This is a genomic window from Nocardia sp. BMG111209, from assembly GCF_000381925.1.
Lineage (GTDB): Bacteria > Actinomycetota > Actinomycetes > Mycobacteriales > Mycobacteriaceae > Nocardia.
Genome location: NZ_KB907308.1, coordinates 1 through 57,671, shown reverse-complemented (window position 1 = coordinate 57,671; position 57,671 = coordinate 1). Strand labels below are relative to the sequence as shown.

General features: G+C 67.6%; 51 protein-coding genes and 1 rRNA gene (1 of these 52 running past the window's edge). 29 read left to right on the top strand and 23 right to left on the bottom strand.

Going from position 1 to position 57,671, the window contains the following annotated elements:
- Nucleotides 1-248 carry the start of a TetR/AcrR family transcriptional regulator gene (locus G361_RS47200; protein ID WP_019929594.1) on the bottom strand. The gene continues 355 nt to the left of window position 1, outside the view, so the window shows 248 of its 603 coding nt (coding positions 1-248); its start codon is at nucleotides 246-248; its stop codon lies off the left edge, out of view.
- Between the two features lie 98 nt (nucleotides 249-346).
- Here G361_RS47200 and G361_RS0123655 point away from each other — a divergent pair, with 98 nt between their 5' ends.
- The 3 genes from G361_RS0123655 (at nucleotide 347) to G361_RS0123645 (ending at nucleotide 4,817) form a co-directional block, all read left to right on the top strand.
- Complete coding sequence (locus tag G361_RS0123655; protein ID WP_019929593.1) at nucleotides 347-2,770, top strand: glycoside hydrolase family 2 TIM barrel-domain containing protein; 2,424 nt, start codon at nucleotides 347-349, stop codon at nucleotides 2,768-2,770.
- A 6-nt stretch (nucleotides 2,771-2,776) separates the two neighbouring features.
- Nucleotides 2,777-3,736: a LysR family transcriptional regulator gene (locus tag G361_RS0123650; protein WP_019929592.1), complete on the top strand. Its 960-nt coding sequence runs from the start codon at nucleotides 2,777-2,779 to the stop codon at nucleotides 3,734-3,736.
- Between the two features lie 127 nt (nucleotides 3,737-3,863).
- On the top strand, nucleotides 3,864-4,817 hold the full coding sequence (locus G361_RS0123645; protein WP_019929591.1) for a glycoside hydrolase family 43 protein: 954 nt from the start codon (nucleotides 3,864-3,866) through the stop codon (nucleotides 4,815-4,817).
- 137 nt (nucleotides 4,818-4,954) lie between these two features.
- Here G361_RS0123645 and G361_RS44675 read toward each other — a convergent pair whose 3' ends face one another.
- The 5 genes from G361_RS44675 to G361_RS44670 are packed head-to-tail and all read right to left on the bottom strand — an operon-like array spanning nucleotide 4,955 to nucleotide 12,735.
- Nucleotides 4,955-6,433 (bottom strand): rhamnulokinase family protein, encoded by a 1,479-nt coding sequence (locus G361_RS44675; protein WP_019929590.1) that lies wholly within the window; start codon nucleotides 6,431-6,433, stop codon nucleotides 4,955-4,957.
- 47 nt (nucleotides 6,434-6,480) lie between these two features.
- Nucleotides 6,481-8,514, bottom strand: coding sequence for a bifunctional rhamnulose-1-phosphate aldolase/short-chain dehydrogenase (locus tag G361_RS0123635; protein WP_019929589.1), 2,034 nt, complete (start codon nucleotides 8,512-8,514; stop codon nucleotides 6,481-6,483).
- A 1-nt stretch (nucleotide 8,515) separates the two neighbouring features.
- Nucleotides 8,516-9,688: an L-rhamnose isomerase gene (gene rhaI / locus G361_RS0123630; protein ID WP_019929588.1), complete on the bottom strand. Its 1,173-nt coding sequence runs from the start codon at nucleotides 9,686-9,688 to the stop codon at nucleotides 8,516-8,518.
- Nucleotides 9,689-9,736: 48 nt separating this feature from the next.
- Complete coding sequence (locus G361_RS0123625) at nucleotides 9,737-11,446, bottom strand: ABC transporter ATP-binding protein (RefSeq protein ID WP_196814615.1); 1,710 nt, start codon at nucleotides 11,444-11,446, stop codon at nucleotides 9,737-9,739.
- A 47-nt stretch (nucleotides 11,447-11,493) separates the two neighbouring features.
- A complete protein-coding gene (locus G361_RS44670; protein ID WP_019929586.1) occupies nucleotides 11,494-12,735 on the bottom strand; it encodes a phytanoyl-CoA dioxygenase family protein in 1,242 nt (413 codons plus the stop codon).
- Nucleotides 12,736-13,000: 265 nt separating this feature from the next.
- Here G361_RS44670 and G361_RS47195 point away from each other — a divergent pair, with 265 nt between their 5' ends.
- From G361_RS47195 to G361_RS0123600, 4 genes are all read left to right on the top strand, one after another.
- Nucleotides 13,001-13,774, top strand: coding sequence for a hypothetical protein (locus G361_RS47195; RefSeq protein WP_019929585.1), 774 nt, complete (start codon nucleotides 13,001-13,003; stop codon nucleotides 13,772-13,774).
- Nucleotides 13,771-14,586 carry a hypothetical protein gene (locus tag G361_RS0123610; protein WP_155981753.1) on the top strand — a complete coding sequence of 272 codons (816 nt, stop codon included), beginning with the start codon at nucleotides 13,771-13,773 and terminating at the stop codon, nucleotides 14,584-14,586. The genes G361_RS47195 and G361_RS0123610 overlap by 4 nt, the downstream gene beginning before the upstream one ends.
- 91 nt (nucleotides 14,587-14,677) lie before the next feature.
- Entirely contained in the window at nucleotides 14,678-16,048 is a 1,371-nt protein-coding gene (locus G361_RS0123605) for an ABC transporter substrate-binding protein (RefSeq protein ID WP_036495499.1), read from the top strand.
- Nucleotides 16,049-16,125: 77 nt separating this feature from the next.
- The gene (locus tag G361_RS0123600; protein WP_019929582.1) at nucleotides 16,126-17,040 is read left to right on the top strand and encodes an IclR family transcriptional regulator; all 915 of its coding nucleotides are present in this window, start codon (nucleotides 16,126-16,128) and stop codon (nucleotides 17,038-17,040) included.
- A gap of 11 nt (nucleotides 17,041-17,051) precedes the next feature.
- Here the strand turns inward: G361_RS0123600 and G361_RS0123595 are convergent, their stop codons facing one another.
- Together G361_RS0123595 and G361_RS0123590 are read right to left on the bottom strand one after the other, a co-directional pair.
- Nucleotides 17,052-17,366 carry a 2Fe-2S iron-sulfur cluster binding domain-containing protein gene (locus tag G361_RS0123595; protein ID WP_019929581.1) on the bottom strand — a complete coding sequence of 105 codons (315 nt, stop codon included), beginning with the start codon at nucleotides 17,364-17,366 and terminating at the stop codon, nucleotides 17,052-17,054.
- The gene (locus G361_RS0123590) at nucleotides 17,363-18,337 is read right to left on the bottom strand and encodes an LLM class flavin-dependent oxidoreductase (RefSeq protein WP_019929580.1); all 975 of its coding nucleotides are present in this window, start codon (nucleotides 18,335-18,337) and stop codon (nucleotides 17,363-17,365) included. Before G361_RS0123590 ends, G361_RS0123595 begins: the two co-directional genes overlap by 4 nt.
- Before the next feature lie 84 nt (nucleotides 18,338-18,421).
- Between G361_RS0123590 and G361_RS0123585 the strand changes: the two genes are divergently transcribed.
- Nucleotides 18,422-18,721: a DUF1330 domain-containing protein gene (locus G361_RS0123585; protein WP_019929579.1), complete on the top strand. Its 300-nt coding sequence runs from the start codon at nucleotides 18,422-18,424 to the stop codon at nucleotides 18,719-18,721.
- Nucleotides 18,722-18,760: 39 nt separating this feature from the next.
- Here G361_RS0123585 and G361_RS0123580 read toward each other — a convergent pair whose 3' ends face one another.
- Both G361_RS0123580 and G361_RS0123575 read right to left on the bottom strand, forming a co-directional pair.
- Nucleotides 18,761-19,096 (bottom strand): hypothetical protein, encoded by a 336-nt coding sequence (locus G361_RS0123580; RefSeq protein ID WP_019929578.1) that lies wholly within the window; start codon nucleotides 19,094-19,096, stop codon nucleotides 18,761-18,763.
- 4 nt (nucleotides 19,097-19,100) lie between these two features.
- Complete coding sequence (locus G361_RS0123575; RefSeq protein WP_019929577.1) at nucleotides 19,101-20,354, bottom strand: aromatic ring-hydroxylating dioxygenase subunit alpha; 1,254 nt, start codon at nucleotides 20,352-20,354, stop codon at nucleotides 19,101-19,103.
- A 194-nt stretch (nucleotides 20,355-20,548) separates the two neighbouring features.
- Between G361_RS0123575 and G361_RS49680 the strand changes: the two genes are divergently transcribed.
- Nucleotides 20,549-20,710 (top strand): hypothetical protein, encoded by a 162-nt coding sequence (locus G361_RS49680; protein WP_155981752.1) that lies wholly within the window; start codon nucleotides 20,549-20,551, stop codon nucleotides 20,708-20,710.
- A 52-nt stretch (nucleotides 20,711-20,762) separates the two neighbouring features.
- Here the strand turns inward: G361_RS49680 and G361_RS0123565 are convergent, their stop codons facing one another.
- Together G361_RS0123565 and G361_RS44660 are read right to left on the bottom strand one after the other, a co-directional pair.
- A complete protein-coding gene (locus G361_RS0123565) occupies nucleotides 20,763-23,048 on the bottom strand; it encodes a family 78 glycoside hydrolase catalytic domain (RefSeq protein ID WP_019929575.1) in 2,286 nt (761 codons plus the stop codon).
- On the bottom strand, nucleotides 23,045-24,088 hold the full coding sequence (locus tag G361_RS44660; protein WP_019929574.1) for a LacI family DNA-binding transcriptional regulator: 1,044 nt from the start codon (nucleotides 24,086-24,088) through the stop codon (nucleotides 23,045-23,047). The genes G361_RS0123565 and G361_RS44660 overlap by 4 nt, the downstream gene beginning before the upstream one ends.
- A 170-nt stretch (nucleotides 24,089-24,258) precedes the next feature.
- Between G361_RS44660 and G361_RS0123555 the strand changes: the two genes are divergently transcribed.
- The 5 genes from G361_RS0123555 to G361_RS0123530 all read left to right on the top strand — a co-directional run bounded on the left by G361_RS0123555 (nucleotide 24,259) and on the right by G361_RS0123530 (nucleotide 29,125).
- The gene (locus G361_RS0123555) at nucleotides 24,259-25,239 is read left to right on the top strand and encodes an aldo/keto reductase (RefSeq protein WP_019929573.1); all 981 of its coding nucleotides are present in this window, start codon (nucleotides 24,259-24,261) and stop codon (nucleotides 25,237-25,239) included.
- A gap of 345 nt (nucleotides 25,240-25,584) precedes the next feature.
- Entirely contained in the window at nucleotides 25,585-26,763 is a 1,179-nt protein-coding gene (locus G361_RS0123545; RefSeq protein WP_019929571.1) for an NAD(P)/FAD-dependent oxidoreductase, read from the top strand.
- 29 nt (nucleotides 26,764-26,792) lie between these two features.
- The gene (locus tag G361_RS0123540) at nucleotides 26,793-26,987 is read left to right on the top strand and encodes a ferredoxin (protein WP_019929570.1); all 195 of its coding nucleotides are present in this window, start codon (nucleotides 26,793-26,795) and stop codon (nucleotides 26,985-26,987) included.
- Nucleotides 26,988-27,009: 22 nt separating this feature from the next.
- On the top strand, nucleotides 27,010-28,227 hold the full coding sequence (locus G361_RS0123535; RefSeq protein WP_019929569.1) for a cytochrome P450: 1,218 nt from the start codon (nucleotides 27,010-27,012) through the stop codon (nucleotides 28,225-28,227).
- Nucleotides 28,228-28,291: 64 nt separating this feature from the next.
- Nucleotides 28,292-29,125 (top strand): SDR family NAD(P)-dependent oxidoreductase, encoded by an 834-nt coding sequence (locus tag G361_RS0123530; protein ID WP_019929568.1) that lies wholly within the window; start codon nucleotides 28,292-28,294, stop codon nucleotides 29,123-29,125.
- Between the two features lie 24 nt (nucleotides 29,126-29,149).
- Here G361_RS0123530 and G361_RS0123525 read toward each other — a convergent pair whose 3' ends face one another.
- From G361_RS0123525 to G361_RS0123510, 4 genes are all read right to left on the bottom strand, one after another.
- Nucleotides 29,150-30,208, bottom strand: a complete 1,059-nt coding sequence (locus G361_RS0123525; protein ID WP_019929567.1) for an RNA polymerase subunit sigma-70 — start codon at nucleotides 30,206-30,208, stop codon at nucleotides 29,150-29,152.
- Nucleotides 30,209-30,383: 175 nt separating this feature from the next.
- Nucleotides 30,384-31,031 carry a DUF2461 family protein gene (locus G361_RS0123520; protein ID WP_019929566.1) on the bottom strand — a complete coding sequence of 216 codons (648 nt, stop codon included), beginning with the start codon at nucleotides 31,029-31,031 and terminating at the stop codon, nucleotides 30,384-30,386.
- Nucleotides 31,032-31,051: 20 nt separating this feature from the next.
- The gene (locus tag G361_RS0123515; protein WP_019929565.1) at nucleotides 31,052-31,591 is read right to left on the bottom strand and encodes a dihydrofolate reductase family protein; all 540 of its coding nucleotides are present in this window, start codon (nucleotides 31,589-31,591) and stop codon (nucleotides 31,052-31,054) included.
- Between the two features lie 35 nt (nucleotides 31,592-31,626).
- Complete coding sequence (locus tag G361_RS0123510) at nucleotides 31,627-32,571, bottom strand: LLM class F420-dependent oxidoreductase (protein ID WP_019929564.1); 945 nt, start codon at nucleotides 32,569-32,571, stop codon at nucleotides 31,627-31,629.
- 244 nt (nucleotides 32,572-32,815) lie between these two features.
- Between G361_RS0123510 and G361_RS0123505 the strand changes: the two genes are divergently transcribed.
- Both G361_RS0123505 and G361_RS0123500 read left to right on the top strand, forming a co-directional pair.
- Nucleotides 32,816-33,283: a hypothetical protein gene (locus G361_RS0123505; RefSeq protein ID WP_155981751.1), complete on the top strand. Its 468-nt coding sequence runs from the start codon at nucleotides 32,816-32,818 to the stop codon at nucleotides 33,281-33,283.
- A 71-nt stretch (nucleotides 33,284-33,354) separates the two neighbouring features.
- On the top strand, nucleotides 33,355-36,816 hold the full coding sequence (locus G361_RS0123500) for a hypothetical protein (RefSeq protein ID WP_019929562.1): 3,462 nt from the start codon (nucleotides 33,355-33,357) through the stop codon (nucleotides 36,814-36,816).
- Between the two features lie 103 nt (nucleotides 36,817-36,919).
- Here the strand turns inward: G361_RS0123500 and G361_RS0123495 are convergent, their stop codons facing one another.
- The gene (locus tag G361_RS0123495) at nucleotides 36,920-37,771 is read right to left on the bottom strand and encodes an SDR family NAD(P)-dependent oxidoreductase (protein WP_231387082.1); all 852 of its coding nucleotides are present in this window, start codon (nucleotides 37,769-37,771) and stop codon (nucleotides 36,920-36,922) included.
- Nucleotides 37,772-37,855: 84 nt separating this feature from the next.
- Between G361_RS0123495 and G361_RS0123490 the strand changes: the two genes are divergently transcribed.
- Both G361_RS0123490 and G361_RS49675 read left to right on the top strand, forming a co-directional pair.
- Entirely contained in the window at nucleotides 37,856-38,320 is a 465-nt protein-coding gene (locus G361_RS0123490) for a helix-turn-helix domain-containing protein (protein ID WP_019929560.1), read from the top strand.
- A 424-nt stretch (nucleotides 38,321-38,744) separates the two neighbouring features.
- The gene (locus G361_RS49675) at nucleotides 38,745-39,113 is read left to right on the top strand and encodes a hypothetical protein (RefSeq protein ID WP_155981750.1); all 369 of its coding nucleotides are present in this window, start codon (nucleotides 38,745-38,747) and stop codon (nucleotides 39,111-39,113) included.
- Here G361_RS49675 and G361_RS51875 read toward each other — a convergent pair.
- Genes G361_RS51875 through G361_RS44650 form a run of 3 tightly spaced genes read right to left on the bottom strand, consistent with a single transcriptional unit; the run spans nucleotide 39,046 to nucleotide 39,900 of the window.
- A complete protein-coding gene (locus G361_RS51875; protein ID WP_369797920.1) occupies nucleotides 39,046-39,252 on the bottom strand; it encodes an IS3 family transposase in 207 nt (68 codons plus the stop codon). The two genes, G361_RS49675 and G361_RS51875, sit on opposite strands and share 68 nt — an antisense overlap.
- Complete coding sequence (locus G361_RS0123485) at nucleotides 39,224-39,673, bottom strand: IS3 family transposase (RefSeq protein WP_019929559.1); 450 nt, start codon at nucleotides 39,671-39,673, stop codon at nucleotides 39,224-39,226. Before G361_RS0123485 ends, G361_RS51875 begins: the two co-directional genes overlap by 29 nt.
- Nucleotides 39,670-39,900: a transposase gene (locus G361_RS44650; protein WP_019929558.1), complete on the bottom strand. Its 231-nt coding sequence runs from the start codon at nucleotides 39,898-39,900 to the stop codon at nucleotides 39,670-39,672. Before G361_RS44650 ends, G361_RS0123485 begins: the two co-directional genes overlap by 4 nt.
- 369 nt (nucleotides 39,901-40,269) lie before the next feature.
- On the opposite strand from G361_RS44650, the gene G361_RS0123475 reads away from it, so the two are divergent.
- From G361_RS0123475 to G361_RS0123465, 3 genes are all read left to right on the top strand, one after another.
- A complete protein-coding gene (locus tag G361_RS0123475; RefSeq protein ID WP_155981749.1) occupies nucleotides 40,270-44,577 on the top strand; it encodes an LGFP repeat-containing protein in 4,308 nt (1,435 codons plus the stop codon).
- A 354-nt stretch (nucleotides 44,578-44,931) separates the two neighbouring features.
- Nucleotides 44,932-46,035: a tyrosine-type recombinase/integrase gene (locus G361_RS0123470; protein ID WP_081635548.1), complete on the top strand. Its 1,104-nt coding sequence runs from the start codon at nucleotides 44,932-44,934 to the stop codon at nucleotides 46,033-46,035.
- 124 nt (nucleotides 46,036-46,159) lie between these two features.
- On the top strand, nucleotides 46,160-47,359 hold the full coding sequence (locus G361_RS0123465; protein WP_019929555.1) for a low temperature requirement protein A: 1,200 nt from the start codon (nucleotides 46,160-46,162) through the stop codon (nucleotides 47,357-47,359).
- A gap of 21 nt (nucleotides 47,360-47,380) precedes the next feature.
- Here the strand turns inward: G361_RS0123465 and G361_RS0123460 are convergent, their stop codons facing one another.
- Complete coding sequence (locus tag G361_RS0123460; protein ID WP_019929554.1) at nucleotides 47,381-48,100, bottom strand: DsbA family oxidoreductase; 720 nt, start codon at nucleotides 48,098-48,100, stop codon at nucleotides 47,381-47,383.
- A gap of 167 nt (nucleotides 48,101-48,267) precedes the next feature.
- On the opposite strand from G361_RS0123460, the gene G361_RS0123455 reads away from it, so the two are divergent.
- The 3 genes from G361_RS0123455 to G361_RS0123445 all read left to right on the top strand — a co-directional run bounded on the left by G361_RS0123455 (nucleotide 48,268) and on the right by G361_RS0123445 (nucleotide 50,827).
- Nucleotides 48,268-49,461 (top strand): NAD(P)/FAD-dependent oxidoreductase, encoded by a 1,194-nt coding sequence (locus tag G361_RS0123455; RefSeq protein ID WP_019929553.1) that lies wholly within the window; start codon nucleotides 48,268-48,270, stop codon nucleotides 49,459-49,461.
- On the top strand, nucleotides 49,458-50,417 hold the full coding sequence (locus G361_RS0123450) for an RNA polymerase sigma-70 factor (protein WP_019929552.1): 960 nt from the start codon (nucleotides 49,458-49,460) through the stop codon (nucleotides 50,415-50,417). The genes G361_RS0123455 and G361_RS0123450 overlap by 4 nt, the downstream gene beginning before the upstream one ends.
- Nucleotides 50,418-50,518: 101 nt before the next feature.
- Nucleotides 50,519-50,827 (top strand): DUF3761 domain-containing protein, encoded by a 309-nt coding sequence (locus G361_RS0123445; RefSeq protein ID WP_231387080.1) that lies wholly within the window; start codon nucleotides 50,519-50,521, stop codon nucleotides 50,825-50,827.
- Between the two features lie 66 nt (nucleotides 50,828-50,893).
- On the opposite strand, the gene G361_RS44645 is transcribed toward G361_RS0123445, so the two are convergent.
- Nucleotides 50,894-51,388 (bottom strand): Hsp20/alpha crystallin family protein, encoded by a 495-nt coding sequence (locus tag G361_RS44645; RefSeq protein ID WP_019929550.1) that lies wholly within the window; start codon nucleotides 51,386-51,388, stop codon nucleotides 50,894-50,896.
- Between the two features lie 168 nt (nucleotides 51,389-51,556).
- Here G361_RS44645 and G361_RS0123435 point away from each other — a divergent pair, with 168 nt between their 5' ends.
- On the top strand, nucleotides 51,557-52,180 hold the full coding sequence (locus tag G361_RS0123435; protein ID WP_019929549.1) for a DNA-3-methyladenine glycosylase: 624 nt from the start codon (nucleotides 51,557-51,559) through the stop codon (nucleotides 52,178-52,180).
- An 86-nt stretch (nucleotides 52,181-52,266) separates the two neighbouring features.
- Here the strand turns inward: G361_RS0123435 and G361_RS0123430 are convergent, their stop codons facing one another.
- Nucleotides 52,267-53,937 carry a 2-isopropylmalate synthase gene (locus G361_RS0123430; protein ID WP_019929548.1) on the bottom strand — a complete coding sequence of 557 codons (1,671 nt, stop codon included), beginning with the start codon at nucleotides 53,935-53,937 and terminating at the stop codon, nucleotides 52,267-52,269.
- A gap of 216 nt (nucleotides 53,938-54,153) precedes the next feature.
- On the opposite strand from G361_RS0123430, the gene G361_RS0123425 reads away from it, so the two are divergent.
- The 4 genes from G361_RS0123425 to G361_RS0123410 form a co-directional block, all read left to right on the top strand.
- A complete protein-coding gene (locus G361_RS0123425) occupies nucleotides 54,154-54,822 on the top strand; it encodes a FadR/GntR family transcriptional regulator (protein WP_019929547.1) in 669 nt (222 codons plus the stop codon).
- A 96-nt stretch (nucleotides 54,823-54,918) separates the two neighbouring features.
- Nucleotides 54,919-55,311 (top strand): DoxX family protein, encoded by a 393-nt coding sequence (locus G361_RS0123420; protein WP_019929546.1) that lies wholly within the window; start codon nucleotides 54,919-54,921, stop codon nucleotides 55,309-55,311.
- A gap of 121 nt (nucleotides 55,312-55,432) precedes the next feature.
- A complete protein-coding gene (tyrS, locus tag G361_RS0123415; protein ID WP_019929545.1) occupies nucleotides 55,433-56,716 on the top strand; it encodes a tyrosine--tRNA ligase in 1,284 nt (427 codons plus the stop codon).
- Between the two features lie 514 nt (nucleotides 56,717-57,230).
- A 16S ribosomal RNA gene (locus G361_RS0123410) occupies nucleotides 57,231-57,671 on the top strand; the annotation flags it as partial.

The following is a 57,671-nucleotide window of genomic DNA, read 5'->3' as shown; positions in this document are numbered from 1 at the left end:
TGCTTCCAGCGGATCACCTCGACGAGCAGCTGTCCCTTGGACCGGAAATGCCCGTAGAGGGCCCCCTTGGTGAGGTCGGCCGCGGCGGCGATGTCGTTCATCGACACCGCGCTGTAACCACGTTCGATGAACAGCCGAGCGGCCAGGTCCAGCAGCCGGCGCCGGGTACCGGCCGCTTTCGGCGTCCGTGGTGGCGGCGGCGGAGTGAACCTCCGGCGCGCGGCCTCTCGATCGGTCGACGTGCTCATTGCTGCTCCTCGCTTACATACCACTGGTATAATAAACCATTGGTAGAAAGAGTGGGCGCCCGCCCCTCGCCCGGTCTCCGACGAGAATGAGAGGTCACGTGTTCCGCACGTCTTTCAACAACGATTGGCAGGCCAGGCCGAAGCCCAATCCGTTCGCCGAACTGTCGGGGGCGGCGGTCCCGTTCCACGCGGTGACGATTCCGCACGACGCGGTCGCCGAATTGCCGCGCGACAGCGCGGCCGAGGGAAGTGTCGGCTTCTACCCGAGCGGAGTGTTCGAGTACCGCAAGACTTTCGCCGTACCGGAGCGGCAGCGCGGACAGCGGGTGATCGTCGAGTTCGACGGTGTGTACCGGGATGCCATGGTCTACGTCAACGGTGCGTACGCCGGTCAGCGTCCGAACGGCTACGCGCCGTTCCACATCGACGCCACCCCGTATCTGAATGCCGACGGCGACAACGAGATTCGGGTGGAGACGCGCAATCACCAGGATTCCCGCTGGTACAGCGGTGGCGGGATCTACCGCGACACCTGGCTGCTGGTCGGCGGGCCGGTACGGATCGCGCCGCACGGGCTGCGGGTCGCCACCCCCGATATCGACGGTGAACGCGCCGTCGTCGAGGTGACCGTGGCCGTCGACAGCGATGTGGAGACCCTCCGCACGGTCCGGCTGGTCACCGAGATCCGTGACCGGGACAGCACCGTGGTCGCCGCTGACACCGCCCCGATCACCGTCGCGCCGCACGAGACCGCCACCGCACGCCGGCGACTGTACGTACGCACGCCGGTGCTGTGGGGACCCGACAGCCCCGAGCTCTACGAATGCGTCGTCTCCCTGATCGACGGCGATGCCGAGATCGACCGGGACAGCACGGTTTTCGGAATCCGATCGCTGCGACTGGACCCCGTCCACGGGCTGCGGATCAACGGAACCACCGTCGAACTGCGCGGCGCCTGTATCCATCACGACAACGGCCCGCTGGGCGCGGCGACCTACCCGCGCGCCGAGCAGCGCCGGGTGGAGCTGCTGAAAGCGGCCGGGTTCAACGCGATCCGGATGTCGCACCATCCGATGAGCACCGCCATGCTGGACGCCTGCGACCGGCTCGGCATGCTGGTCGTCGACGAGACCTTCGACATGTGGACCTCGGCGAAGAATCCGTTCGACTACAGCCTGAGTTTCCCGCAATGGTGGGAACGCGATCTGGAAGCGCTGGTGGACAGGGACTTCAACCACCCCAGCGTCGTCCTGTACTCGATCGGCAACGAGATCCCCGAGGTCGGCACCCCCGCGGGCGCGGCGTGGTCGCGCCGGCTGGCCGAGAAGCTGCGGGCCCTGGACGGCACCCGCTATGTCACCAACGCGGTGAACAATATGCTCGCCGTCATCGACGAGCTGAAAAAGCGCGCGGGGCAGACACTTTCGGAAAGCGCCGGGATCAACACCATGATGGCGGATCCGGGCGACCTGATGAACGCCATCGCCGCCTCCGAGCTGGTCAGCGAGCGCACCGCCGAGGCGTACGCCGTGCTCGACGTGGCCGGTATGAACTACTCCGAAAGCCGTTATGCCCTGGACGCGGAACTGTTCCCCGGCCGGATCGTGCTCGGCACCGAGACCTTTCCCACCCACATCGACGGCAACTGGGAACTGGTGCGCCGCCATCCGCACGTGATCGGCGACTTCACCTGGACCGGCTGGGATTATCTGGGCGAGGTCGGCATCGGCCGGCCCCAATACGCCGGCGAGACGCCGTCGTTCACCGCGCCGTACCCCCATCTCGTCGCCGGCTGCGGAGATATCGACATCACCGGTCATCGGCGCCCGGTCTCCTACTACCGGGAGATCGTGTTCGGCCGCCGCGCCGATCCCTACCTCGCCGTGCAGCGGCCGCAGCATCACGGGGAAACCTTCACCGGGACCCCGTGGGCGTGGAGCGACAGCATCGCGAGCTGGACCTGGCCCGGCTTCGAGGACGCGCCGATCACCGTCGAAATATATTGCGACGCCGACGATGTCGAGCTCCGCCTCGACGGCCGCAGCCTGGGATTCCGGCCGGCCGGTCCGGCGCACCGGTACCGCGCCGCCTTCGACACCGTCTATCGGCCGGGCGAACTCGTCGCCATCGCCTACCGCGACGGCGTCGCGGTAGGCACCTGCATGCTGCGCACCGCGACCGGTGACCGTGTGCTGTGCGCCGAGCCCGATCGCCCGGTCGTGACCGACGCACCGGGCGACCTCGCCTACATCACCCTGGCGCTGACCGATCGGGACGGCACCGTCGACACCGCGAACGAGGTACCGCTCACCGTCGACATCACCGGCGCCGGAACACTACTGGCGCTCGGCAGCGCCGACCCGGCCGCCGAGGAACGCTTCGACGCCGCCACCCGCCACACGTACGAAGGCCGCGCGCTGGCGATCGTACGGCCGTGCGGCGCGGGCGAAATCAGGCTGCGCGCCACCGCGCCGGGCCTCGATCCGGTGGAGGTCACCGTCACCGTAAAAGGAGCTGGGTGAGTCGCCGTGGAACTCAGACAACTGAAAACCCTGGTGATCGTGGCCGAGGTCGGCAACTTCACCCGCGCGGCCGAGTTGCTCCACCTGGTCCAGCCGTCGGTCACCAAGCAGATGGCCGCGCTGGAGCGGGAATTGGGGGTGGCGCTGTTCGACCGCACCCGCCACGGCGTGGTCCTGACCGACGCGGGCCGGGTACTGGTCGACCGCGCCGAACGCATCCTGCACGACCTCGACCGCGTCCGGTCCGAGGTGATCGCGTCGCGGACCGCGCTCGGCGGAGCCGTGGCCGTCGGCCTGCCGGAAAGTACGGCAGAGTTGCTGAGCGAGCCGCTGCTGGCCGCGTTGCGGCGGGCACACCCGCAGATCGAACTCCGACTGGTGACCGGCCACACCGACCTGCTGCGTCGCGGCCTGCACGACGGCGGCCTGGATATCGCCCTGTTGTGCAACGTCTCCGAGTCCCCGTCCCTGCGGATCGTCCCGCTGCTGACCGAACGACTCTGGGCCGTCGCCTCGGCCGAGACCGGCCTGCGCCCCGACACCCCGATCACCCTGGCGGAGCTCGCACGTCACCCGCTGGTGACGCAGGAAATCGGAGATCCGTTGCGGAGCCTCGTGGACGCGGCAGCCACCGGCCGCTCGATCGTCTTCACCGTTGCCGCCCAAGCCAATTCGCTGTCACTGCTGAAAAAGCTGGTCACCCGCGGCCACGGGTGGGCCACCCTGCCCGGTGTCGCGCTCGGCGACGAGGCCGCCCGCGCCGGTCTCTCCGCCGCGCCGTTGCGTGACCCGGAGATCGAACGCCGGGTGGCGCTGGCCACCGCGCGTTCGAAGATCCCCGCAGCGGCAACGGAATACGTTGCGCGAGAGCTGATCTGGGTGGCCCGCACGGCCGTCGAGGAGGGCCGCTGGCCGTCGGCGGACCTGGTACTGCCGAGAGTGCCGGATCTCGCCGACACCGCATGACGAGTGCCCGGCCCCGGCCGATCGCACCCGCGGCCCGCGGCCGAATTCCCGCGCGGCGAACCTCGGCGAGGAATACCGTCTGTCCGCTCCGGCTCGGCGTCGATACCGGAATCCCCAGGAGAGAACCATGATCGACCGGAACGCACGACAACCGGAGCCACCGCAGGCGCGCGGCCTGGACGAGATCCAGATCCGGGATCCGTTTCTGGTCGTCGCGCCGGACCACACCTATGCGCTGTTCGGCAGCACCGATCACGATATCTGGAACGGGCCCGGCACCGGATTCGACTGCTGGACGAGTACGGATCTCGTCGCCTGGCACGGCCCCGTCCCGGCGTTCCGGCCACCCGCGAATTTCTGGTCCACCGGCCAGTATTGGGCGCCGGAGGTCCACCCGCACGCCGGTCGCTGGTTCATGTTCGCGACCTTCGGCGGCCCCGGCGTGGTCCGCGGGACCGCGGTCCTGGCCGCCGACGACCTCGCCGGGCCGTACCTGCCGTGGAGCGACGGACCGGTCACCCCACCGGAATGGCAATGCCTGGACGGGACACTGCATTTCGAGAACGACGGCACCGAGCCGTGGATGATCTTCTGCCACGAATGGGTCCAGACCGGCGACGGTGAAATCCTCGCGCAGCGGCTCACCGCCGATCTGCGCGCGGCCACGGACGAGCCACCGGTGCTGCTGTTCCGCGCCTCCGAGGCGCCGTGGGTGCGTTCCCTGCGCCCCGCCGGTGACGAGCCCGCCTATGTCACCGACGGCCCGTTCCTGCACCGCACCACCGACGGCACGCTGCTGATGCTGTGGTCCGGCTTCGGCGAGACCGGCTACACGCTGGGTGTCGCACGATCGCAGTCCGGGCACGTGCTCGGCCCGTGGATCCAGCAACCCGAGCCGTTGTGGTCACACGACGGCGGGCACGCCATGATCGCCGAACTCCCCACGGGCGAGCCGGTATTGCTCCTGCATCAGCCCAATCGCACCCCGGACGAGCGAACCGTTCTGCGATACCTGCGGGAAATTCCGGGCGGGATCGAAATCATCACCCGAACCGGTAACGGGCAATCGCACATCGCGTGATGCCGAGACATTCTCTCGGCGAAAGCATCTCGGGACGGGCGGCAATCCCTGCGCGACAGCCCAACTACTCGCGCAGCTCGCGCAAGCGACATCCGCTGCCGCACAGCACAACAGCCGTGACCGATCGACCTGGTCGGTCAGCGTCGGGTCGCGACGCGCTCGACGGCGGTCCGCCACGCGGGGTCGCCGCTGGGTATGTACCGCGTCGGCGGATGTGTGGCGGCGACGAGTTCCCGAGCGCGCTGCCAGTCGGGCAGTACTCCGTCCGAGATCGCCTGAGCGAGTAGATTTCCCATCGCTGTGGCTTCCGCGGGGCCGGCGGCCAGTGGCAGTCCGCAGGCGTCTGCGGTCGCCTGGCACAGCAGGGTGTTACGCGCGCCGCCGCCGACCAGATGCACAGTGTCGATGCCGTGGCCGGTGACGGCCGCGGCATCCGCGATCGCCAGGGCGTGGCCGACGGCGAGACTGTCGATGATGCAGCGGGTGTATTCGGCCGGTGACAGCGGCGGCGGTCCGTCGCAGCCGGCGGCGATGCGGTGCGTCATCGGGGGCTGCCCGGTTTCCGCGGGCGCTCGATAGCGGGGGTCGTCGACATCGATCAGGGTGGTGAGCGCGGGCACGGCGGCGGCCCGCGCGGTGAGTTCCGCCGGGTTCGTGCCGGGCCATTCCCGCATGCATTCCTGGAGCAGCCACAGCCCCATCACGTTGCGCAGCAACCGGATTCCGTTCACCCCGGCCTCGTTCGTGAACCCGTGCTCGCGGGCGGGGACGGACAGCAGCGGTGTCGGTCGTTCCACCCCGACCAACGACCAGGTACCGGTGCAGATGTAGGCGAGTCCGGCCGCGTGTGCGGGGACGGCGGCCACGGCGCTGGCGGTGTCGTGCGAGGCGACGTGGACGATCGGATACTTTCCACCGACCTGGTCTGCCAGGGGAGCGCGCACCGCACCCAGACGGGTTCCCGGCCCGCTGATCGGACTGAACAGTCGCTGCGGCAGCCCGAGCCGGGATATCAGCTGGTGGTCCCAGTCGCGGGTGCTCACGTGGTAGAGGCCGGTGGTGGACGCGTTGGTGCGTTCGGCGCCGATCCGGCCGGTCAGCCAGTAGCCGAGCAGATCCGGGATCAGCAGCAGATGCCGGGCCGCGTCGAGCCGGTAGCGGGGTTCGGCGCGTAGTTGGTGGACGGTGTTGAAGGGCTGGTCCGCGACACCGGTCCGCTGGAACAGCTCGACGGCGTCGATCGGCGGAACATCCGGTCTCGCGGTGCGCCCGTCGCGATAGTGGTAAGGCAGGCCGAGTAACCGCCCGTCTGCGTCGAGCAGCCCGTAATCGACTGCCCACGAATCGATTCCGGCCGATCGGACCGGGCCTGCGGCGGCCAGACCGAGACATGCCTGCTCGAACAGACCGCCGATGTTCCAGTGCAGCCCGTCGGGCAGGTGCATCGGCCGGTTGGCGAACCGATGCACCTCTCGCATCTCGATGCGGTCCCCGGTGATCGCACCGCGTACCACCCGGCCGCTGGCGGCACCGAGATCGACTGCGGCATAGGCATTCCCGTCGGCGCGGGACCTATGGACCGGAACCGGGCCGGCATCGTCGCGGGCTGGGAACATCGGGAACTACTCTTTCGATCGCATCGAGAGGAGGCGCGGCAGGGGTGTCAGCGTAGGAAGGCCGCGGCGACGCCGCTGTCGACCGGGATGTGCAGGCCGGTGGTCCGGGACAGCTCACCGCCGGTGAGCGCGAACACCGCGGCCGCGACATGCTCCGGCAGCACTTCGTGTTTCAGGATGGTGCGCCGGGCATAGAAGGCACCCAGGTCCTCCTCCGGCACGCCGTACACCGCGGCTCGCTGGGCGCCCCAGCCGCCGGCGAAGATTCCCGAACCCCGCACCACGCCATCGGGATTCACGCCGTTGACGCGGATGCCGTGCGCACCGAGTTCGGCGGCCAGCAGTCGTACCTGATGCGCCTGGCCGGCCTTGGCGGCACCGTAGGCGACGTTGTCCGGACCGGCGAACACGGAATTCTTGCTGACGATATAGACGATGTCACCGCCGAGACCCGCAGCGATCATGGCCTTCGCGGCGGCACGTGAGACCAGGAACGAGCCACGCGCCATGACCGAATGCTGCACGTCCCAATCGTTCTCGGTGGTGTCCAGCAACGATTTCGAGATCGACAACCCGGCATTGTTGACGACCAGGTCGACGCCACCGAACGCCAGCACGGCGGAATCGAGCGCTGCGGCAACGGCTTCCGGGTCGGTCACGTCGACGGTGACCGGGACGGCCACGTCCGGCGAGCCGAGTTCGCGCGCCACCCGGGCCGCGGCCTCGGCATCCCGGTCGGCGACCACCACGCAGGCCCCCTCGGCGGCAAGACGTATGGCGATCGCCTTCCCGATCCCCGAACCGCCGCCGGTGACGAACGCGATCCGGGAGGCCAGCGGCTTCGGCTTCGGCATGCGGGCCAGCTTCGCTTCCTCGAGCGGCCAATATTCGATGCGGAACTTCTCCGCCTCATCGATGGGGGAGTAGCGCGACAACGCCTCGGCGCCGCGCATGACGTTGATCGCGTTGCGGTAGAACTCACCGGCCACCCGGGCGGTCTGCTTGTCGCGTCCGAAGCTGAACATCCCGATGCCGGGCACCAGGACGATCGCGGGATCCGCGCCGCGCATCGGCGGCGAGTCCGCGGTGGCGTGCCGGTGGTAGTAGGTGGCGTAGTCGTCGCGATAGGCCGCATGCAGTTCCCGCAGCCGGGCGAGCACCTCGTCGAGCGGTGCGTCGGCGGCGGTGTCGAGCACCAGCGGCCGAATCTTGGTGCGCAGGAAGTGATCCGGACAGGAGGTCCCCAGCGCGGCCAGCCGCGGATGCTCGGCGCGCGCGAGGAACTCCAGCACGATGTCACCGTCGTCGAAATGGCCGACCTGCCGCCGATCGGTGGACGCCAGACCCCGGATCACCGGCGCGAGTTGCGAAGCCCGATCACGGCGCGGTCCGACCGGCAGCGGGGCGTAATGGTCCACGATCGCGCCGAACGGTTCGGACCGGCCCTTCGTCGCGATGAATTCCGTTGCGGTACGAATGATGTCGAGGGAATTCGCTTCGCACTCGGCAGAGCTGTCACCCCACGCGGTGATCCCGTGCCCGCCGAGGATGCACCCGATGGCCGCCGGGTTGTCGCGGCGAATCGCGGCGATGTCCAGGCCGAGCTGGAACCCGGGCCGCCGCCACGGCACCCACACCACCCGATCGCCGAAACACTGCTCGGTGAGCGCAGCGCCGTCGGCGGCCGTCGCCAGCGCGATCCCCGCATCCGGGTGCAGGTGATCGACATGAGCCGCATCGACCAAGCCGTGCATCGCCGTATCGATACTCGGAACCGCGCCACCGCGGCCGTGCAGACAGTAGTCGAACGCGGCGACCATCTCGTCCTCGCGCGCCACCCCCGGATACACCTCGGCCAGCGCCTGCAGCCGATCGCGGCGCAGCACCGCCAGCCCCGCCGCGGTGAGCGTACCGAGATCACCCCCGGATCCCTTGACCCACACCAGTTCCACCGGCCCACCGGTGACCGGATCGATGCCGCTGCCCTTGGCGGAGGTGTTACCCCCGGCATAGTTGGTGTTGCGCGGATCCGCGCCGAGCCGATTGCTGCGCGCGACCAATTCACCCACGATGTCGCTCATCTCATGCTCCCCACCCGGCGGCGGTCCCGCCGACCCGTTCGTCGATCACTGTCCGCAGATAACCCGACCGCTGAAACGCCAGGATCGGATTCGGTTCCAGCCCCATGTCCATCCGCAGCCCGGCCAGCAGCGGCCGCACATCGGTGTGGTAGGCGTCCATCAGAATCGCGTTGGCGCCCAGCACATCTCCGGCGCGCTGTGCCTCGCCCAGTGCGGCCCGGTCGACCAGCAGCGCTTTGGCCGTGGCCTCCTGCACATTCAGCACCGACCGGATCTGTGCCTGGATCTTCGGCTCGATGTTGTGGCACTGGTCGAGCATGAACAGAATTCCCGAATCCGGCGTCACCGCGTCCGCCGCGGCGATCTCGTTCATGATCCGGAACAGCTGGAACGGATCGGCCGCGCCGACCATCAGATCGTCGTCGGCGTAGAACCGCGAATTGAAGTCGAACGCACCGAGTTTGCCGCGCGCGACCAGGAACGCCACGATGAACTCGATATTCGTGTGCGGTGCGTGATGTCCGGTGTCGACCACCACCGACGCCTTCGGCCCCAGATCGACGGTGTGCGCGAACGCGGTCCCCCAGTCCGGCACATCGGTGGCATAGAACGCGGGCTCGAACAGCTTGTACTCCAACAGTATTCGCTGATCGTCGGCCAACTCCGCATACACCTCGGCCAGCGCTGCGGCCAGTCGCCGCTGCCGGTCCACGAGATCGTCCTGCCCCGGATAGTTCAGTCCGTCGGCGAACCACAGCTTCAGCTGCGCCGACCCGGTCTGGTGCATCACCTCGATACACGCCTTCAGATGATCGATCGCCTTGCGCCGCACCGCCGGATCCGGATGGCAGACGCTGCCCAGCCGATAGTCGTCGTCCTGGAAGGTGTTGGCGTTGATCACCCCGATCGAAACCCCCAGCGCCGCCGCATGTTCGGCGAGCCTGCCGTAGTCGTCGACGGCATCCCACGGGATGTGCAGCGAAACCACCGGCGCGACACCGGTGTAGCGGTGCACCTGCGCCGCGTCGGCGATCTTCTCGAACGGGTCCCGCGGCACACCCGGTTGCGCGAACACCTTGAACCGGGTGCCCGAGTTGCCGAACGCCCAGGACGGCACCTCGATTCGCTGCTGCCGCAATATCTGCCGGACCTGATCGTCGGAAGGCTGAATCATGGCCGAAACTCCTGAGGAGACATGATCGGCCGGGCCGATCGGTGAAGGTCAGGCGATGGACTGCTCACGGCAGTACATGCGGTAGGTCGACGAGGTGCGCAGCAGCGCGTCGTGGGTGCCGACCGCACCGGCTCGGCCGTCCTCGACGACGACGATGCGGTCGCAAGCCTGGACGGTGGCGATCCGGTGCGCGATGATCAGCGCCGTCCGGCCGGTCAGCAGCCGGTCCAGCGCACCGAGGACCGAGCGTTCGCTACCGGCGTCGAGCGCGCTGGTCGCCTCGTCCAGCACGATGATCGCCGGGTCCTCGAGTATCACCCGGGCGATGGCGAGGCGCTGGCGTTGCCCGCCGGAGAGGGTGACCCCGCGTTCACCGATCTCGGTGTGCATCCCGTGCTCCCAGGCGCGTACGAACTCCCAGGCGTTCGCCGCCTCGAGCGCGTGCCGGATCTCGTCCTCGGTGGCCGCCGGGTCACCGAGCCGGAGGTTGTCCGCGACCGACCCGCTGAGCAGGACCGAATCCTGGAAGACGACTCCCACCGCGGCGCGCAGCGACCGCTGGGTGACCGCGCGCAGGTCCTGATCGTCGATGGTGATCCGGCCCTCGGCCGGATCGAAGAACCGCAACAACAGTTGGGCCACAGTCGATTTCCCGGCGCCGGAGGGTCCGACCAGCGCCACGCTCTGCCCCGGTTCGACGGTCAGCTCGAAGCCGTCCAGGACGCGCCGGGACGGTCGCGCCGGATACGCGAAGCGGACCTGCTCGAAGACGATGCGGCCGCGGGTGACGTGCAGGGCCGGGGCGTGCGGGAGGTCGTGCACACCCGGTCGTTCGTCGAGCAGTTCCGCCGCGCGTTCGCCGGCGGTCAGGCCGGCGAGAATCTCGGGCAGCGTATTGATCACCGTCGACAGCGCACCGGAACCCTGGAGCCAGAAGCCCCACACGGCAACGACATCGCCGAGGGCGAGCGTCCCGGACGCCGCGCGCCACGCGCCGGCGAACAGCAGGGCGAACGGTGCGACGAACGCGAGGTGGAAGCCCAGCAGATCCGCGTACCGGTGCTGCAACCGGGCCAGCGATTCGGTCCGGCTGCGCACCCCGTCGGTCCCGGAACGCACCCGGCGCAGCGCGTCCTCCTCGGCGTTGAAGGCCTTGACCAGCGTGTTCACGCCGAGTAGTTCGGTGAGGGTCGCCGAGGTGCGGCCCAGTTCCGCCCTGATGTCCCGGGTGTGCCGGTGCAGGGCCGGCAGGATCGCCGCCGTCCAGACGGCCGCCACGGCGAGCAGCCCGAGCGCCAGCAGGACCAGCCACCGATCGACCCAGGCGATCAGTCCCACCGAGATGATCAGCAGCGCGACCGCCCACCACAGCGCCATCCCCTGCACCAGCGTCGCTTCCAGCCGCTCGATGTCCTGGTTGACCCGCCCCGCGATATCGCCGATCCGCGAGCGATGGAAGAAATCCGCCGACAGGCGTTGCACGTGCTCGTACAGCGCCTGCCGCAGGTTGTTCGCCCAGCGGGTCGCACCCCGGCGGGTCCAGGTGTGCGCGAAGTACGCCGCGGTGAGGAATACGGTCGCCACGGCGATCGCGGCCAGCGCCGGCGCCTGCCAGCCGGTCCGGAGGAACCCGTGCGGGTCGTGCTGAATCCGGTTGAGCACCACCCGGAACACCGCGGGCCCGAGACTCTGCGCGACCGCGTCGACCAGAATCAGCCCATATCCGGCCACCAGCAGTGGTCCGCCGTTTCCGGCCAACGCGAACAGTGTGCCAACCGTGCGCACACCGCCCCGGCGGTCCGCGCTCACAGTTCGTGATCGGACAAACGGGAACCGGACTGTCCCGCGCCGACCATGTCGTTCAACGCGGCCCGCCGCCGCCGGATCTCCTCGCGGCCGATCTCCACCGGGATGTCGTCCGCCCGCGGCGCGAGCGAGAATCCCGTGTACACGACGCGGCGTTCGCCCGAGATCGGCGGCCGGCTCATGTGCAGCGTGCAGGAGCAGTGCACGGTGACGTCGCCGATCCGGGTCGGCAACGGCAGCCGCGGCAGATCCAGGCCGTCGAGACCCACGGTGGAGACGTTCGCGCGGTGCGAACCGGCGACGACACCGAGCTCACCGGACTCGGGCCCGGCGCCGGTCACCGAGATGCCGACGACCAGACCGCAGCAGTTGTAGCTGTGGCCACCCATCGTGCAGTCCTTGTGCCAGCTCACATCCGAGGCGCCCTCGACGACGCCGATCTTCTTCAGCAACCCTTCGGCGGTGTCACCCGCATCGGGATCGCGATGGCGGTACCGGTCGTCGGTGAACGTGGCCAGCCGGGCGAAACGGTTGCCGCGCAGCAACTCCCGCAGCGCAGGCGACTGTCGATCGAAACCCAGGATCCGTGCCGGATACCACCCGCCGGGTTCGGTCCGGGCCCACCACGACGCACCGTCGCCGCGCTCGGCGGTGGCCAGCGCCGCATCGAATTCGGCCGATACCGCCGCCATCTCGGCCGCGGTGAACAGCCCGGCGATGTGCAGAAATCCGGCCTGGGCCAGGAAGTGCCCGATCTCGGCCGGATCGTCGGCGAGCGTGAACGACCGCCGCAGATCCAGCGCCGACCCGTCCCGGCTCGTGAAGCCGATACTGCCCGGCTCGTAGACCGCGCGTCCGTCGAGCAGGCAGCGCAGCACCGGCTCCCACGCCACGAAGGCGTCGATACCGCCCTGCCGGACGACGGCCCGGCCGGTCTTGTACAACCCGAAGGTCGAGGCCGAATCCTGGATCAGATCGGAGAACGCGGCCCGGTCCAGCCCCACGATCAGCGTGCCGCCGGAACCGGCCCGCACCTCCACCGCGTCCTCGCCGGGCAGCCAGGTCATCCGCTCGCCCTCGATATCGAAGGTGAGCGGCGCCAGCCCCAGCCGCCGGGCCGCGCGACCGGCCGAAACCCCGTGCGCCTCGAGCAGCGGGCCCACCTGCTCGTCGAGGAACGCCCCCGGTTCGAGCGGCGTCCCGTCGCGGTGCGACCGAGTGCGGACATCGACAGACAGCAACGTGGATACCTCCGAATCGCGCTGGACGCCCGGACGCCGGGCCGCCGCGAAATATCTTCCATTGGAATATAATCCACCGGTAGAAAATATGCCAGCTGCCCCGTCGGCGGGGTCGAGCGAATACCGGAGGCGACGCACCCGGAAGAAAGTCGCTGCAACCGATTGTCCGATCGCAGTGACGCAGCACACGATCTATCGACGGTTGTGACCCCCGACACAAACCGGTCTCGGGTCTGCGTGGGGGCATTCGAAAGATGAGGTACCGATGTTTGCCAAACGATGGATCGTGACCGCGGCCACCGCCGCCGCGGCCTTGACCGTGGTGACCGCGGGCGCGACGCAGGTATCCGCGTCCCCCGCCGCCGATCCCGCCACCAGCGCCGGTGTACCGGCCGTGGCCGAGGTCCACTACCAGGCCCGGATCGTCGATCGCAGCGTGGTGGCGACGCTCACCGACGGCGCCACCTTCGTGGACCGGCCCGATACGAAGACGATCGCGATCCGGAACACGGCCGGTCAGGTGCTCGAATCCGTGCCGACCTCGTTCGTGATCGGGGACCGGCACTTCCCCGTCGCCACCGAGATCTCGGCGGACGGCGGCACACTGCGCCTGACACCGCAGGTGGACGGCGTCGCGGCCGCGGCCGCCGCGGCTCCCGTCGCGTCGCCGCTGGAGAACCAGCTGGCGATGAACGACGCGCTCAACCTGCTCAGCGCGGGCCTGGGCATCGGCAGCCTCGTCGGCACGATCGTCGGCACGGTCATCGGCGCCGGGATGGGTCTCGCGGTCGCCGGCGCCACCTGCCTGGTGATCAGCATCGGCTGCCTGCTGACCGTATTCCCGGAGGTCGCCCTGGGCGCCACGATCGGCGGGATCGCCGGCATCAACATCGCCGGTGTGGGGTCGGGGCTCGGCGCGGCGTGGACCTACGTCCAGACCATGCTCGCGGCACCGGGACAGAGCATCTACGCCAGCCAGATCCCCGCCTACAACAACCCGCCGGTGCAGACGCCGGCCGGCGAGGGCGGCCCGCAGTGAGAGTGCAGAAGTGGGCGATCCCGGCGCTGCTGGCGGTGTCGGCACTCACCGTCACCGGCGCCACCGCCGAGGCCACGCCGGCGCCACCAGCGGCCGTCGGCGCCGTCCGGACACCGTCCGGCGACGACACATCCGGCGATCCGATCCGCGTGCAGACCGCGACGGCCGGCGACACCGTGACCACGACCGTGACCGGTGCGACCTTCGCCCTGACCGCCGACGCTCGCTCGGTCACGGTGCAGGACAACGCCGGTCGGACGATCGCGTCCGTTCCCCTGGGATTCCAGACGAAGGGGCAGCGCTACGACGTGGTGGCGCGGATCGCCGACGATGCCCGCACGCTGACGCTCCGGCCGGTCGTCTCGGCGCAACCGCCCGTCGACGGCGATGCCCACTTCGTCGCCAGTCCGTTCGAGAACCAATTGGCGGCCGACCAGGCCGTCGGCAATCTGGCCCTGATCGGATTCTTCGCTCCGATAGCGGGACTCGTCGGCGCCGCGTTGGTCGGTCTGGTCGTGGGTGTCATCGAATGCGCCGCATTGACGATCGGATGTGTGCTCACCGCGGTACCCACGGTGCTGGGATTCATGGCGGTCGGCGGCGCCGCGGGCACGATCCTCATTCTGGGACCGACCATCCTGCAAGGTCTGTGGACCTATATCCAGACCGTGATGGCGCCACCGGGCCAGAGCCAATTCGCCGGCCAGGGCGGTATGGGCGGACCGGACGACGCCGGAGTTCCCAATTCACAGTTCCGCGGGCCCACCTTCCCGCCGATGTACGGCGGACTCGGTAGCGGATCCGCCGGCTGACGCCGGGCCGATCCCGCGGTGACGACTCCCGGCGGCAGGGCTTTCCCTTGCTTCCCCTGCCGCCGGGACCCCAGTAGTCAGGAGACCCGCCATGGCGGCGAAAACCAGGTCCATCGCAACAGGTTTGCTCGCACTCGTCCTGCTGGCCGGCGGCTGTAGCCGCGGTGGCAGTGAGGATGCCGGCCCGGCGGGAACCGGCCCGGGAGATTTCGGCGATCTGAAAGGCATCTGCCACACCGGAAATGCGACCGGCGCACCGGCGCAGGGCGTCACCGCCGGGGAGATCGAGCTCGGGGTCTTCACCGATGCCGGGTTCACGAGGAATTCCGAATTCGTCGATACCGCAAAGGTTTTCACCTCCTGGTGCAACGACCACGGCGGGATCGGCGGCCGCAGGCTGGTGATCGACATCCACGATGCGAAGCTGATGGAAGTACGTCAGCGGATGCTCGACGCCTGCCGCGACGACTTCGCCCTGGTGGGTGGTGGCGCGGCCCTCGACGGGCTGGGCGTGAAGGACCGATTGTCCTGTCTGCTACCGGATTTCCCGGCACAGGTCGACCAGGTCCAGAACAGCGGATCGGACCTGCAGGTGGGCGGCGGCGCGAATGCGGCCGGTCCGCACGATTCGTACACCGGCTTCCACGAGTGGTTGTTCAAGGAGCGTTATCCGGCGTCCGCGAGCGCGGTCGGCCTGATCAACGGCGACACCCCGGTCACGCGGGTGATCGGTCAGCAGTACGCCGAAGCGCTGCCCGTGGAAGGGGCGAAGATCGTCTACAACGATCTGTATCCCGCCATGGGCGTGCCGGATTGGACTCCGTACGCGCAGGCGATCAAGGACAAGGGCGTCAAGGGCCTGATCTTCCTCGGTGATTTCCACAGCCTCGCGAAACTCGAGGATGTGTTGTCCACCATGGACTACACACTCGACTGGATCGATTCGAACAGCAATTCCTACACGTCGCAGTTCCTGCAACTGGCCGGTACGTCCCTGACCACGCAGCACAACTATGCCGACCTGGGTATCACGGTGCCGCTGGAATCGGCGACCACCACACCGGCCCTGCGGCAGGCGAAGGATATGTTCGCGCGATACGCGCCGGGCCGGGATCTGACCTTCCCGGCGCTGCGCGCCTTTTCCCAATGGGCCCTGTTCGCGAAAGCGGCCGGCAGTTGCGGCAACACACTCACGCGGAAATGCGTCTACGAGGCGGCGATCGCGGAACACGCCTGGACCGGCGGTGGCCTCCAGGCGCCCGCCGATCTGGCGCCCACCTCGACGGCGGTGCAGAGTTGTTTCCTCGCCGTGGCGGCGACCCCCGGCGGGTGGAAGATTCCCGATTTCGAGCCGGACCGCGGACCGTTCCGCTGCGATATCGCCCCGTACGCGTTCACCGGAGACTACGGACGGCCGATGACGCTCGCCGACGTCGGAAAGAGTGTGAACGACTTCCGATGATCCGACGTCCCGTCCCACCGACATTGCCATGGCAATGCGAGTGTTGCAGTGCGGTTGTCGTTGGTTAGATTGGTGGAATGGCTCGTCCCGCTCCTGCCTCGACCCGCGCCGCGGGCATCCTCGCATTCCTGACCGCCCACGCGACCCACGGCTATACGATCACCGAGCTCTGCCAGCATCTGGGCATGAACATCGCGTCGGCGAACGCGACGCTGGCGGTGCTGTCGGAGTGGGGGTTCGTCGTCCGGGAGCCGGTACACCGGACATACGTCCTGGGCCCGGCGCTGGTCGCCACGGGGTACGCCGCGGCCGAGCAGAGTCCCGGGGTGGCGGCCGGTATCGAGCAGGCGGGCATCCTGGCCGACGAACTCGGCGCCGATGTGCGGCTGACCGCGGTGGCCGGACGCGATGCGATCCTCCTGGCCAGCCGAGGCCCGGAGGCGGTGACCTCCCAGCTGGGATATCCCGGCGACCGCATACCGTTGATCGCGCCGATCGGCGCGGTATTCCTGGCGTGGTCGGACGAGGCGTCGGTGGCCGGGTGGCTGGAACGGGCCGAGCTGTCCGAGCGTCCCGCGGCCGCCTGCCGCGAGCTGCTGGCCGAGGCGCGGGAACGCGGCTACACCGTGACGATGGAGTCGATGGGTTCGCCGGCCGTGCGCGACGCGCTCCGGCGGGTGCGCGATACGCCGGCCGACGCCGCCGCCGAGCAGAAACTGACGGATATCCTGCACGACAGCGACGACCTGCTGATCTCGTTCGATGACCTGGACGAGTCGGCGGAGGTGGTGTTCCGTACCGTCGCCGCACCGATTTTCGATCCGCTCGGCCGAGTGTTGTTGTCGCTGAGCGTGGGTGGGCCCGGTCATCCCGTACCGGCCGGGCAGATAAGGGAATCGGGGCGGCGGCTGGTGCGTTCGGCGGCGGTCGCGACCCGCAAGGGCCGCGGCCGGATGCCGACGGCGGATCCGAACCTGCCCGCCTATTCGTAACGGACCCGGGTCTATTCGTAACGGACCCGGGTCGCTGGCCCGTCCGGCACCGCCTGGCAGGTCAATATCCATCCCTCGGCGAGATCGTCCGCGCCGAGTACGTTGTTGACGGCCATGGTGACGTGACCCTCGGTGAGTCTGGCCATACAGGTCCCGCAGCCGCCGAGTTCGCATTGCGCCGGGGGTGACAGACCCGCTCGGCGCGCGCAGTCCAGGACGGTCTCGCCCGGCCGGTGCTCGATGGTCACTCGTTTCTTGCCGAGTACGACGGTGACCCGGCGGCCGGTGGCGGCGGGTATCTCGGCGGTGACCGGCTGCGGGTTCACGGATTGCTCTCCTGAGTGGTCGCGAAGGCGCGCAGTTCGCGCGCGACGTCCGGGCCGGTGGGGGTGTAGATGATTTCCCGGAAGCCGTATCCGGCCATCTTGTTCAGCTGCCTGCGGACCCGGCCGGTGTCGCCGACGAGGGTTCTCACATCGATGTGGTCGAGCAGCCGCCGATCACGGTCGGTCAGGTGGGTCACGTGGCCCTCGAAGATCGACAGATGCCGTTCGTGCGGGGAAGTCGACGCCTCCAGCGCTTTCCGCCACTCCGCGCCACCGGGCAGCGCGTCGACGGCGTCGGGCCCGCCGGTGGCATAGGCGTTGTGCCAGTCGACGATCCGCCACGGCCCGATCGCCTCCCGGACGCGTGGCGCGCCGGGATCCTCGCCGGGTTCGAGCACGGTGCCGGAGACGATCGTCGCGGTCGGCAGCGTGGGGTGCGGGGCGCCGATGAGCCCGTCGGCGATCTCACCGGCCAGCCGAGTTCCCTTGGGCCCGAACGCGCTCAGCCAGATCGGAACCTCCAGCGGTCGCGCCGCGGCCAGGCCCGGGGCGTGGAGCATCCGGGCCGGCGCACCGTCGACGGTCGCGGTGCCGCCGGCCAGCAACTCGCGGACCGCGAGGGTGTAGTCGCGAAGGCGGGCGAGGGTCATCGGTCGTTGTCCCGCCGCGTAGCGGGCGGTGAATCCGGTACCCAGGCAGGCCCGGAAACGGTTGCCCGACAGGCGGGCAATGGTGGCGATCCCGGCGGCCATCGCCGGTTCCGACCGCTGCTGGGGGACGAGTACCGAGGTCGCGAGACCGATATCGGTGGTGCGCCGCGCGGCCAGCGCGAGGTGCACGAAGGGGTCCTCCCACAGCGGCGCCGAATCGAAGATCCACACCCGGTGATATCCGAGTTCCTCGGCGAGGACCGCCAGATCGGCGAAGTCCGGTCCCGGCGGCAGGCCGCACGACAATTCGTAGTCGGGCATCGTCGAATTCGATTCCCGCTCTTCTATTTTCGTTTCCAATGTGTACTCTCTGATTTGAAATCGATTGCTACAGAAGGAGTTCCGATGCCGAAGGGATATGCCATCCTCACCGAGGAGTTCGTCGACCCGGACGGGATGCGGGAATACGAGCGCGCCTCGACGCGGGCACTGGTCGTCGGTGGGGCGAAGGTGCTCGCCGTCGACACCCGGCCGAAGGTGCTCGAAGGGCAGTGGCACGGCACCCGCACGGTGGTTCTGGAGTTCGAGTCGCCCGACGCCGCGCAGGCGTGGTACGACTCGCCGGAATACCGGCAGGCGCTGCCGTTGCGGCTGGCCGCGGCCCGCTCGAACGCGGTCATCCTCACCGGATTCGATCCCCGATGACGACCGGCCCCGGCGCGGTTTCCGCGCCGGGGCGGCAGGTCAGGGGACCGGATCGGCGAGCCGATGGATCTGCGCGTCGGCGCTGTCGATGACCTGCGGTTGATGCCAGATCTCCACGCACATGGCGACCATGATGATCGAATAGATCAGGTGCAGTAGATTGTTCGCGTCCTCGGGCAGATCGTCGACCGGGAACTTGTCGCAATGGGCGATCGCGTCCGGCAGCAGCGGGAACCCGACCCGGTAGAAGGCCTCCATCTCGGTGATGGTGCCGGCCATGCGCCGGTTCCAGCGTTCGGGTTCGGTTGCCAGACACCAGGTTTCGGCGAAGGGCTCCAGATCGGCGAATTCGGCGGGCAGCAGGGTGTCGGGCATCGGGTCACGCCTTCGCGGTGCGGTGGTCGCCGACCCAGTCGCCGACGGTCCTGTGGAAGTGCCGGACCAGCAGCTCCTGGTCGTTGAGCGGAAAATAGTCGACCACACCGGTATCCAGGCCCTGCTGGGTGCCGACCAGCGTCCCCGCGTCCTGCAGCGCGAACTCCTTGAACATCACCACGGCGGTCTCCTGGGCGACACGTTGGGCCACCGTCCGGGCCGGCGGGAAGTACAGGGTGCCCTCGAAGCGGTGGGTGCGCGGCGAGGTCGGCCAGTAGCGGTAGACCAGATACCAGCCGGCGGCCCAGATCAGCAGTTCCATATTCGGGAAGATCTGGAAGTTGTCGGCGGCCCACTGCGGGGCCCGCCCCGGATTGACCCCGCCGAGCTCGTCACCCAGATTCGGCTCGTCCCACGGTCCGAAAAGTCCACTGCGCGTGACGATCTCGATCGGATACTGGAAGTCCTCGGGCCACGTCCGCCGCGGTGAACTGGACGTGGTGACCAGACGGTGCGGTCCGTCCAGCTGATAGTGCGGCGCCTCGAACCCGGTGATCTTCGGCCGTGCCGCGGGTGTCGCCTCCTGGGAATGCAGCACCGGAACGTGGTAGTACTCCTGGAAGGCGTCCAGGAACAGCTTCCAGTTGCAGCCCACGTCGGCGGTGAAGACGTATTTGTCGGTGAACCGCTCGAAGGGGTACCCCTCCAGCTCGGTGATCATGGGCCGCAAGAACTCTCGCAACGATTCGGCCGGCTCGGCGGCGAAGTTGACGAAGATGAACCCGGCCCACACCTCGCAGTGCACCGGCGCCAGGCCGTACTGCGACTTGTCCAGGCCGAAGAACTCCTGCTCCTGCTGCACGAACGTGCACTCCCCGTCCAGCGCGTACCGCCAGGCGTGGTACTTGCAGGTGAAGGTCCGGCAGGTGCCCGCGACCTCGTCGTTCGGATTCTCGTTCCAGACCAGCTTGTTACCCCGGTGCCGGCAGATGTTGTGGAACGCGCGCACCTGCCCCTGCTGGTCGCGGACCACGATGATCGACGCGCTCGCGACCTCGATCGTCTTGGTGAAATAGCTTCCCTTACTGGGTAATTCGTCCACCCGGCCGACATTCAGCCAGGCCCGCCGGAAGATCTTCTCCCGTTCGGCGGCATAGAACTCGGGGGAGACGCAGTCCTCGTAGGACACCCCTCCGGTCCCGAGCTCGGGGTAGTGCTCGGTCCAACTGCCCTCGCTCGGCTTCGCGAAACGCGCCATGGTCGCACACCTCCTACACGAAACAACCAACACATTGCTATAGCAATGTGTACGTGGCGTCAAGTGCTACGGGTGGGCACAGTCGCACCTTGACGAGATGAATCGATTGCTATAGCAATGAACAAGTCGCCCGATCGGCCACTCGGCCTGGGCATCGACTCATTGTCCGGACCGACACTCCAGGCAGGGTGACCATGTCCACAGATTTCGACGGCATCTCGGAGGAACATCACGGCCCCGCCGCCGACCGCCGATACAACTACCTGCGCACCTTCATCCTGCGCGGCGTGACGAAGCTGCACGTGGAATGCACGCCTGCCGCCCCCGCTCAGCTCCCGGGCCCGCGCGGAGGGTGACCGATCGGCGGATGTCCCACGATCCGGCCACGGCGGACTGTCCGCCGTGGCGTTACGCCGTTGGGCGCGTGGTGAATCGGTGAAGTCCGCCGGTCACGGTGACTTCCTCCGCACCCGGAATGCGGACGACCGCGGTGGTGCCCTCCGGGATGGTGGCGGTGACGGACAGCGTGCCGCCGTCGAGTTCCCACCGGACCTCGGCCCGGCCGTGCGGTGTCCGCAATTCGGTTCGCGCCCAGGTGAGTTGCCCGCCGGGACACGGCGCGACGAGGATCTTCCGATACCCGGGTTCGAGCGGGCCGAGGCCGCCGGCCACGCGATGCAGCCAGGTGCCGACGGCGCCGAAGGCGTAGTGATTGAAGCTGGTCATCTCGCCCGGGTTGACGGTGCCGTCGGGCAGCATCGAGTCCCAGCGCTCCCACATCGTGGTCGCGCCCATGGTGACCGGATACAGCCACGACGGGCATTCCTGTTGCCGCAGCAGCCGATACGCCGTCTCCGAATGCCCGGTCTCGGTGAGCGCGCGCAGGATGAACGGGGTACCGGCGAATCCGGTGGTGATGTGGTGACCGGCGGCCGCGGTCAGTTCGGCCAGCCGGTCACCGGCGGCCCGGAGATCGTCGGCGTCGAGCAGCCCGAGGCAGATGGCCAGCGCGTACACCGATGTCGCGTCGCTGGTGATCCGGCCGTCGGTGACGTGGTACTTGCCGAACGCCGCCCGGATCCGGTCGGCGAGTCCGGCGAACTCCTCGGCGTCGTCGAGGTGCCCCAGCAGTTGCGCTGTCCGCGAGGCGATCCGCACGGATCGGTACACGCACGCCGTCGCGACGACGTACGGGTCGGCCTTGGACCGCTGCGGCGTTTCCGGTGGGGCGGTGGGATCGAGCCAATCACCGAGCTGGGTACCGCTTTCCAGCAATCCGCGACCGGACAGCGCCGCACCGATCCGCCGCGCGTAGGACGAGATCGAATCATATTGCTGCCGAAGCACTTCCGGATCACCGTAGGCCTCCCACAGGGCCCACGGCACCCAGCAGACGGCGTCGTTCCACAACGCCACCACCGGCACCCCGTCGGCCGCTTCGTCGAGCTGCGGGCGCAGGGGTGCCATGTCCAGGAATTTGAGGCAGTCGGGAATCACCACCGGAATCCGTCCGCCGGCGTGCCGCTGTTCGGCCGCCAGATCCAGGAGCCAGTCCCGGAGGAACAGATCCACGTCGTAGAGGTCGGCGGCGGTCTCGGCGAAGACCGCGATATCACCGGTCCACCCCAGCCGCTCGTCGCGTTGCGGGCAATCGGTGGGCAGGTCGACGAAGTTGCCGCGCATACTCCAGACGATGTTCGAATACAGCTGATTCAACAGCGGATCGGAGCATTCGAAGGAGCCGATGCGCTCCAGTTCGGAACCGATCACCACCGCGCGCACGGCGTCGCCGAGCGCCTCCGTGGTCCCGCTCCAGCCGCTGACCTCGATGTATCGGAATCCGTGGAAGGTGAGGGTCGGCTCGAAGATATCGTCGCCGCCGCTGAGAATGAAGGTGTCGGTGGCCTCGGCCGTGCGCAAGGGACGTACCGCGAGTTCACCGTGTTCGAGGACCTCGGCGTGCCGGATCACGACCTGCTGTCCGGCGGGCCCGCGGGTCCGCATCCGAATCCATCCGACGAGATTCTGACCGAAGTCGATCAGCATCTTCCCCGACGGCGAATTCCAGATCCGCTGCGGAGCGATTTCCTCCCGACGAACCACCCCCGGCCCCAGATAAGGGGTGAGCCGCTCGTGGTCGAATTCGACGATGCGCACACCGGTCCACCCGGGCAGCTCCGCGTCGGTGCGGGTCCAGGCGTCGTCGAGCAGGCGTGCGTCGATCGTCTGACCCTGGTAGAGGTCGTCCGCGAGGACGGCGCCGGGGCCCGAGCGCCAGCTGCCGTCGGTGCCGACGGTCTGAATATGGCCGTCCGTGAACGTGATTCGCAGCTCGGCCCATGCGGACCGCTGGGTACCGTAGAGCCCCTTGGTGCCGAAGAATCCGAGATGGCCCGCGTACCAGCCGTTCCCGATCAGGATCCCGAGCACATTGCGCTGCGCGACGAGGCCGGTGACATCCCATCGGGCATAACGCACACGCCACTCGTAGCTGCTCCAGCCCGGTGTGAGCACGTCGCCGGCGACCGGTTTCCCGTTGAGGGTCATCTCGCACAGCCCGAGTGCGGTGGCGAACAGGAGCGCGCCGGTCACCTCGCCGTGCCCGGAATCGAGGTCGAATTCCTTGCGCAGCAACGGCGCACAGTCCCGCGGCACATCCGCGGTGATCATCGAGGCGCTGAATGTCTCTGTCACGGTTGCTCTTTCTCGGCAGCGATCGTCGTCGCGCCGGTATCTCTGCCGGGCCCGGTGGATTCACGCACGATCAAGCGGGTGTCGGGCACCATGAAATGTCGTGAGGGGCCGATCGGGTCGCCACGCATCAGCCGATGCAACTGCCGGAACGCGGTGATACCCATGCGGCGCAACGGCATTGCGACGGTGGTCAGCGCCGGATGGCAGAGTTCGCCCGCGAACACGTTGTCGAATCCGATGACGCTGATCTGCCCGGGTACCCGCAGTCCCGCGGCCGCCAGCCCCCGGATGAGGCCGATCGCCAGCAGATCGTTGTAGGTGATCACCGCCGTCGGCCGCTGCCGTTCGATGTCGGCCGCCGCGGCGAGCCCACCGGCCAAAGTCGGTGGGAACGGCCCGATTCGGGTGCCGGCGATATCGAATTCCGATCCCAGCCGGAGGATCGCCCGCCACCGCGCCCCGTCGTCCCACGATTCCTCCGGCCCACCGGCGTAGGTCACCGCGGTGTGGCCCAGGCCCCGCAGATGCGCCATCGCGTCACGCACGCCGGAGTCGGTGTCGGGAACGACGCAATGGTTGCCCGAGGCGATCCGGTTCAGCAAGACGGTCGGTCGCTGTTTCGCGACCGTCCGTATCGCCCGGTCGTTCATTCGTGAACCGGCCAGGATGATTCCGTCCACATTCGGCAGGACGCGTTCGAGCGCCGCTCGCTCGGTCGCCTGGGATTCCCGGGTATCCGCCAGCAGGGTCGTATACCCGGCGTCGGCCGCGGCGGCCTCGAAGCCGCGCATCATGCTCGAGTACCAGGGGTTGGTGGCATCCGGTACGACGAGCGCGATCGTGCCGGCGCGAGTCCTCCGATGCTCACCCGTGGGCGACTGCGCCCGGTATCCGAGGTCCGCGGCCACCGTCCGGACCCGCTCCGCGGTATGCGCGCTGACCACGCCGGGCCGGGAGAAAACTCGCGAAACGGTCGAGGGCGAGACACCCGCCGCCCCCGCGACATCGTAGATCGTTGCCAGACGCGCTGCTTCGCCCATCGGTATCTCCGTTCGATGCCGCGTCAAGATTTCCTACCAACGGAATATAGTCCACCGGTAGCTTTTAGGGAAGATCGCTCTCGCGGCGTCGGGCGTATGCTCGATTCCGCCAGCGGACGGGCACCCGGCGGCCCGCCTCGAATCGAATTCAGCGAGCAGAGGAGTCGGCCGTGCAGTACACCCGCCTGGGAAACTCGGGACTGAAGGTCAGCCGAATCGCGCTGGGCTGCATGAGCTTCGGCGACCCGGCCAAGCGCATGCCCTGGGTGCTGAACGACGACGCGGCCGAGCCGATCTTCCGCCAGGCCGTCGAACTCGGCGTGACGTTCTGGGACACCGCGAACATCTACGCCCTGGGCACCTCCGAGGAAACTGTCGGCCGCGCGATCCGCACGTACACCACGCGCGAGGACGTCGTGCTGGCCACCAAGCTGTACATGCCGATGCATCCGGGCCCGGGTGGCTCGGGCCTGTCGCGCAAGGCCGTCATGGAACAGATCGACGCCTCCCTGCGCCGCCTCGGCACCGACTACGTCGACCTGTACCAGATCCACCGTTTCGACCCGCAGACCCCGGTCGAGGAGACGATGGAGGCGCTGCACGACGTGGTCAAGGCGGGTAAGGCCCGCTATATCGGCGCCTCGTCGATGTGGGCGTGGCGGTTCGCCACCATGCAGCACGCCGCGGATACGCACGGCTGGACCCGGTTCGTCGCCATGCAGGACCAGTACAGCCTGATCCACCGCGAGGAGGAGCGCGAGATGTTCGGCCTGCTCGCCGATCAGGGCGTCGGCTCGATCCCGTGGAGCCCGCTGGCCGGCGGCCGGGTGGCCCGCCCCTGGGGCGAGGGTTCGACGGCCCGCGCCCAGGTCAACCCCGATATCGACCCGTGGGGTCGCCCCCTGTTCCTGGACTCCGACCGGGCCATCGTCGACGCCGTGCAGAAGATCGCCGACGCCCGCGGCGTCTCGATGGCGCAGATCGGCATGGCCTGGGTCCTGAAGAACCCGGTCGTCTCCGCACCGATCGTCGGCGCCACCAAGGTCCACCACCTGACCGACGCGGTCGCGGCCCTGGATATCGAACTGACCGACGACGAGATCCACGCGCTCGAACAGCCCTACGTCCCCCGCATGCCGACCTACTTCTGACCCGCCCTACCGAATCGCGGCCCGCGTCCAGCGCCGCGTGTCCGGGCAGCACGCTGCCCGCTGCTCACGATCGTGGCCGGGCAGAGTGCTGCCGACCCGCACCCTGATCGAGTTCGTACTGCCGCCGCGCCCGGACTCGTTCACGGTCGCCGCCGCGATCGGTCGGTGGAACGCGGCCGTCATCGCCCGCCCGACCCCGCCTCGGGTGTGTGGTCGAGCCGGTGACCGCCGCGTGGTGTAGTCCGCTACACCCCGAGTTCGGGACTGTGCCCTCTCGTTGCCGGGCGCTGGAGACGGAATCGTCGATACCAGCGAATCACCGCCCCGCATCAGGAGGAAAGCCCGATGACCGTACCCGCCGCCGTCCTGGTGGTCGGCGCCTCAGCCGCCGGTTTGTCCACCGCGGAAGCCTTGCGCCGCAACGGATATCAGGGTCGCATAACGCTGCTGGGAGCCGAACCCGAACTGCCCTACGACCGCCCGCCGCTGTCCAAACAGGTACTCGCCGGCGCCTGGGAGCCGATACGGACCCGGCTTCGTCCGGCCGACCACCTGGGCCGGCTGAACATCGAGTTCGTGCTCGGCGACCCGGCGGCGGCGCTGGATGTCGGGCAACGGACCGTCCACACCGAATCCGGCCGCTCCCTGGCCGCCGAGGCCGTCGTGGTGGCAACCGGTGTGCGTCCGCGAACCCTGTTCGGGGCCACCGCGACCGAGGGCGTGCACGTCCTGCGCACCCTCGCCGACGCACAGGCCCTGCGTGCGGACCTGCTCACCGCCGACCGGCTCGTGGTCGTGGGTGAGGGCGTGCTCGGTTCCGAAATCGCCGCCACCGCAAAGCAATCGGGCCTGGACGTCACCCTCGTGGGCCCGCGCTCGGCACCCATGGCCGGACAACTCGGTCCCCGGCTGGCGGCGCTGCTCGGCGACCTGCACACCGACCACGGTGTCCGCCTGCGGTTGGGCACCGGCGTCACCGCACTGAGGTACCGCGACGGTCGCGTGGCCGGCGTGCACCTGGACACCGGCGAGGAGTTGCCCGCCGATGTGGTCGTGGTCGCGATCGGCGCGACTCCCGCCACGGAATGGCTCACGGACAGCGGACTGACCCTGGACGACGGCGTGGTGTCCGACGCGTACTGCCGGGCCGCCCCCGGTATCTACGCCGCCGGCGACGTCGCCCGCTTCCACCACCAGCGGGCCGGTGCGTTGGTCCGGCTGGAGAACCGCACCAACGCCACCGAGCAGGCGGCCGTGGTCGCCGCCGCGATCCTGGGCGCCACGATGCCCTACACCCCGATCCCGTATTTCTGGACCGATCAATTCGACGCCAGGATCCAGGTCCACGGCACCTTGCCGCCGGATGCCGAGGTCGAATTCGTCGACGGCGATCCACGGGACCGCAGGTTCGTCGCCCGCTGCCACTACGACGGGCAGATCACCGGCGTCATCGGCTGGAACATGCCCAAACAGACCAGGCTGCGCCGCCGGGACGTCGTGGACGCTCCCGTCGCCGCGCGCTGACATCACCGGAATCCACCAGGAGAACTCCCATGAAAGTCTTCATCGACCAGGACAAATGCGTCGCCTGCGGCCAGTGCGTGGCCAGCGCCCCCGAGGTGTTCGACCAGCGCGACGAGGACGGCATCGTGGTGCTGCTCGACGAGAGTCCGCCCGCCGAACAGGAATTCAACGTCCGCGACGCGGCCGCGGTGTGCCCGGCCCTCGTCATCACCTTCCGGCAATAGCGAACCAGCGAAAGGTCCGATCATGTCCGAGCCCACGACCGTCCTGCCCGATTTCCCCGTCGCCCGCACCGGCCGCTGCCCGTTCGGCCCGCCCGAACAGCTGCGCGACCGGGGTGCCGAAAAGCCGATATCCCGCACCCGCATCTGGGACGGCAGCACCCACTGGCTGGTCACCGGCCACGCCGAACAGCGTGTGGTGCTGTCGGATCCGCGCGTCAGCGCCGACGAGCGCCGTCCCGGCTTCCCGCACCAGAACGCCGGCATGGCCGAGACCCTGGAACACCGGCCGCCGACCGTCTTCAACACCGATGCCCCCGAGCACAGCCGGTTCCGCCGCCTGATGACCTTCCCGTTCACCCTGAAGAAGGTCGAGGCGCTGCGGCCGGCGATCCAGCGGATCACCGACGATCTGATCGATGACATGCTGGCCGGCCCGAATCCCGTCGATCTCGTCACCGCGCTGGCGCTGCCGCTGCCGTCGCTGATGATCTGCGAACTCCTGGGCGTGCCCTACGCCGACAAGGAGTTCTTCCACCGGCACGCCGCCGTCGCGGTCGACCGCAACGCCACCGCGGCGGCGAATGCGCGATCCGCCGGGCAGATCCTGGCATACCTGGCCGGGCTGATCACCGCGCGGCTGGACGCACCGGGGGAGGGCTGGGTCTCCGACCTGGCCGAGCGGGTCACCGCGGGCGAGATCACCGTGGACGAGGCGGCGCAACTGGGTGTCGTGCTGCTCATCGCCGGGCACGAGACCAGCGCCAACATGATCGGGCTGGGAACCCTTGCGCTACTACAGGATCCGGACCAACTCGCGGTGTTCCGGGACAGCGACGATCCGACGGTGATCGCCGCCGCGGTCGAGGAGATGCTGCGCTACCTGTCCATCGCGCAGCACGGCCTACGCCGAATCGCCTTGGCGGACATCGAGGTCGGCGGCAAGACGATCCGCGCGGGCGACGGCATCGTGGTCCCGCTGCCGGTAGCCAATTGGGACCCGGCCGTCTTCCCGCACCCCGAGCGCCTGGACCTGCACCGGCAGGCGCGAGCGCACCACGCCTTCGGATTCGGTATCCACCAGTGCGTCGGCCAGCAATTGGCCCGCGTGGAACTGCAAGTCGTCTACAGCACGCTGTACCGCCGCATCCCCACCTTGCGACTCGCCACCACGATCGATCGGATCGAGTTCAAGGAGGACGCTTTCGCCCACGGCGTCCACGCTCTGCCCGTCACCTGGTAGCCCGTCCGAAACAGACCGGCGGGCAACGACTTCCGTTCCCGCCATCCGAAAGGTATCGATCACCATGACAAACGAACTGACCGGCAGGGTCGCCATCGTCACCGGCGGCGCCTCCGGAATCGGCCGCACGACCGTCGACGCGTTCGTGGCCGAAGGCGCCCGCGTCGTCATCGCCGACATCAACGGCGAACTCGGCGCCACCGTGGCCGCCGAATACGGCCCGGAGGTCGCATTCCAGCGGACCGACGTCTCCGACGCCGCGCAGGTCGCCGAACTGGTCGCCGTGACGGTGGCACGCTTCGGCGGCCTGGACATCATGCTCAACAACGCCGGCATCCCGACCACCATGCGCGCCGGCCTGCTCGACGAGCCGCTGGACGACTTCCACCGCCTGATGGCCGTCGATCTCCTGGGTGTCATGCTCGGCACCCAGCACGCCGCCCGATATATGGCCGGCCACGGTGGCGGATCCATCATCAACACCACCTCGATCGGCGGAATCCGCGCCGGGCGTGGTGAACCCGTCTATCGCGCCGCCAAGGCCGGCGTCATCCACTTCACCAAATGCGCCGCGATCGACCTGGCCGAGTACGGAATCCGGGTCAACAGCATCGCACCGGGCGCGATCCCCACGCCCATCCTCGCGAGCACCCTCGGGCACCTGGACGACATCGAGTCGGCCACACTGCGATTGCGCGAGGTCATGCGATCCATCCGGCCACTGCCGCGCGAGGGCAGCCCCTCGGACATCGCCGCCGCCACCGTGTTCTACGCCGGTGAGCGGTCCGCCTACATCACCGGCACGGTGCTACCGGTCGACGGCGGCATCGTGGCCGGCCACGCGGGCAACGCCTTCGCCGAGATCGAGGCCGAACAGGCCGAGCCGTTGTCGGCGTGAGGCTTTCGGCGCTCGCACCGGCGTTCATCCGACAGTCCCTGCGGCAGAACCGAATTGCGGCGGCGCCGGGGGAAAGCCGAACGTGGCGACCAGCGCGGGGTCGTGGAAGGCGACCACCCTGGTGACACCGGTTGCGGTGGGGGTCAATACCGCGATTCCGTATGGGACGAGGACGCCGCCGGGGTCGCGATGGTAGGTGACCACGGCCGGCTGGTCGTTGGCCCGGGTGGGCAGCATGCGCCAGTCGCCCGGTGCACCGAGAACGTATCTGTCCAGCTGCCGCATGCAGGCCACCCGGCCCGCGTACCAGTTCTTCATCGGCGTCGCCTCCAAGGTGGCGTCCGCGCGGAGAACCTGTTCCAGCAGGCTCACATCCGAATGCTCGAAGGCGGCGATATAGCCCGCCAGCAGGGCGCGTGCGCGCGGGTCGGTGGGTTCGATCACGACGTCGGCGGTGGTGTCGAGCCGGGTGAGCCGATCGCGGGCTCGTTGCAGCCCGGTCTTCACCGCGGCCGGTGTGGTGCCGAGCATGGCGGCGGTCTCGGCGGCGGTGAAGGCCAGCACATCCCGCAGCATCAGGATCGCCCGCTGCCGCGCCGGCAGATGCTGCAGGCTGGCCACCAGCGCCAGCCGCAGCGATTCACGGTCGATCACATGCGATTCCGGTTCGTCCGCCGCCGGCGCGACCAGTGCGTCCGGCAGCGGCTGCAACCAGTCGACACCGGCGCCCGCATCGGGATCCGGCGGCATGTCCGGTCCCCGATAGGGCCCGCCGAGCCCCGTGGGCAGCACCCGCTGCCGGTGATCGCGCAACGTATCGAGACACACATTGGTGGCGATGGCGTACAACCAGGTGCGCACCGACGACCGGCCCTCGAACCGCTCGTACCCGCGCCAGGCGCGAATATAGGCCTCCTGCACCAGATCTTCGGCCTCGTGCACCGAGCCGACCATGCGATAACAATGGGCCAGCAACTCCCGCCGAAACCCCTCGGTATCGGCGACGAACCGTTCGTTCAGGTCCGCGGCGCCGGTATTGCCGCCCGCGAACCCGATATCGTCACGCTGCCGTGTCCCGCTCACGCGTCACCACTACTCCTGCCGGCGGCCGGGCTCCGCAGATCGGAACCATCGCAAGTATCGACCGCTTCGCCGGATGAAAGGTAACTCTGCCCAGGCCAGGCCGCCATCGGGACCTGCGCGATCGCCGCACCGGGCGCGGCTTCCTCATTCCGCGCCGCGATGCGGACGACCGCGCTCAGCGCAGCGGCGGGCGCCGCCGCTCGGTGGGCCCGACCCGCGCCGTCAGCCACTCGTCCAGCGGCCGGGCCGTCGTCAGGAATCCGGTTATCCGCCCTTTCGCCTCCGCCGTCGCCAGCCACGGCTCGACCGGCCATTCCCGCCAGACGAACAGATCCCTCCGGCGCAGCAGATCGGCCCGGGGATGGTCGTCGGAATAGCCGGCCGGTATCCGCTTCAGCCGGTCACCCGGCTCGAGTTCGATGCCGCCGCCGCGCATCGCCGCGATCACCTCGCACAGGTCCCGGCCCGCGACCGGGTCGTCGACGGCCGCCCGGAATCGTTTCAGCTGGTCCGGCGCCATGGTTTGCCAACCCGCTCCGACCGCGAGCCCGCGGGACGATATCTGGATGATCCCGCCGTCGTACAGCGATGCGCACGCCGCGATCTTGTAGGGGGATTTGTCGGCGCTGAACCTCGTGTCCCGCTGCGGACGGTAGATCCGGCCCGCCCCGAGGCCCTCGATCTCGTCGAGCAGCAGTGCCAGCGGAGCATGAACCTCCGATCGGTACGTGGTCTCGTGTGCCGACCAGTAGGACTTCGAATTGTCCTGCTCCAGCCCGGCATAGAATTCCGGCGCCGCCGCCGTCCAGCCCGCGAAAGCCATTGTCCCTCCAGGATTCCCGGCTACTCGTAGGAGACGCCGTACGTGCTCACGACGACCCCGGATTTTCTGGCGTGACTTTCCCGCAGGGTCAGCCGAGTCCGCTCGGGCACGGTGAAGACGCGCGCCGACGAGTTCACCGTCACCGGATGCACCAGCAGCCTGATCTCGTCCAGTAGCGCGTGTTCCACCAGTGCACGGCCGAGCTGACCGTGGCCGTACAGCGTCAGATCCCCGTCGCCCTCGGCTTTCAACTCCGCCACCGCCGCCAGCGGGTCGGTAGTGATCAGCCGGGTATTGGACCACACCGGCTGCGTCAGAGTGGCGGAGAACACGTACTTGGTGATCCCGTTGATCGCGTCGGCGAATTCACCGTCGGCATTCGCCCATTGCGCGGCGAGGTCGAGACAGGTCTTGCGGCCCATCAGCACGGCGTCGCTGCGGCGGAGCTGTGCCGCCGCCTCCCGCCCGCCCTCCTCGTCGAAATACGGCATCGCCCACGCGCCGGGGGCATCGATCACGCCGTCGAGCGAGATCATGGTGGATTGGAATACTTTTCGCATCTGCGTTCCTCCGCTACGGATTGTGAACGGCCGGATCAGGACCGAATGAATTCTTTGGCGAAATCGCGAACCGCCCCCGGATCCAAGGATTCGTGGAAGCTGATCAGCAATTCGTCGACCCCGGCGGCCTCGTAGGCGGCGATCCGCTCACGGACCGTATCCGGGCTGCCGATGAGCCCGTAGTCGGCCAGCTCACCGGGAAAAACCATCGGCGCCCACGGCGGAACCTGTGCGCGGGCCTCGGCATCGGTATCGGCGATGATGCAGTAACTGGAGGACGTGCGGGTGATGCTGTGATAGTCGCGACCGATTGCCGCACAATGACTTTCGAGGATCCCGTACTTGCGCACCAGCTCCTCCGGCGACACCTGGACATTACAGGCATCGGCATGGCGAGCGACCAACTTCAGCGTGACCTTCTCCCCGGACCCCGCGATCAACAACGGGATATGCGGCCGCTGAACACCTTTGGGCTCGTTGAGCGCCTTGTGCACCCGATAGTGCTCGCCCTCGAAGCTGGTCTCCGGCTGGGTCCACAACGACCGGATGATGTGCGCAGCCTCGTCGAGTTGCCGTAACCGGGTGCGCGCGTCGTCGAATCGGTAACCGTAAGCGGTGTATTCGTCCTCGTACCAGCCCGCCCCGATCCCGAACGTCAACCGCCCCCGCGAAACGACATCCAGCGTCGACGCCATCTTCGCCTGCAACGCGGGATTGCGATAGTTGTTCCCGGTCACCATCTGCCCCACCCGGATCCGACTGGTCCGCCCCGCCAGTGCCGTCAGCGTGGTCCAACTCTCGAACATATAATCCGGCGCCGCCGGAAACGGCACGAAATGATCGGCAACCCACACCGTCTCGTACCCGGATTCCTCGGCCGCACCGGCCAATTCGGCAATGGTTTCATACGCCGCCACCGGATCGCTGTACCCCGCGAAATCGTGCCCCAGCCCGGTGGGAAGATAGAGACTGAATTTCATACTGCCGCTGCTCTCTGATCGAAGCGAGTCGTCCTGGCGGCCCGGCCATCCGGCACCACCACCGATACAGACGTCCCCCGACCCCGAAAAAGGAACTCTCCGCAGGTCACGGGACTGCCCGGCCGAGGCCACCACTGTGGCTCACCGGCTTTCGACCGTATGGCGTTGCGAGGCTGGGGTTTCGGCTAGGTTTGGGCAGGCGGCGGCGTGTCTGCCCAGTGGGGAGGTCGACAAGGTGGATCCGGTGACGATGATCGCCGCAGCGGTCGCTGCGGGCGCTGCCGCGGGGGTGGGTGACACCGCGAAACAGGTTGTGCGCGATGCGTATACCGCGTTGAAGGGCTTGATCGTCCGACGCTACGGCGTGGTCGAGGATCGGATCGCGGGCGTCGAATCCGATCCGGCGGAACCGTCGCGGCGTCGGTTGCTGGCCGAGCAACTCGGCAGGGCCGGTGCCGGTGCCGACGAACAGGTGCGCGCCGCCGCCGCGGAGTTGCTGCGAGTCGTCGCCGAGCACACCCCCGAGGCCGCAGCGACAGTGGGAGTCGGCCTGATTCGCACGGAGGCCGGCGGCGATATCGAGGTGTCCGATGTGACGGTCCGAGCGGGAAGTGCCGTGGTCGCCACCGATGTCACTGCGGGCGGGTCGATCAGGATCAGCGGGGTGCGCGTCGGGAGTCCCGGCGAGGACCCTTTCGACGCGCTCGGGTAACCCCCGGCTCGAGCGCGTCACCAGCACCAGGGGAGTATCCGGGCGCGGCGCCGACCTATGACCTGGACCGGGTGGAGGTCGCGGGCGATCTGCGCATCTCCCACACCACCGTCAACCGTTTCGAGGTCGGTGTGGTCTCGGATGCGGCACTGTTGAGCGGGTCGTCGCTGTACATCTCGCAGATACGGGAGTTCATCGCCCCGATCGGCGGGTTACAGGGCCGGCAGCGCGAACTCGAGGTCCTGGCCGAGTTCTGCCGGGGTCGCAACCCGTACCTGTGGATCCGGGCCCGGCCGTGGGCGGGCAAATCGGCGCTGCTGGCATGGTTCGCGCTGTATCCACCGCCTGCGGTCACCGTGATCGCGTTCTTCGTCACCGATCGGCTCGCCGACCAGAACGACCACACCGCTTTCACCGCCGCGATTCTCGACCAGCTCGCGGTACTACTACCCGACCAGCGAGCACTGATCGCGGCCGCGACGATCAACCGGGACGGCCTGCGCAACGAATTGCTCACCACCGCCGCCGACCGCGAGGCCACCGCCGGGCGACGGCTGGTGCTCGTCGTCGACGGTCTCGACGAGGACACCGGCAAACCACCGATCGTCAGCCTGCTGCCGGCCCGGCCGCCGGAAAACCTGCGGGTCGTCGTCGCCAGCCGATACGGGCCCCGCCTGCGGGTATCGAGGACTCATCCGCTGACCGGCGCACGACGCTACGCGCTGTCCTCGTCCCCGTTCGCCGCCGATGTGCGCGACCTTGCCGTCGCCGAACTCGATGCCCTGCTGAGCGGACCCGCTCAACACCGTGATCTGCTCGCACTGATCACCGCCGCCAACGGCCTGACCGGATCCGAGCTCACCGAGCTCACCGACATGGCGCCGTTCGAGATAGACGGGCTGCTGCGGACGGTTGCCGGCCGCAGCTTCCGTACCCGCACGTTCCCGGCCGGTCCACACGGCGTGGGGGATCCGGTGTATGTGCTGGCCCACGAGACCTTGCAGCGCACCTCCGAACAGAGACTCGGCGCCTCCTGGTTGCGGGCCCGCCGCGATCGGCTGCACGCCTGGGCCGACCACTACCGTGAATTGCGTTGGCCTGCAGACACACCCGATTTCTTCCTCCGCCGCTACTTCCCGATCCTGGACAGACACGACGACCTGCCGCGGATGACCGCACTGGCCCTCGATGTCACCCGCCACAGCCGGATACGCGCACGGACCGGCGGTGACCAGATCGCACTCGGTGAGATCCGCGCCGTGCAGCAGCGCATCTGCGACCAGCCCGACCCGGACCTCCTCGTCACCGCCCGTCTCGCACGCCATCGCGACCATCTCCACGACCGCAACGCCGGCATTCCGCAGTCGCTCCTGCCGCTGTGGGCACGCCTGGGCGATCCCGATCGGGCCGAAGCGCTGGCCCGCAGCATCTCCGACCCGGTGCACCAGGCGCATGCGTTCACCGGCATCACAGCAGTGGTGACCGGAACCGACATCGATCGCGCCGACCGGCTCGCGGATCGTGCGGAGGTATCGGCCCGAAGTATCCCCGACCCGACACGGCAGGCCGAAGCCATCGCCCGGCTGGCCCGGGTGGTGGCGAATGTCGACCCCGACCGTGCCGAAGCGCTCATCCGTACGGTCGCCGACCCCGCGCGACAGGCGCACCTGCTCGCCGACCTGGCCGAAGCGGTCGCCGGTCGGGACTGCGACCGTGCCGAGGCCATCGCCGACGGCATCTCGTTGCCGTGGCCACAGGCGTATGCGTTCGCCCGGATCGCGGATGCGGTGGCAGGCATCGACCCCGATCGCGCCGGCCGACTCGCCGATCGCGCCGAAACCGTCGTTCGTGACAACCCCGCCAGGGGAGAACAAGCCGAAGTGCTGACCCACCTCGCCGCCTTGACCGCGCGCATCGATCCCGGCCGGGCCGGTCGGCTCGCCGAAGAAGCCGCGACCATCGCCGCCGACTCCTACGCCCCGGGGCAGCGAGCCGGGCTGCTGGCCCGCGTGGCCGAAGTGCTGGCGGGCACGGACCCCGACCGCGCCGAGGCGATCGTCCGGACGCTGCCCGCCGAACGGCAGGCCGACGCGCTCAGCCGAGTGGCCGCGGCCATCGCCGGCGCCGACCCGGACCGCGCCGAAACCATCGTCCGTACCCTCCCCGAACCCGCACAACAGGCTGCCGCACTCGCTACCGTCGCCGAGATCATCGCGAATATCGACCCGGGTCGCGCCGCCCGGCTCGCCACTGCGGTCGAAGCCCTCGCCCGCACCCTCCCCGATTCAGGGCAGCAGGCCGACGCCCTTGCCGGCGCGGCCCGAGTACTGGCCGGCGCAGATCCCGAACGTGCCGAGGCCCTTGCGCGCGACAACCCGTACGAGGAGCAGCGCGCCGAAGCGCTCGCCGCCGTGGCCGAGAAAGTGGCCGCCACCGACCCCGATCGCGCCGGTCGGCTCGCCGACGATGCCGAGACCCTCGCCCGCGACATCGTCGACGCCGGCCCGCACGCCGCCGCACTCGTCGAACTGGCCGAAGCGATGGCGCGCATCGACCCCGACCTTGCCGAAACTCTCGCCCGCACAATCCCCGACCTCGAACAACAGGCCGGTGCGCTCGCCGAGATCGCCGAGGCAGTAGCGGACATCGACCCCGACCGCGCCGAGACGCTCGCCCGCACCATCGTGGGCCCGTGGCAGACCTACGCGCTCGCCGGTGTGGCCGAAGCGATCGCCGGTGCGGACCCCGATCGCGCGGAGATGCTCGCTCGCGAATTCACCGACCCGGCGATGCGAGGCAGGGTGCTCGCCGCGCTGGCCGAAGCGGTGGCGGGCATCGACCCCGACCGCGCCGGTCGGCTCATCGGCGAAACCGCGATCCTGATCGGCGACATCACCGATCAACTGCAACAGACAGTGGTGTTCACACAGTTGATCGAAGCGGCGGCCGTGATCGACGCCGATCGTGCCGAGGCATTCGCTCGCGCTCTCCCCGACCCGGGAACGCAGGCCGAGATATTCGCCGCCCTGGCCCTGCCGATGGCATCCGTCGACCCCGACCGTGCCGGTCGACTTGTCGACGAGGCCACAACCCTCGCCCGCGATCTCCCCGACCCACAGCAACACACGGCAGTACTGATCCGTGCGATCGAAGCAGTATCTGTCATCGCCCCGAATCGTCGTGGTCGACTGATCGACGAGGCCACAACCCTCGCTCGCGACATCCCCGACCCACAACAACAAGCCGGCATGCTGGCCGACCTGGCAACAGCGGTGGCAGTCCTCGACGCAGACCGCGCCGAGACGCTGGCCCGGGACATCCGCGACCCTCGAGAACAAGCCGAAGCACTCACCCGCGTCGCGGCAGCGACAGCCGGCCCCGCGCCCCGCCGAAGCAGACACCTGCTGGCGCTCGCCTGGTCGATTGCCAGATGGGAGATCCCGATCTCGGCTCTACCCGTGGTCGACTTCCCGGTCCTGCGCGCACTCGTCTCCGACACCACCGACGAACAGCCGCAACAACCGACCGTCTGACCACGGTCGGGACCAGCCGCATCAACCCTCGTCGAAGCACCCGTCGAAGACCCAGAGGCCGTGGCCTGCCGATCGAGGCGCTACCGCGGGTTCGGCGCGCTGGTCAGTCGACGAACAAGCCGCCGGTGACATTGGCGATCGCGCCGGTCATGCCGCCGGCCCGGTCCGAGGCGACGAACACGGCCACATCGGCGATCTCCGCGACCGTGGGCAACTGCTTGCGGACGGTCAGGTCGGTCATACGGGCCGTGAACGCTTCGTGGCTGATGCCGTAGGCGGCGGCGTGCAGGCCGTACACCTCGGTGAGCTGTGCCGTTTCCGGCATGCCCGCCGCATTGATGCAGACGACTCGCACACCCTGCGGACCGAGTTCGGCGGCCAGACCTCTCGACAGCGATTCGACAGCAGCCCACGCCGGTGCCATCCCGCCCATGCGCGGGGTCGCTGTCCGCGACGGCGACGCCGTGATGGTCACGATCACCCCCGATCCCTGTGCGCTCATGCGTCGCCCGGCAGCCCTCGCGGTCAGGAAGTGCGCCCTGGGATAGGTGGCGATGGGCCGGTCGAAGCTCTCGGGTGTCAGATCGACGAGTCGGATGCCCTGGATGCCGGTCTGCGGCAGGCTGATTGCGTTGAAGGAGACGTCGAGGGTTCCGGCATCGCGAATCACCGCGTCGGCGTGCGCTTCGACGGCATCGGCATCGAGCGCGTCGACCACGGCCACCTCGGCAGCGCCGCCCGCGCCGCGGATTTCTTCCGCGAGGGCCTCGAGCGTGGTCCGGTTGCGACCGGTGAGGAACACACGTGCGCCCGCATCGGAAAATGCCTGTGCGACAGCGCTTCCGATCGCTCCGCCGGCTCCGTAGACGATCGCGTTCTTGTTTTCGAGCAGCACGGTATTACTCCTGAACATTCGGGGGGACTGTGCGGAGAGCCGGTCGGATGCGAGCCGCATCCGCCGAACTGGTTGCTTGATGCAACTAGGACAAGTTATCAGGATGCAGTAGCTTCATGCAACCACTTTCGCTAGGCTGGCTGCATGCTCGGCCGAATCTATGAAACGCAAGACTGCTCCGCCGCCCGCGCTCTCGAGATCGTCGGCGAGCGCTGGAGCCTGCTGATCATTCGAGACGCGCTGTTCCTCGGACTGACCCGCTTCGGGGACTTCCAGCGGCGACTAGGACTCGCCCGCAACGTGCTCGCCGCACGACTCGATCGGTTCGTCGAGGAAGGGCTGATGACCCGCCGCCCCGACGCGGCCGGATCGGCCTACCACGAGTACGTCCTGACCCCGAAGGGCCGTGAGCTCCAACCGGTCGTCATCGCCCTCACCCACTGGGGCGACCGATGGGCCGCGCCGAGCGATCCCCCGGTCACCTTCAGACATCGTGGCGAGTGCGCCGGCGAGGTGCACCTGGAAACCGTATGCGAGCACTGCGGCAATCACCCCGCCCCCGACGAGGTCGAGGCAGACCCCAGAGCACTCCGGACCTCGACGACATAACCCTGCCCAGCCGGCGATCACACCGGGCAGTTCAGTTTCGGCGCCGGTGGCCGGCAAGTGGCTTCGGTTGTCCGAGCTAGCTGCCCGAATGTTGATCCTTCCGATCACCCCGACAGTTGTATTTCGTTGTGTTGCCGTTGGTTTGATCATCCGACAGCCGGTCGGCCGGTCCCGGGTAATGCTGCCGTGGAAGATGTTTCGGCATGGCGGGCGAGTCTCAACGAAGTGTTCGTGTGGGTGGCGAAGGTTTTTCTATCGGGCAGAGCAGCGTCGGTCGGCGCGATCGTATTCTGACGGTCTGCCGGCGCTTACGTTCCACCGGATTACCGTGCGGGCGAGGCTGGAATGCGTTTGTCCCGGTCGCGTCGGCGGCTTCGCGATCGCCGAATCTGCTTCGGGTACAAGCAGATCCGGAGCTATCGCGTTGGGTCTGCTGGTCGACCGGCGTGACGAACTCGGCCGCACCCGCACCGAGGTACTGAACCGGATACGCCGACTATTGATGGAGCTGGTGCCCGGCGGCGGGAAACGTCTCCTGTCCGCGAGACAGGCCCGTGCCCTGGCCGACACGATCGTCCCGGCAGATCCCGCAGCCAGAATTCGCCTGCGGCCGGTGCTGGAGTTCGGGTCGGCTGTTGAACCGCCGCCACCCCGACGACACTACTTCCACAACCGCACCGTCGTGTCGAAACTGAACCGTCACGGGTTGGGGACCGGCTTCGGTGTCAGACCAGCGCCGGTCGACGTGGCGGGTTTTGAGCGTAGTACGCGGCTTCGTACTCGGCCGGGGTGAGATAGTCCAGGCGTGAGTGGAGGCGGGCGTTGTTGTACCAGTCGGCCCGTTCCATGAGCGCGAATTGAGTGCTCTGGTCACGAGTGCCGCGGTTTTCGATGCCGCCGTGGTTAGGCCCACCCGGTCCAGGTCGAGACATGGGTGAAGTCGGCGACCCACACCAGATTCGGTGCGGTGGAGGTGAAGTCGCGGTTGAGCTTGTCGGTGGCACGCCCACCGTCCTTGCCCGGGATCGTGGTGCGCTGCTTGCGGCCCCGAACCACACCGTTGAGGCCGAGCACGCCCATGATCCGATCCACGGTGCAGAACGCAGCCTCGTGACCTTGACGGCGCTGGTAGTGGGTCAACTTCCGGCGCCCGTACATCGCCTCGGGTTTCTCGCGCAGATCACGAAGGGCGTTCTGCAGATACGCGTCGGCGATGTCGCGTGCCGATGGTGGCCGGTGGCGGGCTTTGCGGTAGGTCCTCGCCGCGATCTGCACTCCGTGCGCGGACAATGCGCGGCAGATCGACTCGACACCGTAGACCCGGCGGTACTCGTCGATGAACCCGACGATCACCGGTGTCGCCCGTCGAGTTCCCGCGCGAAGAAAGCCGACGCCGGCTCGAGAATCTCGTTGGCCTGCTTCAGATCTCGAATTTCTCTGCGCAGTTTCTGCAACTCGTCGCGTTCGGCCGGCGACAACCCTGATGCGACCGGCTTGCCGGGCCACGTACGGTCGGCCAGGGCCTTCTCGATCCAGATCCGCAGCGTCTCGAAATGCACATCGGCCGGCGGCGCGCCCAACCCGTGACAGTTCAGAGACCATGCGCCCAAGCGCACAGCGGCGGCTTACGTAGATCAGCATCTACACGCGCCGCTGCGCACTTCGTACGCCGGGCGTATCGGCCATCGGACTCCTCTGGTAAGCGAAGGCTTGTATTTTCAAAAACCGACACTCGCCATCGTGGTCGACGCCATGAGCTGCTGTGCGGGACGCAACGTATAGCCGGGAAACTTGGGCGCCCGATACGCGATGTGATCTACTTCATGATATCGACGGAAGCTGTGGGATAATCGTTGCGCTGCGGACGGCCTCGCACGTCAGACCGGCGTGGTTCTGATCGACTCGATGGGCGCTGCAGTCGGCGATCGTTGCCTGGGGAAGGGGTTTCGATGGCAAGTATTCGTTTTGATACCAGCGGTCTGAGCTATCCCGATTTCGAGATAACCGGTGTGCTCACCTCCATCCTCGATGGCACCGCCGGTCCGGCAGTGTCGTTGGATCCGGGTAGTTATTTCTTTTGGCAAGGTGGGCCGGGTTTTTCCTTTGAGGTGACCTCGGCCGGACTGGTCGACTATGACACCGCGAACGACGGCTTTCTGAACGGTCGTGGGACCGACACGCTCACTGTCGTCGGCTATCCGGTCACGATGGACCTGACCGGGCTGTCACACGATTTGCGCCCTAATATCACTGGCGGCCCAAACGCGTTGACCCGCGATACGCCACACGAACTGCGATGGGTGCCGGGTGCCTACACATTCATCCTTGCGTGGGGATTGGCTGATTTCGGATTGACGCTGGCCGCAGACGGGCAACTGTCACTGTCGGATCCCGCGCTGTCCCGCTGTACGGAGATCAACGGGCATACGGTCACAGTCACTGGTTATCCGGTCACGTTCGACCTCAGTGTACTGTCGCACGACCTGCGCGCCGACCTGCTCGGCAACAGCGATGACGTCCTGTCCCGTGCCGCACCCCGGCAACTGAATCTGATCCCGGGCAGCTATGTGTACATTCTGGCCCGGGGGATGGCCGATTTCGGATTGACGCTGGCCACCGACGGGAAACTGTCGCTGTCCGACCCCGCCCTGGCCGGCTGCGCCGAGATCAACGGGAATACTCTCACCTTCACCGGTTATACGATTACGTTCGATCTGACGGCGTTGTCGCACGACCTGACTCCGGAAATGTTGGGGAATCCGGCAGCGCATTTGAGCAGGGTTGCGCCTCAGGAGTTGACGATGCTGCCCGGCTCGTACATGTATGTCCTGGCGCGGGGCATGGCGGATTTCGGTGTAACGGTCAGCCGAGGCGGTGAACTGAGCCTGGTCGATCCCGCCTTGGCGGGGTGCGCTCTAATCGCTGGCCACACCCTGACCTTCACCGGTTATACGATCACATTCGATCTCAAGGAATTGCCACATGATCTGATGCCGGAAATGCTGGGAAACCCGGGGGTTGTACTCCATCGGAACGCCATACAGCAGCTGACAATTGTGCCCGCTTCCTATGAGTTGAATTCCCCGGATCCGGCACTCACTCAATTTGCGTTCACGGTCACCACCCGGGGAACAATTGTCTATGATACGGGCCTGGACTGGTTGTTGAGCGGACAGGGAACGCACTGGTTGACCGTGAACGATTCCCCGAACGTCGCGGTCGGAGGCCTGATAGGCACGCGATGGCGGGAATGGGGAGCGGCCGCAGGTCCGTTCGGAGCACCGGCGGGACCGGAAGCACCTGTCGAAGGCGCAACCGCGGTCCGGCAACGGTTCGACGGCGGTGAAATACTCTGGGCACCCGATCAGGACATGGTTGTCAGCGTGGTCCGGCTCCGCAACGCCGCGTGTTTCATGTGGTCGTTTCCGTCGTTCGCGCAAAAGTACTTTCGATGCAATGTCCTGTTCAACGGTATATCGCAGGGTCTGGACGTCGACGAGACGGTCCAGCCGGCATTCCCCAGTTCCGATATGCACCTGTGGATGCGGATGCAGGGTTTCGGCGACTACGGGTTCACCGTCGCGAGCTTCGACGACAACGACCACACTGTGCACGGCTGGACCGAGCCCGTTCACCTAGCCTTCGCCGCGCCACCGGCGGGCGAGCCTCCGGCTCAGTCCTTTCCGGTCGATGGCCTGTTCGGCGAACGGTGGCAAGAATTGGGTGGCGCAGACGGCGCTCTGGGGCCACCGACGACGGCCGAGTTCGCCGATCCGCATGTCGCTACAACCAGGGTCCAGAACTTCGATCGGGGCGCCATACTGCGAGATCCGACGCTCGGCGACGGACTACTCGTGTCTGCTCATCAGGCTCACCAGTCGGTCGAGCTGAATTGGGGTGGAGCGGACACGCCGTTCGACCGCTTCCGGGTCGACATTTCTCGCGACGGAACTCCGTTTCGGACAATCACAATGGCCCAGACAGGCGATCAGGGCGTTGGAGTCGACGTCGAGGTAACGCGCCTGGACTGGGCGCGCACGGGCCGAGGCAGTGGAACGCTTCGATTCGGCCTCGAAACCGTCCCAGGTGACGCCACCTACACCATTCAGGTGTGGCCGGGTCTGGGTCCGCTCGGTACACCAGGCCTGTTCTCGCCATTTTCTGCCACGACACCGCTGTCCATCGCCTACAAGCAACCAGTTCTCGACGCACCATTGGATCCATTGCCAGCCGATGGTTCACCGGAAGCTGCGTACCGTTCCCATGCCGCACGCGCGAACGCCATCGCGAAATACTTCGTGCAGACTCAACGGCGAGCATTCCCTGTAGGGATGGCGAACGAGAACATCGGCGTCGAACTCCTCGCCCACTTCCACGTCCTGTCCAACGATCCCGAATTCCAGGTGTCGGGTGAACCCCTGCACCGAGCCGTGGTCCATTCCCTGCTCCGCACAACAATTCGCGGGCACGGTCAGATGGGAACTGGTTACGATAAGAAGAGCGCCCTCGGTGACATCGGAGGCTGGCCGATACTCGACCATACCCTCAACTTCGAATCGCGCCTGGGCGACTACGATATGGCGGTCAAGGGCCTCGTCGTTCTCGTGCGCCGCTACGTGGACATGCTGACCGCTGAGCAGATCGACTTTGTACTGCGTGACCTCCTGCCGCCGACCCTCGCAGGCCCGATAAACCCTGGGATCGAGTCCTACTCACTCAAAAGTGAGACGGGGTTCATCTTCCCGCCGCCGGCGCCGCCTGTAAGGTTCAATGCCATGACGATCCCGGAAACGGAAAACCATCTGCTCATGATCAACAGCAGCAAATACATCGTCAACGACATCCTCTTCGCCAAGAATCACGAACCCCAGCTCGACAATACGACCAATGGTGTGCGAGACTGGCTGCTCGATCACCTGCAGACCCTCGTCCGCTACGACTTCATGGAATTCAACGCTCGGCCATATCAGCGCCTGGCCCTTCACGCTCTTCTCAACCTCCACGAATTCGGTGATGAGAAGATATCGACAGCCGCGCGCCTCGTCCTGGACTACATCATGACGAAATTCGCGGTGTCCAGTAGCCGAGGACGCCGTATAGCCCCGTTCCGGCGGCTCAAGGAGCATGTAAACAATACCACCGACAACAACGACCTCATGGGGTTGAACACTGACCAGGTCGCGAAACTGTTCCTGACCTACACAGGTCCGATCGATGCCAACGGACGACCGGCACCTGTGTTCGTCGACAATTGGACATTCAACGGTGTCCTCGCCGGCCTGGCTCCGTATCGGCCCCCTGCTGCCGCATACCTGATCGCCATGACGGCGCATCCGCCGACTCAACACCGCTTCTATCACGGCAACAGACCCAAGATGACCGACTCCCCCGACCAGGCCGAAGGCGGGGTGGAGGTGTACTTCCGATCCACTTCGTTCCTGCTGACCGCAGGAGGTGTATGGCTCAACAGCGGATACGGGCACGACGACCTGACAGGGTATCCACAAGTCGCCATTGCTCAGTCCACCACGTTGATACCCTCCGCGGCCGATGCGACCTTCTCGGACCTCATTCGGTTCGACCCTTATCCGGACGAGCGCGATGCGGTCAACATAGGCGTGCATCTCGGGTTCGCCTGCGGTGCCAACCTCCGAGTCCCCGACCGATGGCCACAGCTGGTCGGCGCAACACCGGACGGCTCATGGCTGCTGCTGAACCTCGACGACAACACGCGTGCAGAACGCAGACTCGGCTTCTATGTGGCGATCTATCGCACATCCATCAGCGAACCGGATCGGGATCGCCTCAAGGCGACCTACGACACCGTTCCCGACAATTTTGGAATCCTCTACGCTGTGGAGGCTGCAACCATGGACTTCGCTACGTTCGCGGATCGGATAAAAACTCGGAACACGTCGTTGCCCACTGCATTCGAGTGGGGTGAGATCTATACCTTCTTCACCTCTGATGATTCAATGCAAACTATTGAATTCTGGATGCGGCCCGATCAACACAAATACATGCCGAGAGTCTTCAAAGTCAACGGCCAGATAGTCTTCCCGGTCGACGACCAGCCCAGCGTAGGCGCATTCCTGTCGCTTCCCTTGGCCGAAGGCCCATACCTGAAGTCACGGGAACATCAGGGTTACATCGAAATCCGCAGACCCGACCGTGATCCGGGCACGCCACCCCTTGTCCTCGACTTTCGAGATCCCCGAAATCCACTCCGAACCGGCGACAGCGAGAACTGGCCGTGACGTAACCGTCGGGTCGTTCAGGTATCCGAAGATTCCCGTCCCATCACGCACCGATACCGACAACGGCCCGTGGGTCGAAAGGTTCGAGAACAGCCCCGACCTTCAGATTCGATTCGATGAGGGTCTGCCGAGCTGGTGAACGAACGGACTGGCGCAGAAACAACGAGGTTCGACAAGTCCTTCTGCGGGCGCTGAGCTTGCATCAGTCGATGCCGTGCCCAGCTTCCGCGGAATACTCAGTGCCGTCGCCGGGGGCCACGACTTCTGAGCTGCCATCTGCCTTCTCCGTAGTGGGTAGGTGTCCAGGCCGCGAGGATCGTCGCTGTACGCAACGTCGAGCAGATCCGCGATGCGATGGCCTTCTCAGGCCGGCACCGTGCGTTCAACGGCGCTTACCGCAGGACATCGGGAATCGGTGCTACCAGCAAAGAATGCCTTGCAGACTTCGAACGGAACTTCGAGCAGAACCGCTCGAAAGGATCCGAACGCACACGCAAGATACGCAAGCAGACGTACCGCAAGTATGTGCGAGCGATCTACAAGCCGGACTCACCCCGGGCCAATCCGAACGCGATCAAACTGGGTCTGGAACTCGGGCATCTCGCCATCGGAGAGGTTGGCCGCCCGTCCTATCTGTACGACCACCTCGAGGATATCGCCGAGCTGTCCGTGGCCACGGCCAACATTCACCACATCATCCTGAACGAGGTGTTCAGGATCCTGACTCTGGGTGGCCTGTTCGATGTGAGTCCCACGACGCCGGTCCCGGAACCGGTGATCGAAGGGAACGCACGCGCACTGGAACAGGTGGAGCTGGATGGTTTCTTCGACCTGTTGATGGTGCGGCAGAAGCGAACTCGGTATCTGTTGCCGCTGTGCCTGACGTTGCTCGGTACCGGTGCCCGCAAGTCCGAAGCGCTCGCGATTCTGTGGTCGGACCTTCCCGATCTGGACGATCCGACTGCGTCGACGGCACTGCTGCACGTCCATGCCACGGTCATCGCCGGTAGTGGAGGCCCGTCGTTCCGGCAGCTGGCACGCAAACGTGGCCCTGCCTATTACCTGACCCTGCCGGAGTGGCTGACCACCGTGCTGCGGGTATGGAAGGCGCGAGTTTGCCCGACAGATCCGGACACACCTGTGTTCCTGTCTCAACGTGGCGGGATGATTGCTCCCGGCACCGCCGACACGGCGTTGAGCACCGCGACAGCTGATTCGCCGTTCGAGTGGGTGCTTTTCGGCAACTTCCGGGACACCGTCGCGACCCATGTCGCGGGCGTGACAGGCGACTCGAGATGTGCTAGTGCGCAATTGGGGCACTCCGAGGACTCGACAGTGGCCACCCGGCACTACATCGACAGCCGCGGATACGTCCAGCGCGTGGTCGACTACTCCGGCCCGCTGAGCAGCCTCCAGCCGGCGAAAACTGGAACAAAACTGGAATTTCTGGCCGCGTGAGTCCGTATGGACCACTTTCGGGCCGCGTGCCGGGCCCTCGGACAGCCGGAACCGACCGGACAGCGAACTGCGAGACACTATTTCCGCTCGCGCCCACCCACATCCGTCGTTTACCCTCACCCGCGTGAGCAACGAGGTATCCGACCAGGTAGAAGACGCCGCCGAAGGCGGGCAACTCCGCGCCTCCACCCTGGAGCTGTTCTTCGACCTGGTGTTCGTCTTCACCATCACCCAGCTGACCCACGCCTTCAGCGAACATCCGGGCTGGCTCGAACTCGGCCGCGTGGCACTGATGTTCGGCGTAATCTGGTGGATGTATTCGGGCTATGTCTTCCTCACCAACGAGGTGGCTCCGAGCAGTACGGTGCGTCGCAGCTGGCTGCTGGTGGGGATGCTGGGGTTCTTCGTCGTGGCGCTCGCGGTGCCGGAGGCGTTCACCGGGTCGGGGCTGGCGTTCGGTATCGGCTACTTCGTGGTGAACACCGTGCACACCGGGCTGTTCTACTCCAACGGTGGCCGGTCGGCGAGTTCGGCGATTCTCCGGATCGCGCCGATGAATCTGCTGTCGGCCGGGCTGGTGCTCGCCGGTGGGCTGGTGCACGGGTGGCCCCGCTCTCTGATCTGGGGTGCGGCGCTGGCGGTGCAGATCGTCACCCCGTATCTCGTGGACACCGGTGGATTCGTCATCCGCGCAAGCCATTTCGCCGAGCGGCACGGGCTGGTGATCATCGTCGCGCTGGGCGAATCGGTGGTCGCCGTCGGCGCCGCGCTCGCGGGCGAGGAGATCAGCGTCGGGTTGGTGACGACGGTCGCGCTCGGGCTGGGGCTGGCCTACGTATTGTGGTGGGCCTATTTCGGTTTCGACGACGAGCGTGGTGAGCTGGCGCTGGAGGCCCTGCCCCGGACCGAGCGGGTGCGGCCGGCGGTACTGGCCTACGGCTATTCGATGTTTCCGCTGTTGATCGGAATCATCGTGACAGCGGCCGGAATTCGGCTGACCGTGGCGCACGGGCACGGCGCGTCGAGTTGGCCTGCGGCATGGGCGTTGTCGGGCGGCGTCGCGTTGTTCTTCCTGGGGCAGACGCTGTTCCGGACGACGTTGCGTCTGCCGCGGGCCTGGACCAGGCTGGCCGCGGTGCCGTTCACGTTGGCGACGGCGCCGATCGGGGCCACCTGGGCCGGGTGGGCACAGCTGGCCGTCCTGTTGGTGGTCGCCTTCCTCGCCGTGGTGGCCGACGACTACATCAGCCTGCGCCGCGGCGACAGCAGCACCTACGTCAGCCCCGCGACCGCCGTGCTGCGCGTGGTCCGTCGCGACGCCTGAGCGGCGCGACGGACCGCCACCTCAGCCCCGATCCGGAAGCGCGCACCCATCGGGCCCGCAGGCGTCCGCGTCACCGACGACCTCCAGGGCCGGCGCGTGGTCGGACCACGCCCGCTCCAGCACCTGGCCGAACACCTCGGCCGGCTGCGCACCGGAAACACCGTATTTGCGATCGAAGACGAAGAACGGAACCCCGGTGGCGCCGAGGCGCGCGGCCTCCCGCTCGTCGTCGCGGACCGCATCGGCGTAGGCATCCGGATCGGCGAGCACCGCGCGGACGTCCGCCTCGTCGAAACCCGCTTCGACCGCCAGCTCCACCAGCCGCTCCGAATCGCCGAACAACGGCCGGGCCTCGGCGAAATTGCCGCGGTACAGCGCGTCGAGCATCGCCTCCTGCTTGCCGCGGGCCAGCGCGTACTGCAGGAGCCGGTGCATGTCGAAACTGTTGCCGAGGTCGCGGCCCGACGTCCGGTAGGGGAGGCCCATCGCCTCGGCCTGCGCACCCAGGCCGCGTTCGTTCGCCTCGGCCTGCGCCTCGCTGATGCCGTATTTGTTCGCGATGTGCGGGACCACGGCCTCGCTGTGCCCGGCGGGCATGGTCGGATCGAGCTCGAACGACCTGTGCACCACCTGCACGGCCTCCCGATGCGCGAACCCGTGCAGCGCCTCCTCGAACCGGCGTTTGCCCAGGTAGCAGAACGGGCAATTGATGTCGGTCCAGATCTCGACCTGCACTGTCATGGAATCCTCGCTGGTTCGGTGGCACTGTGCTCCGATCGAGTCAACCCGCGCGAGTGGTATCGCTGTTCCGGACAGTGACGTGCGTCACGCAAACGGGGTGTCACGGACGGACCGCCTGCCTTGTCCCATGGCCGACATCGAATCCACCACCCCCTCCGGGAGTCACGATGAACGCCACCCCGACCCACGAGATCGTCGTCCTCGGCGCCGGCTACACCGGCATGATGGCCACCGTCCGCCTGGCCCACCGCACCCGTCGCCTGCCGGTGCACATCACCCTGGTCAACCCGTCCGAGCGGTTCACCGAACGGCTGCGCAGCCATCAGATCGCCACCGGCCAGGAACTCGCCGACCTGCGCATTCCCGAGGCGCTCGCCGATACCGGCGTCGATTTCCGGCGCGCGTGGGCTACCGCGATCGACACCGCCGCGCACCGCGTCACCCTCGACGACGGCACCGAACTGCCCTACGACACCCTGATCTACGCCCTGGGCAGCAGCGCCGACACCGATCGCGTGCCCGGTGCCACCGAACACGCCTGGACCATGAACACCCCGCAGTTCGCCCGCGGTTTCGCCGGACAGCTCGCCGCCCTGGCCGAGGCCGGCGGCACGGTCACCGTCGTCGGCGCCGGACTGACCGGTATCGAGGCCGCCACCGAGATCGCCGACAGCCATCCCGGTGTCACGGTCACGATGATCGGCACCGGCGAACCCGGCGCGATGATGGGCCCGAAGGCCCGCGCGTACCTGGTCCGCGCACTGGATCGCTTCGGCATCAACCGCCGCGTCGGCGCGCAGGTCGTGAAGGTGCTGCCGGATGCCGTCGAATTGGACACCGGCGAGATCCTGCCGTCGGACCTCATCCTCTGGACCGCGGGCGTGCGGGCCCCCGCGCTGGCCGCCGCGGCCGGGATCGACACCGACGCCCAGGGCGCGATCGTCACCGATGCCACCCTGCGCTCGGTCTCGCATCCGGATGTCTACGCCGTCGGCGACGCCGCCTCGGTCCGCCAGCCGTGGGGGCACATCCACGGCACCTGCCAGAGCGGTATGCCCATCGCCGCGTATGTGGCCGACACCGTCGCGCGGCGGCTGCGCGGCAAGGAGGTGAAGCCGTTCCGCTTCGGCTACATCCACCAGCCGGTGAGCCTGGGCCGCAAGGACGGCGTCATCCAGTTCACCCGCGGCGACGACACGCCCGGTCCCTGGTATCTGACCGGTCGTGCGGCGGTGCGCTACAAGGAGTTCGTGAGCTCGAGCCCGTGGCCCACGTTCCGGCTGAGCCGGCGGATCTCGATCCCCGCGAAGTTCTCCACCGGAGCCCGCGCCGCCGCCCGAGCGGCGAAGGCCACGGCGTGATCTCTTCGGCGCGACCGGATTCCGGTCGCGCCGAACACCGTTCGGATCCGTTCACCCTGGGAGACGATGACATCGTGCACGACGACCTTCCCGACCCGTTCCTCGAGCATCGGCGCCTGCTGTTCGGCACCGCGTACCGGATGCTCGGCACGGTCACCGATGCCGAGGACATCCTGCAGGACGCGTGGCTGAAATGGCGTGAGGTGGACCGTGATTCGGTCCAGCATCCGAAATCCTACCTGGTGCGCACGGTGACCAACCTGTCGCTGAACCGCCTCACCTCCGCCCGGGCCACCCGGGAGAACTATGTCGGTCCGTGGCTGCCCGAGCCGCTGCTGACCGCGCCGAACGCCGCCGAGGAGTCCGAGATGGCCGACACCGTATCGACCGCGATGCTGGTCCTGCTGGAAACCCTGACCCCGGTGGAACGCGCGATCTTCGTGCTGCGCGAGGTGTTCGGCTTCTCCCATGCCGAGATCGCCGGATTCCTCGACCGTCCGGAGGCGACCGTCCGCCAGATCGCGCATCGGGCCCGCAGCCACGTGCAGTCCCGTCGTCCGCGCTTCGACTCCGATTCCACTGCGCGCGAAGAGATCACGCGGAAGTTCCTCGCCGCGGCGCACGGCGGCGATGTGAACGCCCTCATGGAACTGCTCGCCCCCGACGTCACGCTGTGGAACGACGGTGGTGGCAAGGTCACCGCGGCCCGCCGCCCGCTGTTCGGTCCCGATCACGTCGCCCGCTGGCTGCTCGGTGCGATGGCCAAGCCCAGTTCGGCCGGCGCGCGGCTCGAGCCGGCGATCATCAACGACGAACTCGGCCTGCTCGTGGTGCTCGGCGAATATCGCGGCGGCGCGATCACCTACGAGATCGTCGACGGCCGCCTGCAACACATCTGGTTCCAGGTGAATCCGGAGAAACTGACCGGTCTGCAGCTGCCCGAGTCCGAACGGTGACCTGATATTCGCCGTGCGGCAACGCTCGGGCGAATAGAGTTGCGGCGGTCTCGGCCCGAGCGTCCGGGCCGGAAGTTTGCACAGCCGTAGGAGTTTCACCAGTGAAGAACGAAATGCGTTGCGCCGATGTCCGTTTATGGCGCATCGTGCTGATCGCCGGCATCTTCGTGACCGGTGCCACCCTGGTCACCCCGGCGGCGGAGGCCGCGCCGGCCTTCGTCTCCTGCCCCACGGGCGACTACGAGAACGTCGACCACGCCTGCGTGCAGCGGCCCGAGCAATCACAGACCGTGCCGGCCGGCGCGACGGTCCAATGCCGGGACGGCGAGTACAGCTTCGCCCAGCACCATCGCGGCGCCTGCTCCGGGCACGGCGGTGTGGACCACTGGCTCGCGAGCGTGCCGAACTGAGGCCAGACCGACGATTTCGGCCCGGCAGCGTACTGCCGGGCCGAAATCACTTGCCGTGGAGCGCGATTACTCGCTCTGCTCCGTGGTGGACGCCACCGCGCGCGGCGCCGCGCCGCGCACCTCGATCTTGCGGGCGGCCGGCTTCGGCGCCGTGACCTCGCGCACCCGGATCCGCAGGATGCCGTCGGCCTGCTCGGCCTCGATGGCATCGGCGGTGACGTGCTCGGGGAGCGCGAACTCGCGCCGGAACGAGCCGGTGCGGATCTCGCGGATCAGCACACCGTCCTTGTCGGTGGACTGCTCCTCACGACGCTGACCGGTGACGCGCAGCCGATGATCGGCGACCTCGACCGCCACGTCCTCGGCGGCGACACCCGGAAGTTCCAGGGTGACAACCACATCGGCCCCGTCCCGGGCGACGTCGGCGGCCGGTACGAAACCGGCGTGCGCCGGCCCGGCGCCGGCGAAGGCCCGCCGCACGATGGTGTCGAAATCCCCGTCGACCTGGCGCAGGAGCGCGGTGAACGGGTCCCAGCTGGTTCGGCGAACTGCAATAGCCATGGCGATTCTCCTGATCGTGTACCTGTCGTCCGGCCGAGTCCCGGAATTAGCACTCGGCCTCTGAGAGTGCTAACGGATGAGGTTCCCGCGATGTTCCCGCGCAGGTGGGAGACATGTGCACCCCCGGTGATCGACCCGGTTCGCGGCGATGCGAAAGAATGGACCGCCGTGTCGGCTGAAGAACTCGCCGTCGACCCGACGACGGCGGCGCGGCGCCTGCTGGGCGCGACCCTGCGCTCCGGTCCCGTCGCGGTGCGCATCGTCGAGGTGGAGGCGTACGGCGGCGACCCGGCCGGCCCCTGGCCCGACCCGGCGTCGCACTCCGGACGCGGTCGTACCCGCCGCAGCACGGTCATGTTCGGCCCGCCGGGCTTCCTCTACGTGTACTTCAGCTACGGAATGCACACCTGCATCAACGTCACGACGGGTCCGGACGGTACCGCGAGCGCCGTCCTGCTCCGCTCCGGCGAGGTGATCACCGGCCACGCCACGGCCCGCAGCCGCCGGCCCACGGCCCGCACCGACGCCGACCTGGCCCGCGGCCCCGGCAATCTCGGCAGCGCCCTCGGAATCACGTTGACCGACTACGGAACCCCGCTCCTGGACCCCGCCTCCGAAATCCGCCTGGAGCTACCCCCCATCCCACTCGACCCTGCCGAGATCGCGACCGGCCCCCGCGTCGGCGTCAGCCTCGCCGCCGACCGCCCCTGGCGCTTCTGGCTCCCCGCCTCCACCGCGGTCTCCACCTACCGCCGCAGCCCCCGAGCCCCCGCCGTCGGCCGATCCGCCTGACCCGGACCGATTGTCGCCGCCGCTGAGGGGCGGCAGGTCGAGGGCGTTCACTCTCCGGGACCGGAATGTGAACGCCCCCGGGCACGTCAGTGAACCTGCACCGTCCGGCGTTCCGGCAGAGTCGATTCGGCGACGGCGATGACCGCGTTCAGCGCCGCGCAGACAGTGGTCTCGCCGAAACCGATGACCCAGTGGACTTTTCCGGCGATCCGGTATTCCAGATAGGCGACCGCGGAGCCGTCACGACGGGTCTGGTGGGTCACCGAGAGCACCTCGATATCCGAGGCGAATTCGGCCGCCAGCGATTCCGCGAGTGCGGCGACCGGAACGCGGTATTCGCGGCTCACCCCGTCGACGTCGAGGTTCAGGTGTACCTCGGTGGCCTGAACAGTGCAGTCGGACAAGCCGATTCGACCGCCAGTGGGGGAGTAGGCGGTGGTCAGCAGATCGAGGAGTGTGGCCGCGGAGATCTCGGCGCCGGTGTCGTCGGTGCGCCGTTGCACGTGGTGCGCGAAGTCGATCTGCAACCGCCGGGGCAGATCCAGTCCGTACTCGGTCTGCAACAGGTAGGCGATCCCGCCCTTGCCGGATTGCGAGTTCACCCGGATCACCGCATCGTAGGAACGGCCGACATCGGCCGGATCGATCGGCAGATACGGTACCTGCCAAGCGATCTCGCGCTCGGAACGGCCCAGGCGGGCGGCCCGCTCGCGATGTTCGGCGAAACCCTTCTTGATCGCGTCCTGGTGGGTGCCGGAGAAGGCCGTGTACACCAGATCGCCCACGTACGGGTGTCGTTCGGGTACCGGCATCCGGGTGCAGTACTCCACGGTGCGCCGGATCGCGTCGATATCCGAGAAGTCGATCATCGGATCCACGCCCTGCGCATGGAGATTCAGCGCGAGGGTGGCGATGTCGACGTTGCCGGTGCGCTCACCGTTGCCGAAGATGCAGCCCTCCACCCGTTGCGCCCCGGCCAGCACAGCCAGTTCCGCACAGGCGATTCCGGTGCCGCGGTCGTTGTGGGGGTGCACCGACAGGATCACGCTGTCGCGCCGGGCGAGGTTGCGGTGCATGTACTCGATCTGATCCGCGTACACGTTCGGCGTCGCGACCTCCACGGTCGCGGGCAGATTCAGGATCACCGGCCGCCGGGGCGTGGCATCCCAGAGCGCGGTCATCTCCTCGCACACCGCCAGCACGTAATCCGGTTCGGTGAGCATGAACACCTCGGGGGAGAACTCGAATCGGATGTTCTCCCGATCGCCGGCCAGTTCCAGGATGTCCCGGCCACCGTCGCGGATCAGTTCCGCGACCTCGGCGCGGGAGCGGCCCAGCACCACGTCCCGCCACACGGGGGCGGTGGCCGTGTACATGTGGATCACCACATCGTTGGTGAGACCGGCCACCGATTCCATCGTGCGCTCGATGAGATCCCTTCGCGCAGGGGTGAATACGACGATCGTCACATCCTCCGGCGCCAGGCCGGCGGTACCGATCAGGCGGACGAAGTCGAAGTCGGTCTGTGAGGCGCTGGGGTAGCCGACCTCGATCTCCTTGTAGCCCATGGTGACCATGAGTTCGAAGAACCGGCGCTTACGGTCCGGATCCATCGGTTCGGCGAGGGCCTGGTTGCCGTCACGCAGATCGACCGGAACCCACAAGGGGGCCGCGGTGATCCGGTTGGCCGGCCAGTGCCGGTCCGTCAGTGGTACCGAAACCTTGTGGTAGACATCGGAATACCGATGCGAGGGCATGACGGAAGTACGCTGGCGATTCCAGTGGGAAGTCATGATTGTCGGCGAGTGCTTTCGCGTCGAAGGGGTCGACCGGCGCAGCACAGTGGCCCGCGAGCGGGGTGCCGGTCGTGTCAGACCCCGCCGCGGCGGAGAAGGAGAAGCAGCACACCCTGAGCCATGTGGCCTACACTAGACGGCGATAACTCCTCAGACAAGTAGAGAGGTTGGAACGCCGTGCCGCATGTCCGGAGGCATCCGCTGGCCGCGCAGGCCGCCGAGGTTCTGCTGGGGCGGATCCGCGCCGGGGAGTGGCCGCTCGGGCACCGGCTGCCGGGTGAGACCACCCTCGCGGCCCAGCTGGGGGTGGGCCGTTCGACGCTGCGCGAGGCGATTCGCGAGCTCGCCGGTCAAGGGGTGCTGGAGAGCCGGCAGGGCGCCGGCGTCTTCGTGACCGCGGTCGACGTGGTGGAGGACTGGGAGGCGGTGCTGCGCCGCGCCGACATCGTCACGGTGATCGAGGCCCGGCTGGCGATCGAGGCGGAGGCCGCGGCGCTGGCCGCCACCCGCCGCACCCCCGCGGATCTGCGGGCCATGCGCCGCGCGCTCACCGAGCGGGCCGCGGCCGGCGATCCGGTCGAGGATCTCGTCGACGCCGACACCGCCTTCCATCGCACGGTCATCGTCGCCGCCCACAACGATGTACTGCTCCAGATGTTCGACGCGTTCGTACCGCGCCTGCACCACGCGATGGTCGACATGCTGCGCATCCGCCCGCTGGCCGACCCGCATGCCGACCACGACGCGCACGAGCGGCTGTTCGAGGCGATCCGGGCCCGCGCCGCCGAGACCGCCGCCACCGCCAGCCGGGTCCATCTGACCGCGCTGAAAACTGCCTTCGCCTGAATCCGCCCGGGTGCGATGAATTTCCGGGGCGGCCCCCGTCTTTATCGGTGAGTGCGTTCGACAGCCGAACTGCCAAGCACCGGAAGGACATTCGCTATGACCACCGCCGCCGTCACCCAGAACCCCGCCCAGCCCCGCAAGATTCGCAATCGGGTCCTGTGGACCCTGCAGATCCTGCTGGGACTGTTCTTCATCCTCGCCTCCGGCCTGCCGAAGCTCGTCGGCCAGGCCGATGCGGTGCGCTCCTTCCAGGACATCGGCTGGGGCGAGTGGTACCGCTACTTCGTCGGCGTGGTCGAGGTCTCCGGTGGTATCGGCCTGCTGGTGCCGCGGCTGAGCGGCCTCGCCGCCGCCGGGCTGGCGATCGTCACGGTGTGCGCGGCAGCCACCCAGGCGTTCCAGCTGGGCAGCCCGGGCCTGGCGGTGTTCCCGCTGGTCCTGGCCGTGATCTTCGCCTGGATCGCCCGCGAGCGCCTCACCGCTCGCTGAAAATCGCTCGACCCGCCCGCACCGCCTCCGGCACTTCTGTCGGAGGCGGGGCGGCCGTTGCGCGCGACGGGCGGCGACCTGCGCAGAGCCGATCCGGCGACGTGCGGAAAGATAGGACGACGTGAGCGTCGACATCATCGATGAACTGACCTGGCGTGGGCTGATCGCACAGTCCACCGACATGGACGCCCTGCGGGCGGAGACGGCGAAGGGACCGATCACCCTCTATGCCGGATTCGACCCGACCGCGGCGAGCTTGCATGCCGGGCACCTGGTGCCGCTGCTCGCGCTGAAGCGTTTCCAGGCCGCCGGCCACCGGCCGGTCGTGCTCGCCGGTGGCGCCACCGGCCTGATCGGCGACCCGCGCGACGTCGGCGAGCGCGTCATGAACTCGACCGACACCGTCGCCGAATGGGCGGGCCGTATCCGCGGGCAGCTGGAGCGCTTCGTCGACCTGGGCGACGGCCCGAATGCCGCGATCATCGTGAACAACATGGACTGGACCGGTCCGCTGAGCACCGTCAGCTTCCTGCGCGACATCGGCAAGCATTTCTCGGTGAACGTCATGCTGGCCCGGGACACCGTCAAGCGGCGGCTCGAGGGTGAGGGCATCTCCTACACGGAGTTCAGCTACATGCTGTTGCAGGCGAACGACTTCCTGCAGCTGCGCCGCAACCACGGCTGCCGGCTACAGGTCGGCGGGTCGGACCAGTGGGGCAACATCATCGCCGGTGTCGAGCTGAATCGCCGGGTCGACGGCGAACACGTGCACGCGCTGACCGTGCCGCTGGTCACCTCGGCCGACGGCAAGAAGTTCGGCAAGTCGACCGGCGGCGGCAGCCTGTGGCTCGATCCGGAGATGACCAGCCCGTACGCCTGGTACCAGTACTTCGTGAACACCGGCGACGCCGATGTGGTCCGGTACCTGCGCTGGTTCACCTTCCTGGATCGCGACGAACTGACCGAACTCGAGCAGGCGACCGCCGAGCGACCGCACGCCCGCGAGGCGCAGCGCCGGCTCGCCGCCGAGATGACGACGCTCGTGCACGGTGAGGCGAACACCCGCGCGGTACAGCTGGCCAGTCAGGCACTGTTCGGCCGGGGTGATCTGCAGGAACTGGACGAATCGACGCTGTCGGCCGCGCTCTCCGAGGCCGCCACCGACGGTGAGGTCCCGGCGGCCACCGCGGAGGCGACCATCGTGGATCTGTTGGTGGCCTCGGGCCTGTCGGACAGCCGGGGCGCGGCGCGTCGCGCGGTCAACGAAGGCGGCGCGTCGGTGAACAACACCCGGATCTCCGATCCCGACTGGATCCCCGGAGACTCCGACTACCTGCACGGACGCTGGCTCGTCCTGCGTCGCGGCAAGAAGAACTTCGCCGGGGTCGTCCGCGCCGGCCGCTGACGACGGGCATGACCTGGGTCACATTCCCGCGGCCCAGGTCCGGTCACCCTTCGGTGACGTCGCCGTGACCAGCGCAAACGCTCGCTGTCTTGGGGATTTGACGCCGCGTTTTCCGACACGTAACTTAGTCCAAGTCAGAGCGACACGGACGCCGACCGGGGCCGAGAGGCCCACGGAAACGAGGCCGGACGATGAGCGCCTGGCCGTCATGCAAGGCCCACGACACCCGGAGCTTGACTCCCTGGGGTGAAGTGGTTAGGCTGGAAAAGTTGCCTCCTCAGAAGGTCGGTTAGTCCGGCTGGATGGTGAGTGCGCCTGTTCTTTGAGAACTCAATAGTGTGTCGATGAATGTCAGTGCCAAATATTTTTGGTTCCGGTTTCTCATACCCCCGTGTGGGGGACTGGACATTTAGTCAGCTTTTTTGAGCTGGCGTTGTTTTTGAATGTCGGGTTTTCGGACTCTGGCCTTTGAATTTTTCTGATTCGCCTGCTTCGGTGGGTGTTTCGAGAGTCTTCAACGGAGAGTTTGATCCTGGCTCAGGACGAACGCTGGCGGCGTGCTTAACACATGCAAGTCGAGCGGTAAGGCCTTCGGGTACACGAGCGGCGAACGGGTGAGTAACACGTGGGTGATCTGCCTCGTACTCTGGGATAAGCCTGGGAAACTGGGTCTAATACCGGATAGGACTACTGGATGCATGTCTGGTGGTGGAAAGATTTATCGGTGCGAGATGGGCCCGCGGCCTATCAGCTTGTTGGTGGGGTAATGGCCTACCAAGGCGACGACGGGTAGCCGACCTGAGAGGGTGACCGGCCACACTGGGACTGAGACACGGCCCAGACTCCTACGGGAGGCAGCAGTGGGGAATATTGCACAATGGGCGGAAGCCTGATGCAGCGACGCCGCGTGAGGGATGACGGCCTTCGGGTTGTAAACCTCTTTCGACAGGGACGA

What these genes read in the sequence shown, in the direction of transcription:
- G361_RS0123600 (WP_019929582.1), top strand. Translation starts at nt 16,126, where the DNA reads ATGGCTCGTCCCGCTCCTGCCTCGACCCGCGCCGCGGGCATCCTCGCA.
- G361_RS0123535 (WP_019929569.1), top strand. Translation starts at nt 27,010, where the DNA reads ATGTCCGAGCCCACGACCGTCCTGCCCGATTTCCCCGTCGCCCGCACC.
- G361_RS0123585 (WP_019929579.1), top strand. Translation starts at nt 18,422, where the DNA reads ATGCCGAAGGGATATGCCATCCTCACCGAGGAGTTCGTCGACCCGGAC.
- G361_RS0123470 (WP_081635548.1), top strand. Translation starts at nt 44,932, where the DNA reads ATGGCCTTCTCAGGCCGGCACCGTGCGTTCAACGGCGCTTACCGCAGG.
- G361_RS0123545 (WP_019929571.1), top strand. Translation starts at nt 25,585, where the DNA reads ATGACCGTACCCGCCGCCGTCCTGGTGGTCGGCGCCTCAGCCGCCGGT.
- G361_RS0123420 (WP_019929546.1), top strand. Translation starts at nt 54,919, where the DNA reads ATGACCACCGCCGCCGTCACCCAGAACCCCGCCCAGCCCCGCAAGATT.
- G361_RS0123490 (WP_019929560.1), top strand. Translation starts at nt 37,856, where the DNA reads ATGCTCGGCCGAATCTATGAAACGCAAGACTGCTCCGCCGCCCGCGCT.
- G361_RS47195 (WP_019929585.1), top strand. Translation starts at nt 13,001, where the DNA reads ATGTTTGCCAAACGATGGATCGTGACCGCGGCCACCGCCGCCGCGGCC.
- G361_RS49680 (WP_155981752.1), top strand. Translation starts at nt 20,549, where the DNA reads ATGTCCACAGATTTCGACGGCATCTCGGAGGAACATCACGGCCCCGCC.
- rhaI (WP_019929588.1), bottom strand. Translation starts at nt 9,688, where the DNA reads ATGATTCAGCCTTCCGACGATCAGGTCCGGCAGATATTGCGGCAGCAG.
- G361_RS0123515 (WP_019929565.1), bottom strand. Translation starts at nt 31,591, where the DNA reads ATGCGAAAAGTATTCCAATCCACCATGATCTCGCTCGACGGCGTGATC.
- G361_RS51875 (WP_369797920.1), bottom strand. Translation starts at nt 39,252, where the DNA reads ATGTCTCGACCTGGACCGGGTGGGCCTAACCACGGCGGCATCGAAAAC.
- G361_RS0123460 (WP_019929554.1), bottom strand. Translation starts at nt 48,100, where the DNA reads ATGACAGTGCAGGTCGAGATCTGGACCGACATCAATTGCCCGTTCTGC.
- G361_RS44645 (WP_019929550.1), bottom strand. Translation starts at nt 51,388, where the DNA reads ATGGCTATTGCAGTTCGCCGAACCAGCTGGGACCCGTTCACCGCGCTC.
- G361_RS0123475 (WP_155981749.1), top strand. Translation starts at nt 40,270, where the DNA reads ATGGCAAGTATTCGTTTTGATACCAGCGGTCTGAGCTATCCCGATTTC.
- G361_RS0123580 (WP_019929578.1), bottom strand. Translation starts at nt 19,096, where the DNA reads ATGCCCGACACCCTGCTGCCCGCCGAATTCGCCGATCTGGAGCCCTTC.
- G361_RS0123635 (WP_019929589.1), bottom strand. Translation starts at nt 8,514, where the DNA reads ATGAGCGACATCGTGGGTGAATTGGTCGCGCGCAGCAATCGGCTCGGC.
- G361_RS0123455 (WP_019929553.1), top strand. Translation starts at nt 48,268, where the DNA reads ATGAACGCCACCCCGACCCACGAGATCGTCGTCCTCGGCGCCGGCTAC.
- G361_RS0123430 (WP_019929548.1), bottom strand. Translation starts at nt 53,937, where the DNA reads ATGCCCTCGCATCGGTATTCCGATGTCTACCACAAGGTTTCGGTACCA.
- G361_RS44675 (WP_019929590.1), bottom strand. Translation starts at nt 6,433, where the DNA reads ATGTTCCCAGCCCGCGACGATGCCGGCCCGGTTCCGGTCCATAGGTCC.
- G361_RS0123590 (WP_019929580.1), bottom strand. Translation starts at nt 18,337, where the DNA reads ATGCCCGACTACGAATTGTCGTGCGGCCTGCCGCCGGGACCGGACTTC.
- G361_RS0123645 (WP_019929591.1), top strand. Translation starts at nt 3,864, where the DNA reads ATGATCGACCGGAACGCACGACAACCGGAGCCACCGCAGGCGCGCGGC.
- G361_RS0123575 (WP_019929577.1), bottom strand. Translation starts at nt 20,354, where the DNA reads ATGGCGCGTTTCGCGAAGCCGAGCGAGGGCAGTTGGACCGAGCACTAC.
- G361_RS44660 (WP_019929574.1), bottom strand. Translation starts at nt 24,088, where the DNA reads ATGGGCGAAGCAGCGCGTCTGGCAACGATCTACGATGTCGCGGGGGCG.
- G361_RS0123605 (WP_036495499.1), top strand. Translation starts at nt 14,678, where the DNA reads ATGGCGGCGAAAACCAGGTCCATCGCAACAGGTTTGCTCGCACTCGTC.
- G361_RS0123530 (WP_019929568.1), top strand. Translation starts at nt 28,292, where the DNA reads ATGACAAACGAACTGACCGGCAGGGTCGCCATCGTCACCGGCGGCGCC.
- G361_RS0123495 (WP_231387082.1), bottom strand. Translation starts at nt 37,771, where the DNA reads ATGCGGCTCGCATCCGACCGGCTCTCCGCACAGTCCCCCCGAATGTTC.
- G361_RS0123520 (WP_019929566.1), bottom strand. Translation starts at nt 31,031, where the DNA reads ATGGCTTTCGCGGGCTGGACGGCGGCGGCGCCGGAATTCTATGCCGGG.
- G361_RS0123510 (WP_019929564.1), bottom strand. Translation starts at nt 32,571, where the DNA reads ATGAAATTCAGTCTCTATCTTCCCACCGGGCTGGGGCACGATTTCGCG.
- G361_RS0123540 (WP_019929570.1), top strand. Translation starts at nt 26,793, where the DNA reads ATGAAAGTCTTCATCGACCAGGACAAATGCGTCGCCTGCGGCCAGTGC.